The 51,510-nt window shown below is 49.2% G+C and carries 31 protein-coding genes, 6 tRNA genes, 1 rRNA gene and 1 riboswitch; of the genes, 6 read left to right on the forward strand and 32 right to left on the reverse strand.

Annotated features, from left to right (window positions below; all coding sequences use genetic code 11):
* From DWZ76_RS05665 to DWZ76_RS05695, 6 genes are all read right to left on the reverse strand, one after another.
* A 16S ribosomal RNA gene (locus tag DWZ76_RS05665) occupies positions 1 to 72 on the reverse strand; the annotation flags it as partial.
* Positions 73 to 637: 565 nt separating this feature from the next.
* Positions 638 to 1,522, reverse strand: a complete 885-nt coding sequence (gene sdaAA, locus DWZ76_RS05675; RefSeq protein ID WP_118472140.1) for an L-serine ammonia-lyase, iron-sulfur-dependent, subunit alpha — start codon at positions 1,520 to 1,522, stop codon at positions 638 to 640.
* 42 nt (positions 1,523 to 1,564) lie between these two features.
* On the reverse strand, positions 1,565 to 2,224 hold the full coding sequence (gene sdaAB / locus DWZ76_RS05680) for an L-serine ammonia-lyase, iron-sulfur-dependent subunit beta (protein ID WP_107000463.1): 660 nt from the start codon (positions 2,222 to 2,224) through the stop codon (positions 1,565 to 1,567).
* 21 nt (positions 2,225 to 2,245) lie between these two features.
* The gene (locus DWZ76_RS05685; RefSeq protein WP_333549111.1) at positions 2,246 to 3,010 is read right to left on the reverse strand and encodes an SDR family oxidoreductase; all 765 of its coding nucleotides are present in this window, start codon (positions 3,008 to 3,010) and stop codon (positions 2,246 to 2,248) included.
* A gap of 211 nt (positions 3,011 to 3,221) precedes the next feature.
* Positions 3,222 to 4,094, reverse strand: a complete 873-nt coding sequence (locus DWZ76_RS05690) for a phosphoribosylaminoimidazolesuccinocarboxamide synthase (protein ID WP_022359439.1) — start codon at positions 4,092 to 4,094, stop codon at positions 3,222 to 3,224.
* A 348-nt stretch (positions 4,095 to 4,442) separates the two neighbouring features.
* Positions 4,443 to 5,726 carry an O-acetylhomoserine aminocarboxypropyltransferase/cysteine synthase family protein gene (locus DWZ76_RS05695; RefSeq protein WP_118472141.1) on the reverse strand — a complete coding sequence of 428 codons (1,284 nt, stop codon included), beginning with the start codon at positions 5,724 to 5,726 and terminating at the stop codon, positions 4,443 to 4,445.
* 548 nt (positions 5,727 to 6,274) lie between these two features.
* Here DWZ76_RS05695 and DWZ76_RS05700 point away from each other — a divergent pair.
* Complete coding sequence (locus DWZ76_RS05700) at positions 6,275 to 6,703, forward strand: Rrf2 family transcriptional regulator (protein WP_118472142.1); 429 nt, start codon at positions 6,275 to 6,277, stop codon at positions 6,701 to 6,703.
* Between the two features lie 93 nt (positions 6,704 to 6,796).
* Here the strand turns inward: DWZ76_RS05700 and DWZ76_RS05705 are convergent, their stop codons facing one another.
* Complete coding sequence (locus DWZ76_RS05705; RefSeq protein WP_022359442.1) at positions 6,797 to 7,315, reverse strand: MazG nucleotide pyrophosphohydrolase domain-containing protein; 519 nt, start codon at positions 7,313 to 7,315, stop codon at positions 6,797 to 6,799.
* 393 nt (positions 7,316 to 7,708) lie between these two features.
* On the opposite strand from DWZ76_RS05705, the gene DWZ76_RS05710 reads away from it, so the two are divergent.
* Positions 7,709 to 8,647: a DUF4392 domain-containing protein gene (locus DWZ76_RS05710; RefSeq protein WP_118472143.1), complete on the forward strand. Its 939-nt coding sequence runs from the start codon at positions 7,709 to 7,711 to the stop codon at positions 8,645 to 8,647.
* Between the two features lie 326 nt (positions 8,648 to 8,973).
* Here DWZ76_RS05710 and DWZ76_RS05715 read toward each other — a convergent pair whose 3' ends face one another.
* The 11 genes from DWZ76_RS05715 to DWZ76_RS05765 form a co-directional block, all read right to left on the reverse strand.
* Positions 8,974 to 10,377 carry a sodium:alanine symporter family protein gene (locus DWZ76_RS05715; RefSeq protein ID WP_118472144.1) on the reverse strand — a complete coding sequence of 468 codons (1,404 nt, stop codon included), beginning with the start codon at positions 10,375 to 10,377 and terminating at the stop codon, positions 8,974 to 8,976.
* Positions 10,378 to 10,526: 149 nt separating this feature from the next.
* A riboswitch (glycine riboswitch) is annotated at positions 10,527 to 10,631 on the reverse strand.
* A gap of 120 nt (positions 10,632 to 10,751) precedes the next feature.
* Positions 10,752 to 11,735 (reverse strand): hypothetical protein, encoded by a 984-nt coding sequence (locus tag DWZ76_RS05720; RefSeq protein ID WP_118472145.1) that lies wholly within the window; start codon positions 11,733 to 11,735, stop codon positions 10,752 to 10,754.
* 58 nt (positions 11,736 to 11,793) lie between these two features.
* A complete protein-coding gene (locus DWZ76_RS05725) occupies positions 11,794 to 25,389 on the reverse strand; it encodes a prealbumin-like fold domain-containing protein (RefSeq protein WP_118472146.1) in 13,596 nt (4,531 codons plus the stop codon).
* 60 nt (positions 25,390 to 25,449) lie between these two features.
* Positions 25,450 to 26,394 (reverse strand): hypothetical protein, encoded by a 945-nt coding sequence (locus tag DWZ76_RS05730; protein ID WP_022358976.1) that lies wholly within the window; start codon positions 26,392 to 26,394, stop codon positions 25,450 to 25,452.
* Positions 26,395 to 26,476: 82 nt separating this feature from the next.
* Positions 26,477 to 30,379, reverse strand: coding sequence for a peptidase A26 (locus DWZ76_RS05735; protein ID WP_118472148.1), 3,903 nt, complete (start codon positions 30,377 to 30,379; stop codon positions 26,477 to 26,479).
* Between the two features lie 116 nt (positions 30,380 to 30,495).
* Entirely contained in the window at positions 30,496 to 32,109 is a 1,614-nt protein-coding gene (locus tag DWZ76_RS05740; protein ID WP_147353127.1) for a DUF6273 domain-containing protein, read from the reverse strand.
* A 648-nt stretch (positions 32,110 to 32,757) separates the two neighbouring features.
* On the reverse strand, positions 32,758 to 34,209 hold the full coding sequence (locus DWZ76_RS05745) for a 4Fe-4S dicluster domain-containing protein (RefSeq protein WP_118472150.1): 1,452 nt from the start codon (positions 34,207 to 34,209) through the stop codon (positions 32,758 to 32,760).
* A gap of 15 nt (positions 34,210 to 34,224) precedes the next feature.
* Positions 34,225 to 35,409 (reverse strand): SpoIIE family protein phosphatase, encoded by a 1,185-nt coding sequence (locus DWZ76_RS05750; RefSeq protein WP_022358980.1) that lies wholly within the window; start codon positions 35,407 to 35,409, stop codon positions 34,225 to 34,227.
* Positions 35,410 to 37,125: a [Fe-Fe] hydrogenase large subunit C-terminal domain-containing protein gene (locus DWZ76_RS05755; protein ID WP_118472151.1), complete on the reverse strand. Its 1,716-nt coding sequence runs from the start codon at positions 37,123 to 37,125 to the stop codon at positions 35,410 to 35,412.
* A 37-nt stretch (positions 37,126 to 37,162) separates the two neighbouring features.
* On the reverse strand, positions 37,163 to 37,408 hold the full coding sequence (locus tag DWZ76_RS05760; protein WP_022358982.1) for a (2Fe-2S) ferredoxin domain-containing protein: 246 nt from the start codon (positions 37,406 to 37,408) through the stop codon (positions 37,163 to 37,165).
* Between the two features lie 304 nt (positions 37,409 to 37,712).
* Entirely contained in the window at positions 37,713 to 38,327 is a 615-nt protein-coding gene (locus tag DWZ76_RS05765; protein ID WP_118472152.1) for an HAD family phosphatase, read from the reverse strand.
* Positions 38,328 to 38,515: 188 nt separating this feature from the next.
* Here DWZ76_RS05765 and DWZ76_RS05770 point away from each other — a divergent pair, with 188 nt between their 5' ends.
* Positions 38,516 to 38,851 carry a cyclic-di-AMP receptor gene (locus DWZ76_RS05770; RefSeq protein ID WP_022358984.1) on the forward strand — a complete coding sequence of 112 codons (336 nt, stop codon included), beginning with the start codon at positions 38,516 to 38,518 and terminating at the stop codon, positions 38,849 to 38,851.
* Positions 38,852 to 39,000: 149 nt separating this feature from the next.
* Here DWZ76_RS05770 and DWZ76_RS05775 read toward each other — a convergent pair.
* The 9 genes from DWZ76_RS05775 to DWZ76_RS05815 all read right to left on the reverse strand — a co-directional run bounded on the left by DWZ76_RS05775 (position 39,001) and on the right by DWZ76_RS05815 (position 44,190).
* Positions 39,001 to 39,084 (reverse strand) — tRNA-Leu (locus tag DWZ76_RS05775).
* An 11-nt stretch (positions 39,085 to 39,095) separates the two neighbouring features.
* A tRNA-Leu gene (locus tag DWZ76_RS05780) sits at positions 39,096 to 39,175 on the reverse strand.
* Positions 39,176 to 39,452: 277 nt separating this feature from the next.
* Positions 39,453 to 39,525: transfer RNA gene (locus DWZ76_RS05785), tRNA-Ala, on the reverse strand.
* A gap of 103 nt (positions 39,526 to 39,628) precedes the next feature.
* Positions 39,629 to 39,701, reverse strand: a tRNA-Thr gene (locus DWZ76_RS05790).
* 234 nt (positions 39,702 to 39,935) lie between these two features.
* Entirely contained in the window at positions 39,936 to 40,700 is a 765-nt protein-coding gene (gene rlmB / locus DWZ76_RS05795) for a 23S rRNA (guanosine(2251)-2'-O)-methyltransferase RlmB (protein ID WP_022358985.1), read from the reverse strand.
* A 19-nt stretch (positions 40,701 to 40,719) separates the two neighbouring features.
* Positions 40,720 to 41,157, reverse strand: coding sequence for a ribonuclease III domain-containing protein (locus DWZ76_RS05800; protein WP_107000477.1), 438 nt, complete (start codon positions 41,155 to 41,157; stop codon positions 40,720 to 40,722).
* Positions 41,142 to 42,551, reverse strand: a complete 1,410-nt coding sequence (gene cysS / locus DWZ76_RS05805) for a cysteine--tRNA ligase (protein ID WP_107000478.1) — start codon at positions 42,549 to 42,551, stop codon at positions 41,142 to 41,144. The genes DWZ76_RS05800 and cysS overlap by 16 nt, the downstream gene beginning before the upstream one ends.
* 18 nt (positions 42,552 to 42,569) lie before the next feature.
* The gene (gene ispF / locus DWZ76_RS05810) at positions 42,570 to 43,145 is read right to left on the reverse strand and encodes a 2-C-methyl-D-erythritol 2,4-cyclodiphosphate synthase (RefSeq protein WP_107000479.1); all 576 of its coding nucleotides are present in this window, start codon (positions 43,143 to 43,145) and stop codon (positions 42,570 to 42,572) included.
* A gap of 97 nt (positions 43,146 to 43,242) precedes the next feature.
* Positions 43,243 to 44,190, reverse strand: a complete 948-nt coding sequence (locus DWZ76_RS05815) for a diacylglycerol kinase family protein (protein WP_243017782.1) — start codon at positions 44,188 to 44,190, stop codon at positions 43,243 to 43,245.
* 241 nt (positions 44,191 to 44,431) lie between these two features.
* On the opposite strand from DWZ76_RS05815, the gene DWZ76_RS05820 reads away from it, so the two are divergent.
* From DWZ76_RS05820 to DWZ76_RS05830, 3 genes are all read left to right on the forward strand, one after another.
* Positions 44,432 to 44,504: transfer RNA gene (locus DWZ76_RS05820), tRNA-Val, on the forward strand.
* Between the two features lie 17 nt (positions 44,505 to 44,521).
* Positions 44,522 to 44,595 (forward strand) — tRNA-Met (locus tag DWZ76_RS05825).
* A gap of 332 nt (positions 44,596 to 44,927) precedes the next feature.
* On the forward strand, positions 44,928 to 45,593 hold the full coding sequence (locus tag DWZ76_RS05830) for a phosphatase PAP2 family protein (protein WP_107000973.1): 666 nt from the start codon (positions 44,928 to 44,930) through the stop codon (positions 45,591 to 45,593).
* A 268-nt stretch (positions 45,594 to 45,861) separates the two neighbouring features.
* Here the strand turns inward: DWZ76_RS05830 and DWZ76_RS05835 are convergent, their stop codons facing one another.
* The 5 genes from DWZ76_RS05835 to DWZ76_RS05855 all read right to left on the reverse strand — a co-directional run.
* The gene (locus tag DWZ76_RS05835; RefSeq protein ID WP_118472153.1) at positions 45,862 to 46,881 is read right to left on the reverse strand and encodes a glycosyltransferase family 2 protein; all 1,020 of its coding nucleotides are present in this window, start codon (positions 46,879 to 46,881) and stop codon (positions 45,862 to 45,864) included.
* A 14-nt stretch (positions 46,882 to 46,895) separates the two neighbouring features.
* A complete protein-coding gene (locus DWZ76_RS05840; RefSeq protein WP_022359370.1) occupies positions 46,896 to 47,489 on the reverse strand; it encodes a hypothetical protein in 594 nt (197 codons plus the stop codon).
* Positions 47,490 to 47,654: 165 nt separating this feature from the next.
* The gene (locus DWZ76_RS05845; RefSeq protein ID WP_118472154.1) at positions 47,655 to 48,935 is read right to left on the reverse strand and encodes a D-alanyl-D-alanine carboxypeptidase family protein; all 1,281 of its coding nucleotides are present in this window, start codon (positions 48,933 to 48,935) and stop codon (positions 47,655 to 47,657) included.
* A 69-nt stretch (positions 48,936 to 49,004) separates the two neighbouring features.
* A complete protein-coding gene (locus DWZ76_RS05850) occupies positions 49,005 to 51,077 on the reverse strand; it encodes an aminopeptidase (RefSeq protein ID WP_118472155.1) in 2,073 nt (690 codons plus the stop codon).
* A gap of 127 nt (positions 51,078 to 51,204) precedes the next feature.
* The coding region (locus DWZ76_RS05855) for a calcium:proton exchanger (protein ID WP_347561280.1) at positions 51,205 to 51,510 on the reverse strand (306 nt) is incomplete at its 5' end.

The raw sequence follows: 51,510 nt of genomic DNA on the forward strand, positions 1-51,510 counted from the left end.
GCTTCGTTCGACTTGCATGTGTTAAGCACGCCGCCAGCGTTCATCCTGAGCCAGGATCAAACTCTCATGTTAAAGTTTTGATTCCAGTCAAAATTCGCTTGGCTAATTTTAACCGTTATTACTGTTGTTTTGGTTTTGTTCTGAATGTTCTCTTGAACTTCAAGGCTTAACCAAAAGCCTTTGTTCTTAGAATTTTCAGGGTTTTACATACTGTTCAGTTTTCAAGGTTCTTTGTTGTTGTCTCAGCAGCAACTTTTATAGTTTATCAAAAGTTTTTGCTTTTGTCAACACTTTTTTATTTTTTACAAATTCACGTTTTTTTGAAATTTTTCTGAGTTCATCAAGAATCTTCAAATCATTTCTTTCGTTTCGTGTTTTGTTTTTGTCCTTGTCTCGAGGACGTATGTTATGATACCAGAGCATTCCCGGAAAGTCAAGCATTTTTCTAAATTTGCTATTTTATATGTTTTTTTGTGATTTTTAAGAATATTCTGGCATCATTTAAACAGAGCTATTTCTATATTGCTGTTCTTTCTTCTACAATTTTATTTTCTAATCAGCAGCTGGAACAGTTCTGACAGGTTCTGCAATCGCGTGCTGTCTGGCTCTATTGATTTTCATTGCCTTCCCGGGTTTTCTACGCAATGTGTTCCTTCTTTCCCATCCGTTCTGCTATCTTTCTGGCGCTCTCGGTCACGGCCAGACCGCCTTCACTCGTCTCGCGTAAAGCAGCCGGAAGCGCATTGCCGATCCGGCGCATGGAATCGACGACCTCGTCTGCCGGGATCGCGCTCTTGATTCCCGCCATTGCCATCTGCGCGCTGACCGCCGCATTGACGGCGCCGGCGGAATTCCGCTTGATACACGGAACTTCAACCAGACCGCAGACCGGATCACAGGTTAGTCCCAACATATTTTTGAGGGCAAATGCCGCTGCATTCGCGATACACTCCGCATCGCCGCCCTGCAGATATGCCAGCCCTCCTGCTGCCATCGCACTTGCTGAACCAATCTCCGCCTGGCATCCACCCGATGCACCGGCGATGCTCGCATTTTCTGCAATAACCGCACCGATTCCTGCACTGACAAAGAGCGCCTCGACCATCCGGTTCTCCGTTTCCTTACAATATTCCTCATACGACAAAAATACCGCCGGAATCACCCCGCATGCGCCCGCCGTCGGAGCCGCCACGATTCGTTTCATACAGGCGTTGGACTCTCCCATTTTCACCGCTTTTTCCATCACAAGCCCCATGTATTCGCCCGCCAGGCTGCGACCGGAGGCATTGTATGCGTGCAGTTTTTCTCCGTCGCCGCCCGCCATTCCACTTGCCGAGACGATCGAGCCGTCGTATTCCTGATCTGCCTGGCGCATCGCCTGATACATCTGCCGCATTGTTTCAAACGATTCTTCCACCGTCACCTGGCGTTCCTGCACATCTGCCAGAAGAACCACCTTCCAGAGCGGAATTTGATGTTCGTTCGCTAAGCGGACCAGATCACTCACTGAATGATATAACATTTCCATTTTCCCGTTCCATTCCTTTTCTTATATGAACCTTTCCTATCGAAGACTTAAATATGTTACCTTTCGGATACCCTCCTGACGGCGCAGCCACACAAGCCCTTCTTCCGGAATCTCTTGATCGCACTCAATAACCATCACTGCCATGCCGCCGCGCGCCGCACGGTAGAGCTGCATCGTCGCAATATTGATCGATTTGTGCGCCAGCATCGCCGTCACATCCGCCACATGTCCCGGCTGATCGTCGTTGTGGACAACCAAGGTTGGATAACTACCGGAAAAATTGGCTTCAATCCCATCGACCTTCGCAATATTGATCCGGGAACCGCCCAGTGATTCACCTACTACCGTCAGACTGCGCCCAGAAATGCCCTCAAGCTCCAGTTCCGCCGAATTTGGATGCGCCTCTTTTAAATTAGCTTCCTCAAAGGAAAACTCAATTCCTTTCTCCTCTGCCAGGTGAAAGCTGTCCGGAATCCGCATGTCGTCCGGCACCATTCCTAAAAGTCCCGCAATCAGCGCTTTCTGGGTTCCGTGTCCGGTTCCCGTTGCCAGAAATGAGCCGTACAGACCAATCCTTGCCCGCTTAACCGGTTCCCCAAGAAGCTTCTGCGCCACAAATCCAATCCGAACCGCGCCCGCTGTGTGGGAACTGGACGGTCCGACCATCACCGGACCTACTATATCAAATAGATTCATATTTCTTTCCTTTTCTCTCGTTTACTTCGCCAGGTAGCCGCCATCCACCGGGATTACCGCTCCCGTTATATATTCTGCCGCGTCACTCGCTAAAAACACGGTAATTCCTGCCAGATCCTCCGCCTTCCCCCAGCGGTGCATCGGGATCCGCGCCGTTACCTCTTCATACTGATCCGGATTTTTGGCTTTCATATCCGATGTGAGCTTTGTCTCCATATAACCAGGTGCGATCGCATTGACGGTCACACCACGCGATGACCATTCATTGGAGCAGGCTTTCGTGAGCTGCGCCACACCGCCCTTACTTGCCGCGTATGCCGGTATCATCACACTTCCGAAGAAGGAGGTCATCGATGCCACATTAATAATTCTGCCGTATCCACGCTGCAGCATATCCCGCGCCGCCAGCTGAGACATCTGGAACATAGCACCTAAATTTACTCGCAGAATCCGATTCCACTCTTCCATCGGAAAATCTTCTGCCACGCACCGGTGCTGAACTCCCGCACAGTTTACCAGTATATCCGCCTGACCATCAAGGCTTTCCACCAGACGCTTATAGATATTCGGAACCTCCTCTTCTCTTACCAGATCTCCCACTATTCCGTGAACCACCACACCGGTTGTCCGTGCAAGCGCATCAGCGCTCTCCCGCACCTTCTCACTTGTTCCCAAAATAGTAACCTCCGCCCCAGCTCTGCACAGTCCCTCTGCCATGCCATAGCCGAGTCCTCTGGTTCCGCCCGTGACGATCGCTTTTTTCCCCTTTAAGCTAAATAAATCCATAAAATCGCGCATCTTTTATTTTCCCTTTCAAAAGCACACATCTGTAAACAGCCCCTCTGCTGCAGATTACGAACTAGCGATATATTTGTTTTTTATTTCCATATATAAAAGCTGCCGTGAAACAAGAATTTCATTCTTTTCACAGCAGCTTTTTTACTTTTATTCAATGCATTTTCTTCCACTGCCTGACTGGCTGCATCGAGCGATCCGCTTATGCCAGCTTTTCGCCGGTCAGCATCTCATAGCTCTGAAGATATTTTTCAATGGTCTTGTCCACAATCTCCTGCGGGAGTGTCCAGTCATTGCCCGGATGAGCGGTCAGCCAATCGCGTGCAAACTGCTTGTCGAAGGACGGCTGGGAATGTCCTGCCTCGTAGCCCTGTGCCGGCCAGAAACGGGAGCTGTCCGGAGTCAGCATCTCATCACCAAGAACGATGTTGCCATTCTCATCCAGACCGAACTCAAACTTGGTATCTGCGATAATGATACCTTTTTCCAGTGCGTACTCCGCACATTTTTTGTAAAGTGCAATCGTGTATTCACGCAGCTTATCTGCATACTCCTTTCCCTTGCCCGGGAAGTATTTTTCCAGATGATCTACGCTCTGCTCATAGGAGATGTTTTCATCATGATCGCCAATCTCTGCCTTAGTGGACGGTGTGTAGATCGGCTCCGGCAGTTTGTCAGACTCTTTTAAGCCTTCCGGCAGTTCAATTCCACAAACCTTTCCGGTCTTCTGGTAGCTTGCCCAGCCGCTTCCTGTGATATAACCGCGGACGATGCACTCAATCGGAAGCATCTCAAGCTTACGGCACATCATGCTCTTTCCTTCGAATTTCTCCTGCTGGAAGAATTCCGGCATGTCTTTTACATCTACGGAAATCATGTGATTCGGGATAATGTCTTTCGTCAGGTCAAACCAGAACTTGGACATCTGTGTCAGTACCTTGCCTTTGTTTGTCACTTCATTATGTAAGATAACATCAAAGCAACTGATACGATCCGTTGCAACCATAATCAGGCTGTCTCCATTGTCATAGATTTCACGGACTTTTCCTTCTTTAATCGGTTTCATCTCCTGCATTTTTTGCACCTCATTCTTAAATTTTATGGTGGAATCCAGAGCCCCCCTATATCACAAATGTACAGCTCTGTATCCTTCTATCTGATAAATTACCACTTACCCGCCCTTATTGTCAAGACTCGCCTCCCCGTTTCCTCCTTAAATCCCAACAATTCAGCATTTTACCCTGTGGAAGGCGGTTTGGTATGAATTTTTCTACGCCGTTTTCTTCCAAAATGGAATAATAAAAATGCAGCGTTATCTGCCGTTCTTCCCTGCTTAAAGAAGAGTTGGCAGATGACACCGCATTTTATCAATTTACCATTTATTATGTATATGCCTCGGATTCTCAGCCCGACACACTCTTGCTTATTTCAGAGCTGCAAATCCACGCTCCAGATCCTCGATGATATCGTCGATATGCTCGGTACCAATGGACAGACGGATGGTGTTCTGCTTAATGCCCTGATCTGCCAGCTCCTCGTCAGTCAGCTGGGAGTGGGTTGTTGTTGCTGGATGGATAACCAGACTCTTTACATCTGCTACGTTTGCTAACAGGGAGAAGAGCTGCAGGTTGTCGATGAACTTATGAGCTTCTGCCTGTCCGCCCTTGATCTCAAAGGTGAATATAGAAGCGCCGCCGTTCGGGAAATATTTCTCATACAGTGCATGATCCGGATGATTCGGCAGAGACGGATGATTAACGTGCTCTACTAACGGATGTTTTGACAGGTACTCAACAACCTTCTTGGTATTTTCTACATGACGGTCGATACGCAGAGACAGTGTCTCAGTTCCCTGAAGAAGCAGGAATGCGTTGAACGGGGAAATCGTAGCGCCCATATCACGCAGAAGGATAGCACGGATGTAGGTGACGAATGCTGTCGGACCTGCTGCCTCTACGAAAGATACGCCGTGATAGCTCGGATTCGGATCTGCGATTGCCGGGTATTTGCCGCTTGCTTTCCAGTCAAATTTACCGGAATCTACGATAATGCCGCCCAGAGTGGTTCCGTGTCCGCCGATGAACTTGGTAGCGGAATGTACGACAATATCTGCGCCATGCTCGATCGGGCGAATCAGGTACGGTGTGCCAAATGTATTGTCAATGACTAACGGAAGTCCGTGTTTGTGTGCAATTTCAGCAATCGCGTCGATGTCCGGAATATCACTATTCGGATTTCCGAGAGTCTCCAGATAGATAGCACGGGTATTTTCCTGAATTGCACCTTCTACCGCTTCCAGATTATGAGCATCTACGAAAGTTGTAGATACACCGAAATGGGAAAGTGTATGCTCTAAAAGGTTATAGCTGCCGCCGTAGATGGTCTTCTGTGCTACGATGTGACCGCCGTCTGCTGCCAGTGCCTCGATTGTATATGTAATAGCAGCTGCGCCGGATGCGGTTGCCAGTGCTGCAACGCCGCCCTCCAGTGCTGCGATTCTCTTCTCAAATACATCCTGTGTGGAGTTGGTCAGACGTCCGTAAATGTTACCGGCATCTGCCAGGCCAAAACGTGCTGCCGCATGGGCGGAATTTTTAAATACATAAGAAGTGGTCTGATAAATCGGAACGGCTCTGGAATCGGTTGCCGGATCCGGCTGCTCCTGACCTACGTGTAACTGAAGAGTCTCAAATCTATAATTTCCCATCTCAAAATACCTCTCTTTCTTTTTCTGGGAGTTTATTTCCTAGTATGTAAATTCGTTTTTATTCTATATTCATTTTTTTATTTGAGCAAGCGTTTTTCCATTTATTTTCAAGCTTTCTATAAAATAATTGCTTTTCCGCATTACCATATTTGCTTATGCAAATGTATATTTGGCTTTTTGGATAAATAAAAAGCCGGACCGCTTAATCTTCTTTAAGCTCCCGGGCAAATGGCTTGCATCTTAAATCGTTGTCATTCTCTTGAACGGCAGATATGCAAATTTACCTGACCATATAAAATGCCCGGGAATTACACATTCGACAACAACACATCAGATTTCCGTTCCATACAATATTCTGTCTTGCCATTGTATCTGCCTCCTTTTCATTTTCATGTTCTTTCCGAACTCGATGGCTTAATGATACTCTTATAAACCAACTTTGTCAATAGGTATTAGGAAAAAACTTTTTTTCTTTGTTTTCCACGCTTTTCTCCTTGAAAGTCCTATTACCTTGCGTTATAATTGGTTAATAGTAAGGAGGTTACCGAATGATATCAACAAAAGGAAGATACGCCCTGCGCGTTATGATCGATCTGGCGGAACAAAATTCTGCTGGATATATACCACTGAATGAAATTGCCACCCGTCAGCAGATTTCTGAAAAGTATCTGGAAATCATCTTGAAGGTTCTGGTCAAAAATAAATTACTGGAAGGACAGCGCGGCAAAGGCGGCGGTTACCGTCTGACCCGTCCGATTAATGAATATACCGCCGGAGAGATTCTGGAACTGACCGAAGGCTCTCTCTCTTCCGTTGCCTGCCTTGCACCGGATGCGCCGCCGTGCGAACGTCAGACAAGCTGTGTGACCCTGCCGATGTGGAAACGCTTTGATCAGGTTGTACACAATTTCTTCTATAATATTACTTTAGAAGATCTGGTAAAGGAAAGTCCGTCTTTGCCAAAAAGTACGAATTAGCATTTATAAATGAACGAAGGCATTCCAGTTTGACCGAATGCCTTTTTATATGTAGATTTTTCTATTTATTTCAGTATTGAAGCATCTCAAATGTTATTTTTTGATGCCTTTCCGTTCTTTTGCCCGCTCGAGCAGTTTCTCCGCCTCTTCCAGCGCTCCCGGAAGATACGCTTCCGTCCACTCTTTTCCGGCTTTTTCCTGCTTCTTGATTGCATCCCAATCCGTGACCGGTTCTCCCTGTTCGGACAGCATCGACTTACCAAACACGTGCGGATGGCGGCGGATCATTTTTTCGCTGGCGCCATCCATGACCTCCCGTATCGTAAATAGTCCTTCTTCCTCCGCGATCTGCGCGTGAAGAAGAATCTGCAGCATTAAATCCCCCAGTTCTTCTTTCAGGTTCTCCGCATCGCCGGTCGCCTCCCAGATATTGATACCGCCAATCACCTCTGCCGCTTCTTCAATGCAGTACGGTTTCAGCGATGTATGCGTCTGCGCCCGATCCCACGGACAGCCGTCCTCGGCACGGAGATGGCGGACTACCTCGCAGAAGCGCATGAACGATGCGGCGCGGTCATTTTCTTTTTTTATCTCATTTGATTCTCGTTTCATTCTCTCTATCCATTTTCTTGTCTGCTTTTATTTCTGAGCTTGTTTATATGCCTATTTTTTTATTATATTCCAAATTTTGCATTCTGTCAGCCGTAAAATGAATTTGGAATTGACAGTCTGATATTTTTCATTTACAATATAATCATAACAAAACAGATTCTTTTATTTATCGGGACTCCTGCCCGGATGCTCCCTTCGTAAATAAGAGCCATGAATCTTACAGGATACGTGGGTCTTTTTTTATTGCACATGATTCCGATACAGCTACCATACCGGATTGCTGCCAATCTTTTTTGATTTGGAAATTATCCAGTAAATAAGCGCTCGAATCATCCAGATAGAAAATCCCCTGTCAATTTCTGCACAATGCAGTATACCTGGAGGATTGATACCATGACTTTTTATGAAACTTTAGATTCAATTATGAAACAGGATTTTGGCGGTCGCGGACTTTTAGCATCTCTGCCTGCTTCCCCACTTGCGGCTGTGTCTGCTTCTCTCGCCCATGCGAAAAGGGCCGTTCTTCTGACCGGTTTCCCGGTTCGAATGCCAGACGGTTCTATTACCGGCGAGACGGATGGACCTTCCGGAACTGCCAACCTCGCAGCAGCGCTGACGGCAGCTGGCTGCGGCGTGTCAGTCGTAACCGACTGGTCTTCTTATCCGCATCTGGAAGCGGCTCTCCGCTTCCGCGCTCCGCAGGCAACCTTGATCCGTCTGCCGGAACAGAATACGGATAACTTTATCCGCACCTTTATCCGTGATGCAAAACCGACCCATCTGATCAGCCTGGAGCGCCCAGGTAAAGCTGAAAACGGACATTATCACAGCATGCGCGGTGAACAGCTCGATGACATGATCACGGATTCGGCTCTTTTCCTGTCTGCTGCCAGAGAAGCTGGTGCCACGGTCATTTCCATCGGAGATGGCGGCAACGAGATGGGAATGGGGACCTTCCGCCGTGAAATTCTCGCAGGTGTTCCACACGGCGAACTTATCTGCACCGCAGAAGCAGCAGACCTGACGCTGGCAAGCGGCGTTTCCAACTGGTGGGGCTGGGGCATTGCCTCCCTGCTCTCCCTGGAATTAGGACGGAATCTTCTCCCCTCTGACCGCACCGAGACAGAATTGCTCCGCCGGGTTGTGGCAGCAGGCGGTGTGGATGGATGCACGAAAAAAGCGGAACTGACCGTTGATGCACTCCCTCTGGAGACGCATCTGAGGATTTTGCAGTCTGTCCGCAAATTGACCGATGAAACGCTTAAAAAGCAGACAGCAAAGAAAGAGACTCCTTATTTTTACAGAGAGCGGAAGGTAATGGCAGCTGTTTAGGGACTTTTGGTTTTTTATTTGTTTTCATTTTCAAGAATAAAGAATGTGCCTTGGCACATTCGGGCGTCTCGCTCGGTCGCTTGCGACATATTTTTTCTTCGCGCGAGTGCGCATCCCGCGGAGCGTTCTTTGTCATAGAACGAAGTTTCCTATGTTTAAAAAAGACCCGCCTATGTATTTCACTACATAAGCAGGTCTTTTTTTGAATGATTGTTTAACGCTCGCTTTTTACGCTTACAATTCACTTTTATCGTAACTGTTCAGTACCTTCACAGTCACGCGCAGACCTACTGAACAGTTACCTTTTATCTTCTTTTTATTTGCTCTTACTTTTCTTCCGCAATCTGATATGCCTGTGTCACATTTTTCGTGATCGCTTCCGCTTTCCGGTCAGCCGCCACAACCACATGACTCAATGCAAGTAATGCCAAAACGTTCGGAATAACCATCAGCGCGTTGAAGAAATCTGCCAAAGCCCATACTAAATTTACCTTTAACATAGAACCAATGACAATACAAATCACAACGATGAAGGAATAAACCTTTGCCGCGCCCTCGCCGAACAGATATTTCGCATTCGTCAGGCCAAAGAAATGCCATCCCAGAATCGTCGAAAATGCGAAGAACAGCAGGCAGATCGCAATAAAAATAGAACCAAAGTTTCCAAAACTCTGCATGAATGCCGCCTGTGTCAGCGCTGTACCATCCTTGCCGGAGCTCATCGCATCCGTTGTCAGGACTGCAAATACGGTCAGATTTAAAATAACAAATGTATCAATAAAGACACTGATCATCGCACAAAGCCCCTGATGATGCGGGCTTTCTGCTTTCGCACGTGCGTGAGCATGCGGTGTGGAACCCATACCTGCCTCATTGGAGAAAAGTCCTCTCGCTACACCAAAACGGATTGCTTCGCGGACGGTGATACCAGCACCAGCGCCCATTACCGCTTTCGGATCAAACGCGCCCTTGATGATCATCATAAATGCTGTCGGCACGTGATTGATATGAAGGCAAATCAGAATCAGGCTTCCTACAATGTAAACGCCTGCCATAACTGGCACAACCTTCTCTACCACAGCTGCCAGACGTTTGGTTCCACCAATGAAAATGAATCCTGCCAGTACTGCCAGCACAAGGCCGATCGTGATCGGCGGAATATTGATTCCATATACCTGAAATACCTCTGTAAACGCAGCACCGATCGAGTTGGACTGTACCATATTGCCCATAAACCCAAGTGCTAAAACAATAAAGATAGCAAACAGAGTGGATAATACCTTTCCAAAATTACCTTTAAATGCCGCCTTGATGTAGTAGACAGGTCCGCCTGTCACCTCACCATTTACCTCTGTCTTGTAGGTCTGTGCCAGAACCGCCTCGGAGTAGATGGTCGCCATTCCGAAGAACGCGCTCAGCCACATCCAGAAGATTGCACCCGGACCGCCGCCAAACAGAGCTGTCGCCGCACCTGCCAGGTTACCAGTACCAACCTGTGCTGCGATCGCCGTCATGATCGACTGAAACGGGCTCATTTCCCCTTTTTCATGTTTTTCTCCGTTCAGGCTGAAATGTCCAAACACATGCTTGCAGCCCTCGCCAAATTTTCTTACCTGGATGAATTTGAGACGAATCGTGTAATAGATGCCCGTTCCACACAGCAGAATCAGCAGAAGAAAACTCCACAGAAAATCATTGCCTTTGTTTACCAGTGTCAAAATCGTGTCCATTTTTTATCCTCCTCTATGTTTTCGTTACGATTCCGGCTCTTTTATAAATCCGGGATCGAGTAATAAAATAAGAGCTGATACAAATCAGCTCTCCAAAGAGTAGAACATATGCATACAATAGAACTCATCCCCTGGTTCCATTGTGATTGGTTGTATGCCCTGTCCTTTTGCCTGAGAGATCAACGAATACCATGGACGTGCATCCGTCTTACACCTTCGGCGCTCCTTCTTGGAGACTCTCCAGAGTGTCCCTGCCTGACTGACCTTCGATCACTCGTCAGGACGGTTCAGTAAACAGGAACGAACTTATGTGAGGTATGCTATCACATTTCTTCTGCTTTTTCAACTGATTTTTATAAATTATACGAAAATCCTCAAAATATTACGGTTCGCGACACGTTTTCCCCCTTTTCATTAAACTGCTCATACTTTTCCCCAATCAAAAGAGAATCCATCTGCGGGTATGCACCGTCTTTTAAAATATACGATGGAATTTCCCCTTCTGGCTGCCATCCCGGCTTTTTCCTTCCCCATTCTTCTCGGTTTTGAGCTGCCTCTGCCTCCGTCACGTTCCTCCATGCCGATTCTGCTGCCTGACCACGCTTTCCCTGCTTTGTCAGAGGAATCACTTTAAAATGATATACGCCCGCAGTCTGCATCAACGGTACAAAATCGTACTGTTCAGCACTCGTCCGATGCGGATGTCCGACACGCTTCGCATCCCGGTAAAGCATCACCAAATATGCCGAAGCCCCCGGCGCTTTCTTCCACCTGCCAATTCCTCTTTCCGCCCAGACTGCTGCATCCACCGTTCCTATTATCTCTCCGGCATCCTGTAATTCGATCGTCAAAAGCAACGTAGTGCCATTATCTTTCCGAACTGCCTTGCTGCATACCGCGCCAAGCCCTGAAAACTGGATGTCCTCCTGGCGAAGGACGGAAAAAGAATCATCTGCATCGGATTCCAGTTCTATTTCGTATAGAATTTCCGGAGCAGGTTCTTCTGCATGGATTTCTTCTATCTTTCGTTCTTCTAAAGACACTTCTTTGGTACCTATATTTTCAGAGTCGGCTTGTCTGCTCCCTTTATATTGTTCATTTTCCTTTTTTCCCACCTCTGCCCTATCCATCGCCGGTCCGCTTGCCGGATCACCGGAGATTCGTTCCACACCAGTGACGCTATATGCCCTGTCCCGGCTTTCCGCCTCCAAAACAGGCATTCCCATTTCATCCAGCTCTTCTGCTGACAGCCGAATCCTGACCCGATCGATGGATGCCGCGGCAGCGGGGAAACATCCCGCAGCCGCCTGGCTCAGTACGGCTGCTCCGAAGAGCAGCCCTTTCGCCATCTGATCCATAAAATCCCTCCCTTCCCTTTTTCTGCCATCTGATCGATTTTGATTTTTCTCTTATTTTTTACTCCTCCTTGCCCTTATCATTCCTCTCCATATTCTTTTTTATATTTTCCTCCTTTCTTCGCCGCTCTGCGAGCGCCAGTCCTGCCCCAGCGCTCATACATATCAGTCCAATCACCAGTTTCCACTTCCAAATCAGTGAAATTGCTTCATTCAGACGCTCTTTTTCGTCCTCGATCTGATAAGCACCTTCTACTTCCCAGGTGGCTGATTCTCCATATCCCATCTTCGGAAGCGGCTTCATCTGTCTGCCGTCGAGAACAATTTTCCCCTCTCCACAGATCGACTCTGGCACGTGAACTGTTAAATAGCCCTCTTTCAGCTCTTCTATCACTTTCTTTGGATGTTCCGGCTGACCGTGCCCCGGTCGCCCCGGCTTCTCCGGCTTCAAACGGTCATACATCTGCACAACCGTCACCGTTCCGCCCTCTGAAACCGTAAATGAAACTGGTTCGGCTTTTTCGTAGCCCTCCGGCGCTTTCAGCTCTTCCAGAATATAGCGGCAGCCCTCCTTTAAAATGCCCTGTATACATTTCTCCTTTTCTTCAGAAATCCATTCCAATATTACCTTTCCAGTCTCATCCGAAATCCTCAGGTGGGCACCTTTTACAAATTCGCTATCTCCTTTCTGCTCCCTCCATTTCCGCTTCTCCACCTGCACTTCCGTCGGTCTGTCATACATCTTCACCTGATCGACTCGACCGTCCAGTGATACCGTAAATGTCACTTTTTCTGCTTTCCAGTACCCATCCGGCGCTGTTTTTTCTACCAGCACATAGTTTTTTCCAGCGTTTAACTTACCTTTTATCACATGGGCGCCCCGATCAGATACCCACGAATCAACCAAGGTTCCGCCTTCCTTCTCCTCCCAGAGTTCCATCCGCGCCCCCGGCAGTTCCTTTTCTCCCGTCACACTGTATTTTGTGATTTCCACGTGCGTCGGCTTGTCCTGCATGGAAATCCGCTCGACCATTCCATCCTCGGAAACAGTAAATGGAATCTCTTCCGCATACGCAAATCCATCCGGCGCTCCCGTCTCGCGCATTATATAACTCTTTCCCGGTGTCAACGTTCCAATTATCTCATGAGGATGATCCGCAGAAATCCATGATTCGATTACATTTCCAGACTGATCCAGAATCTCTATCTGAGCACCCGGAAGCTCCGTTCCGCCCAGATCTGTCTTTGAAAAGACCAGCTTTGTCGGGGAATCTATCATTCCAATTCCATCTATCTGTGCATCGTCCCCCAGAGAAAAAATCATCTGATTCGACTCCACCTCTTCCGTTTTTCCACCGTCCAGTTCCAGCAGTTCAACCAGGCGGTATCTATTCCCACGTTTGAGCACTTCACGCACCGACCGATCATTCTGATGAAATTCCCAGAGCGCTGTATTTCCCTGCCGGGAGGTCCGTCCCGTGCTTCCTGTACTCTTCCACTCGATCGGCAGTCCATCCGGAGTCTGTGCCGGAACTTGTGCCCGAACCTCATAGTTGGTTCCCCACGGCATTCCTGTCAAAACAACCGATTCGCCACAAGAAAGCGTCAGGCTTCCTCCACTTCGCAGCGTTCCCGATTTAGAACCTGTGTACGAAATCAAGCCTGGAAGCTCTTTTCCCTCCGCATTCTTTAAGTATAACGTATATGTTATATCTATCTGCCTTAACAACGCCGCGGCAGTTCCCGTCACCCGCCCGGCGATAGCAATTGCGCCCGGAGATAGAATTGGATGGAAGGATTCATAGCTTTTGCCCGTTTTTCCCCATATCGTTGCCGTTACCGTCATACCAGAATGATTTTCCTGTCCGTTTTCATTTATATGCTCTCCAACCAGAACAGCCACCCGCAAAATGCCTCCTGATCCGGCTGCCACATTCTCTATATTCCAATACCAGGATTCACCTATTTGTTCCGCTCCGCCCATCGAAGCCGCTGTCATTAGTTCACACCCAGCTGGAATTTCCAGTCCAATCTTCATATTTTCTTTTTTATCTGACTGATTCCGATATGTAATTTCATATACAATTACACTTCCCGGCAGCACCGCTGCTCCGTCTTTTCCAATCGGGGAAACGGCGCGGATGCCACAAGGGTCGCTGTATTCCGGATTTCGTATTTCATGGATATATCCCAAGCCATCTCTGTTTTCCGGGATCCAGCTTTCCACTTCCCTGCCATCTGTCTCTTTCTGATGATATTCTTCCAGACGATACCTCGTTCCTTTTAATGTTCTAAGCGTCAGCGGATAATGTCCGTTCTCATCCCAATTCAGACGGAATGTATTTTTTTCTATCGTCCGGCGGCTGCCGTCACTGAACTCAATGATCTCCCGCAGTTCGAAACGATGTCCTTCCGCCACCCCCTCTTTTTCACATTTTTCTCGTTCCAGATAAGGCACAGAAGCTTCCATCAGTGAAGCAAGTACAAATTCTTCCCCACTGTCCAAATCCCACAGAGTTCTCACCAGACGAAGCGCTTTTCTTCCCTGCACCTGCAGAGACGTTATGCTGTCAAATAAACCGTCTGCTGTCTCTATCTCCAGCGCATTTGCACCATCTCTGGCTGCGTTAATCCCCCTGCCTGTATCTGACACCGTGAAAATCATCGGTTTCTGCACAGTGTATCCATCCGGCACTTCCAGTTCTTTCAGAAGATACGTGTGCCCGGCAATCAGCTTTCCTTCTATCACGTGTGTTTTCCCATCGCAGATCCAGGTTTCCAATGCCTCACCCGCTTCAGTGTACACACCATCCAAAAATCCCGCTTCATACACTGCCAGCTTTGCTCCTGACACAAAGAGACCCGTATCGAAATCCAGCTTGGAAATTTTGATTTTCGTTGTTTCATTCGGCACCGTCAGATCATACGTTAGCACCTCGCATTCCTTCTGATCTTCTATCAGCACCTCGTACACGCGCGGAATAAGTTGATATCCATCCGGCGGCATCGTCTCACGGACTTCGTAATGGTACGGAATCCAGCTTCCATTCTCCCCTATCGTTCCGATTGGCAGAAACGGGCTTTCCACCTGACCGCTCTCGTCTGTCTCCATCTGAACCTTTTCTCCCGTCTCTCTGTTTTTCACTTCAAACACCGCACCTGCCAGTTTTTCCTCTGGCTTTCTCTCATCCACCTTTTCAACCCGAACCCGTCCCTGTTTCAACGTATTAACCGCTTCGATTGTCTCCCCCGAAGCAGCCGCCACCGTAAATTTCTTAGGTTCCATGAGGCGATAACCTGCCGGTGCCGAAAGTTCCACCAGATAATACACTCCATAGGCAATCGGAGAAATCCGATGCGGCTTCCAGTCCCCTGCCTTCCATCCTGCCGGAATCTCCTGTTTTTCTGCTTCTTCCTCTGTAAATTTTCCATCCGATCCAGAAATCCAGCGTTCCACTAAATATTCTTTTTCCTGCATCAGGCTTCCATCCTGTGCCGCCCGGAAAACAGCAAGTTCTGCGCCTGCCAGATAAATTGCCTCTTCGGATGCCTCTCCTGAGCTTCCCAGCTTGGAAATATAGACAGACTTTGCCCTATTTTCCAGCCCGTAAAGCTGAATTTCAGCAGTTTCTTCGACAATCACCGGCTTCGGTGCTGCTTTCTGATAGCCGCTTGGTGTTTTCGTCTCCACCAGAACGTAATAGCCTTTCTTTCTGTTCGAAGCCAAATCATTTTTCGTCGGATTCAGCGGTAAATAATCAATCCGGTGAATCCCATCGGAGGTATCATAACTGACCAGAGTCTCCTCCATCTGGTAATTCCAGCGGAAATCATAGCTGTAGCCTGCTTTTCCATCCGGCTGCAGATTTTTCGTTACCTGAACAAGCACCTGCGAACCATTTCCCAGATTCCAGAGCTGACGCACTGATTCGCCCTGTTCTGTCGCCGTTTCTTCCTGTTTTTCAGCGGTATATCCACACCATGCAACCGTGTTAAACCTTGTGTGATATTCTGCATACAGCTTCTGATAGCGGGCTGCAAAGCTGTCGCTTCCTTGGCTGTAAGCTTTCGCATCTTCGGTCTTCCAGCTCGTCACCCGTTTTTCCCGGTCATAGCGCGGTGTTCCATCCGCTTCCATGACAATTCCATTTTCATCTGTCACTGCCTCGTACAGGGTCAGCTCCGCCGCATATGCATTCGGCAGACATTCTTTTTTTCCATCCTTCTCCTCATATTTGAAAAAGGCGGTTTTTATATGATCCTCCTGCATCGTGATGATCTGCAGCTTAGAAGTTTCCTGGATTTCCACCTCTATTTGATTTGTCAGATATCCCGGAGGCGTCTCTATCTCCCCGAGAATATAATCGCCTGCCGGAATCCCCTCCCATGCCATTGGCGTCTTTCCGACGGTCCATTTCGCAGTCACTGTCTTTTTCTGGTTTCTCTCATCTAGTACCGTCCAGTTCGCCGGAAGTTCCCCTTTCTTTTCCAGATAATACCCGGACGGATGTGCTTCCAAATCATCACTCGCAACTCTTTTTGCCGGATAGAGCGCTAACACGGCTCCTTCCACACTTGAAAACGTATACCCCCCTTTTCCTTCCTCCCAGGTCTTAGAATCCGATTCGTTCAAAATGCGATCATAGTCCCGGACTGGCTGCTGATATTGTTCTGGCGCGTCGATCTTTTCGATCTGCACCGTGATCGGGCGGTTAGTAAGGTACAGCTCCTGTACCTCACAGGTTTCCTCTACCGTAAGACCTGCCGGCATCCGTTTCGCATAGCCGGATGGGGCACGCGTCTCCTCTAAAATATACGTTCCCACCGGGACGCGTTTTAAAACGTCCACCTGCCCATCTCTGATCCGTGTATGGAACGGATCGTTTGGCATTTCATCCCCGGTTATCCAGCTGTTTTCCATCAGATACGCCTCACCCTGACGATGGTACAGTGGTCGGTCATCTTCCCGTTTTTCCGGATCATTTCCAATATCATAGAGCGCTGCTTTCAACTGCAGATCCCATGCATTGGCATTGTAAGCTCTGAGAAGATCGCTGTATCGGTAACGCACATAATCGCCATCCCGATCATAAACGGGATATCCTTTGATATAGGTCTGATCGGAACGCTGGTAATAAACCGGCAGCCCATTTTCATTCAAAACCGGATTGACATGGGGCTGCAGCAGACCTCCGTCATATGTCCCAATCGTGTATTCCTGTTCCGTATCAGCATACATCGTTGCCACGCGGCCAGTCTTTATCTTATCCCTGGCAATCACATTTTCATAGCGATCCTTCGATACCCGGACCACCCACACCAATGTTTTGCCGGTTTTCTCCTCCGTCACATATGCCATTCCCGTGTACGGTTCTACCTCGCTGTCCCGGCTTCCGTCTGACGCCAGATGATAGAATTTTGTCCCGGACGGAACGTATTCAAACCGCCTTTCTTTCCGGCTGTACGCCAGTTCTTCATAGCTGGGGCTTACAATTTCCAGAAATGGAACGCCGTCTTTCATCGCATAGATCGGTTCGCCGTCTTTGGGACGCACCGTCTCGCCCTTTTCGTTATAGGCATACCGCACGCCCCGGAGTGTCGTAAATACCTCCAGAGCCCCGAGATCGTAATATAAAATGTCTGTATCTTCACGTTCAACCCACTTGAGAATCCATCTGCCTTTCCCCTGGTCGTTGAACCGGTCATCCTGCGTATATCGTGTATAATTGTTATTTTCTCCTTTGTTATCTTCCCCCTCTTGTTCTTTATCCTTCACATACAGAAGCCGGTTTCCCGCATAACCTTTCTGCACATACATCCGGATCACATTTCCAAACGAATCGCGCACCACATTGACACCGGCATACGCCCGGTCCTCACTGTCCCCGTTCTTCTTTACCTCGATCGCATCATACAGGCACATTGATGCACCTGGAAGATAGCGGTTGAGTGCGTGCGCCGTATCTGGAACCCGATGCCAGATCGCCTTTCCAGTAAAAACCTGATCCTCATAAATCAGGTCAATCCACTCCCCGGCTTCCTGTTTTGCCCTCAGACTATCCAGCCAGCCCTTTGACCACCCATACCCAAGGAACGTTCCCGACGCATTGTACGCCAGTTCCAGATTTTCAAGACCATAACGGTTCGAAAGCTCGGTCAAAGTTCCCTCTCGTCGATCGCTCAACTCAAACAGAATCTCCGTTTCCTCCTGTTTTACTTTCGCGATTTCCAGCCGGATCGGCGTATTTCCTACATAAATCCGCGCCACATCCCCCCGGTCCTGCGGCTTATTGCCATTTGGCTTCGTTCCATCCGGATTCTGGACTGCTTCTCCGTTGCTGCTTATCCGGGTTACCATTTCTCTATACACGGCAGCTGCCACCCGCTGACCGCGCTCTCCGTCCCGATAATACGTCACTTCATCCGAATACACTTCCACCGCTATCGGTTTCGTTCTCACGTATCCTTCCGGTGCAGATAATTCACACAACACATAGGCTCCTGCTCCCAGCGGCTGCGGCGTGATCAGATATCCTGTATTCTGGTTGGACGGCAGAGTTTCCCCCAAACCACCAAAATCCTGCAGCGTCGAATAAACCCGGAATGTGCCCGTCCGCGTCCCAAAGGCATCCTGCATCACCACCTGATCGGTTTCACTGCAAATCGGAGTTCCTGCCGGGATTATGCCTGTATATTTTCCTGTATAAGGTGCTTTCCAGGGGTATTTTGACGGAATTAGCGTTTTCAAATCAACCGGCGCGATTTTCTTTGCCCCCATTGCCTCCAAAAATTCCCGGCTGGCTGTCACCTGTGTATCTTTTTCATAAAACTGCACCTCCCCCTCGCTGTATTTCGACGTATCCCGGCTGGCGGCATAAATAGCGAACACTGCATCATCATGCAGAATATTCTCTCCCGTCTCCGAATCTAGTTTTTCAATCCGAAGCTTTGCAGCATAAAACGTATTCCGATATTTTCCATCCGCGTAGCCGGTAAATCCCAACGCATCATAGGCGGACTCCGCCGCCGGTTCTGTCACACTGTAAGGCACCAATCCCTGAAAATACCGCCCGTCAAACCCGGTCAGCGCCCCGGTGATTGTCCTGACATGATCTTTCAGATAAAATCCCGCCGGATTGTTATCATCCGTCTTCTCTCCATACGGATATTCCACTGAATCTGCCCACCCTGCCTGCTCTGAGATCGAACCATAACGGTAATAGCTTTCTACCTTCTCGTTGCTCCGGTACCGGCTGTTTGCATTTTCAGACCGATAAATGTCCTTGTACGGCGCCATTTCCCTCTGAGCGGGCGAAAATCCGCTGTAGTCATAGCTTCCGCCTGGATAGGAGATCGTTCCCTGCCGTTTATCCGCATCCAGACCATACTTATAAATCTCATAAGTTCCATCTTGTCCATGTGCGCGGATCACATATTTCCTCAAATCCGCCTGATTTGTATCTCCCCACTCTTCATTCATCCGGATCTGATAGTTCGCCGCCAGCGTTTCCGGCGATGCCGAGGCGTCATATTGATAATCCGCTGACTTTTTTTCCGGAGATACGAGGTTTCCACCTGCCTCATAAACCGACGGGACTTCTATTTCTTTCGGCTGGTCGATCCGATAATGCTGGTTTTTGAAATCTTCCAGTGCTCCCGAATACGGCTGCTGCTCGACTGCCACATAGGTTCCGTAAGGAAGGTATTTCGAAATGCCATAATAATAACCTTCCTCGGATTTTTTTAATTTTTCTGCTGACAACGTTGTTTTGTCCCGATCGGAACCTCCATTTTCCGCGCTGTCCCACTCAATCGCGTATAAATCGTCCAAATCATAGGAGAAAAACGGCTTCAAATATTCCTCTGCTTTTAAAATTGCCTGATGTAATGCTTCATCATAGATATAATCCGGATAGCTTTCCTGTTCTCCCGATGCTTGAATGTTCTGCTTCTTTACCTCATTCTTCAAATACCAGTCAATCGCAAACTGACGGACAGCATCCGACCGTTTTGCATTTTCTACGGCTGCTTCTGACGCACGGCTCTGATTCTGTATCGCCGCATTGTTATGATGCACCGGATCTTTTGTTTCTCCGCCGCTGCTTCCAAAAATACCCGTACGGATCCATGCAAACGGCTTAAAGGATGTATCTGCTGCATCTGCCTGCTGCCATTTATCCCGGTTCGCCACCGCCATCGCATCGAAAAATTTCTCATACTGATAGCCTGGAACTTCCCGTACCGCTCCCGCTCCATCTTCCTTGATCCGCATGACTGTCTCAAGAAGTCTTGTATATCCCTGATTGACCTCTTTCGAATCCGCGATCTGCCCGTCTTTTCCATATTCGTACAGACGATCATTTGCCGTCACTGCGCTGTCCCAGACATTGTTATTGACGGAACCAGCCGTCTGGGAATCTTTTTTATGAGTTACCTGCGTGAAAATTTTCCGAACCGGAGCAAAGGATTCTATAAGCAGCGGAAAATTCTTTTTTACCTCCGGCAACGAGACAACTTCCCCATCCCGATTCATCCACACGATTTCGCCATCCGTATTCCGGTACAGACGTTCCAGATTGGATTTCAAATAGAGCTTAAAACGGAAATTTGGCAGTGCCGAAGCGACATTTTCCTTCCCTCCCTCTTTTTCCGTAAACAGATCGGTATGTCCACTTTCCGCATAAGTGTTATGTGCATAGGTGTTCTCCGGTGTCGTCGCTATATCTTTGATGATTTTTATCTTTTGGCGGATCACACGCTCCAGTACACCCAGCGGTTCTTTTCTTGTCCCGGCATCCTGATAGGTGGTCTCCTGCCCAGGGTATGCCAGTGCCACCGGGACCACATAAGAATCATCCCCTATCAAGCCGGAACGTCCAGAATCGATATATGCCTTTGCCCGCGCCTGTTTTACCCACGTGTAATAGCTGGAACTGTTCATCTGGTGGCCGGCAAAGAAACCATTTCCCAGCATTGCGGCTTCTTCCTCGTTCAGTGTAACCTTCTTCTCTTTCAATACCGCCTTAAATCCCAGCTCTTCCAGCACGCCTGCATTTGTTTTTTTCACGCCAAAACTGTCGGTAAAATTCGCATTGACCCGCAGTATGTATCTCCCATCTGCATTCCGGGCTGCTGCCTGATGAACCCATTTTGTCTCCGTTACCTCCCGCTGCTGTATTTCTGTCTTTTCCCGGTAAACAACTACCTGGATCGGCTGCCCATCCGCATCGTGCGGAATTTCCCCGGTTTTGTAATAGACATTTACCTCATTTTCCTTCGGAACAATCGTACCATCTCCCTCAATCACAGCATCTGTCTGCAAAAGTGCCGATGCCATCACCTGATTTCCAACGGTAGTTTCCCTATAATCAGTATACGTTCCAAATGCGTCCCGCCCTCGATTATTTGAATATGGTATATACACATAACGCGGACACATTTCCATATTCTCCGGCAGCCACTCTGCCCGGTGAAAAATCAGGCTGTCTTTCTCCGGATCACTTCCCAGTACCATGAAATTCTCCGGTATTCCTAAAATTCCTGCATATACCGTAAATTCAAACGAATCCGAAAACTCTTGCACCGCGTCCAGACCGCCATAGCTGATATATGGATGGGTATGATAAAAATCCAGAACGGAAGTGATCACGTCTCCCACTGTCATTGAGATTCCATCTTTTGTTTTCGGCACCGCAATCGTCTGGACCGGCGAACCATACACCGTTTTTTCTGCCTTTTCTCCCGGTGTCACACCGCTGACGCCGTACACGTCCCGCTCTCCTTCCCGGACGCCCCGGTCAAATACGCCGGTATAGATACTGGAATATGCATTTTCTCCTGCTCCCGGTGTCCTCGGTGTTATTTTCGCATGTCTGCGGAGTACCCGCTCGGCTTTCCCTTTCAAATAACAAAAGTCATCCACATCAAATATCTTTGCCAGCTTGTCCGCATTTTCTTCCTCGGTCATTCCCGTTTCTGCCTGCAAAAGAACTGCTTCCACTGTCTCCGGCACAAGTTCCTGCACCCGGACCTGGCGCATCCACCCCGCCGCATACTCAATCGGAACCTTTTTATTCATCGGCGTGCCATCCGCATTGTACTTTGGATACTGATAGTTGTTCTCTGCCACTGCCAGTTCCCCGGTATAAACTTTTTCATACTCACCTGTCCCAGCTTCCACCGAAACCGTTCCTTTTCCCTCGTCTTTTCGATAAAAGCTCACGCCCTCCGGCAGCCCTGACACCACAATCTCATAAACTCCCTCTTTCGTGTCCTTTGACTCTGCCGAAAAGAAAATTTCATTCGTATCAGCTCCGCCATCGCCTGCCTGCTCTTCCCCATACATCTGCATGGAAATATGGGCATATCCTTCTCCCGGTTCCAGGACCGCCGCCTCCAGATCCTGTCCCAGGTTTGTAACTGCGTGAAGTTTATTTCCAATCGAAAGTTCAAAGCCCTCGGATCGGCTTAATTCCTTAACATAATATTCCCCCATCAGAAGTGGGCGTCCAATCCAGGCATTCCCATTCTTTGACGTATTGTTATAATAAATCCGCTCCCAGGCTTTATCTGCCGTATAATCATCGATCGCCGCATCTTGTGTATACAGATTTCCCGGCGCTTTCTTTCGCCATCCATCTGCTGCATCCACAATCGACCCTTTCGAATAATCATAGGTTCGCCCCGGCGCCTCTGTACATGCCAGAAACGAGGCATCTCCATTTTTGTCTGTCGTCGCCACCGCCACCAGATGATTGGCCCGGTAAACTACCCCTGTTTTCCCATCCGGATGCAGCAGATCTTCTGCTGCAAACAAGCCATACACTGCACCTTCCAGCGTTGCATCCCCCTGTGAGTCCCCAAGCGCATTGTAAGACTCATTTTCGCCCTTTTTCAGATCCAGATCCTTTTTATTGATATGTACCTCGCCCTCTGTCCGGTGATCATAGATCCTCCAGGCATCTTTCTCGCCGTCTGCCCCATTGCAATGGCTGAAATTGCCAGCACTTCCCGGCTCTATCACTGAACCCACACTCGCGGAAACAAGCGCCGATTCATAGGCAGGGAAAAATAGTGACTCTGCTGCCGCACCCGCCAGTGTTTCCGTTCTTTGTGACAACTGCGGATTTTGATACAACAAAGAAGGTGAATGCCAGCTTGTATAAAAACCTGCCTCGGTTGTCAATAAATCTGAGCCGGTTGCCATATATCGCCGAATACTTTCACGTTCCGCTTTTTCTGCTTCTTCTAAATCATCATCCGCTTCATCAATAAACACAAACCCTTTCTGGACACGATTTACCAGATGGTCCGAAATAGATACTTTCATCTCCGAGGCAGTTGCTTCCTTCTTCTCCTGTGTCAATTTTCTGTCTTTTTCATTTATGTCCTGTTCGTTTTCACTTGTCTTATTCCTCTTTCTCCCCGCTTTGTTTCCTGTATCTTGCGATTTTTCTCCTATCTCCGCCTCCGACGGTGTCGCTTTCCCCAGAAGCGCTGCATCCAATGCCGTAAACAGAACCACCCTCTGCGGCAAAACACGCATTTTTAGCGGCCCTGGAAATACAGGACTCTCCCCCAGAAAAGCCGCTAAATTTTCCCGGATCGTCCAGCCAGACGCACTTCGACGCTCCCAGCCATTTTTTCCAGAAATTCCTGCCTTCGCCTCACTTTCTCCATTCTGATTTCCGGAAGCCTCTCCGATGCCCTGACTCCTTCTCACACTCTTCGTTCCCAGCACCACATCACGCGAATATCCGCCTCCAAAGGCTGCATTTGCCCCATGCTCAGATGCATCGGTTGTGATAATCTCAATTGGCAGGTCATCTGCATGTTCATCATGCAGAATATATCCATCCCGCGCTTTAAATTCTTTCCAGGTATAACTGTACTTCATGGAAATGAACTTCTCATACGTCTGCCCACAGTCCTCTTGGCAGCCAGACTTTGCATACGAAGTTTCCCCGTCTGCCCCTGTCGTCGGTCCCGCATCGGGTGTTTCTCCCTCGGAGCCGCCGTCTGACGCGATACCTTCTATCTCCCCTGCATCGACCTCCTCCATCATCCAGTGAAAATGGACGCCCTCAAAGTCTCCGCCCGCCTTTCCTTCACATTCCTCTTCGCACAAAAGCCAGCTATTTGCCAGGCGGATATTTTCTGCCTGCGCCGCCTCAATCTCATCCTCATTGATGACTTCTCCCTCTTCGTCCTCCTCGTCCTCTGGAACTGGTACAAAGGTCGGTGCCGGATGACCGTCACAGAACGTCTTGTCATAGTGATAACCATGCTCCACCGTCTGGGAGGCGTAGCCATCGCCATCCGTTACCGCCGAACCCACTTGTCTGAAACCATCCCAGAGAACCGGCTCATCCTGATAATGACTGGCATATGGTTCTCCGCCCTCATACAATTCGGCAGCTCCATCCCGCTCAGTATTTACCCTGTTCTTATCGTCAAAGCGCTCAAAGAAGCCAAACCGCGCCCCTTCCAGCGCTTTCCCTGTCTCATGATCGTATTTATACATCTGCAGATTATAGGTGGAAGTAAAATCCTCTTCATGCCTAAATACCTCAAACTGAATGCCTCCCTGCTCCGGTACCGGGGTTGGATCGCCCGCCAATTCAGCAAAATAATTGACCGGAACCATTCCGAGCTCCATCCATGCCATCCGCTGATGAATCCACGGATCACTTTTGGCAGGCGTTCCGCCTCCGTGTGTCCCCGAACAGGTCACACACTCCCAGATTTGAAGCGACTGGTCAATCGCCTCCTCCGCCGAAGCATATCCCCCGCCGCCCAAAGCGTATGGGGTTCCTTCCACCCGGAAACGAATCAGGGCTTTCGACGGTTTTGGATTTGGATTTTTAAATATGATCTGCGAGTCGGTTTTTGTATACGTCCATCCATCGGTCGGAACCGGGCTGAATGAAACACCGTCATTGTTTGAAAATTCAAGCGGTACAGAACGGATAAAATCCCAATCCGAGCCATCCGGCGCAAACGACAGCGTCAGAGTCGCCGCATCTACCTGTTTTGCCGTTCCCAGCGAGGTGCTGGAAGCTATCACATTAGGAATCTTTCCGCCGCCGACACCGGTATTTTCCTTTCCGCTGCCTCCGCCAGACAGCATTCCTCCCATTTGCATGTACGCCTCACTATTTGACGCAGCTGCCTCCAGCCACGGATATTTTGCCCGCACAGCTGGAACATAGAGGATTGTTTTCAGATCTTCCTCGGACACCATCTTGATAATTTCCGGTTTTCCCTGTGCTTTTGCTGCCACATTGATCGCCCGGATAAATGTATTTGCCTTTTCATCCCCCAGCGCTGCTCTGAGCGAGAGCATCGCCCAAAATACATATTTCTGTTCCTGACTGCTCAGCGGAACAGATGCCTGGGAGGGACGGTGTGCTTCATAGAGATCCCCTTTTTCTGCAATTCCCCAGATCGCATAACCGCCCTTATCGATACAATAAAGCTTGTGTCCCAGCAGCGTATCGCCATGGGCTGTCGTCAGTGTTGTCTGCTGACCGCTCGCAGGTGCTGCTTTCACCGGAAAAACCGGGAATCCTGGCAAAAAAGCCATTCCTCCCAATATAATTGCCAGTACAAACGCCATCCCCCGTTTCGCATTCTCTCTGTACCGATACTCCCCCATAAACTTCCTCCTCGTTTTTACTGCCCCGCGCCCCTTAACACCGGCAGTCCCTCGTTTTCTTTATTTTTCAGTTCCCCAAACTGATTTCAGCAGCGAGATAATCCCCTTTTCATACTCCTGTCTTGATATTTCCTGTCGTCCCCACTGTTCTTCTATCTGCCCCATCGGTGCCTGTATTTTCTCCCAGGCAGCCTCGGAAATCGTCCCTTCTCCCCGCATACTCAAGGTCAGCGCCAGCACATTGGCAAGACTGTCCGGATCCGCTTCATACTCCTTTCTTCTCTGCTCCCGCTCCTTATTCTCATAGCGGTAAAACTCCGTCTCAAAGTCAACCGGATATGTTTTCGCATTTGAAAATAGCGGCAGGCTGGAGGTCGGATCCGTCGCATACCACTGCGTGCCGATCCGCACCAGGCACGCATCATGGAGATATTCCGGCGTGTAGGTCACACACTCCAGCCCTACGATCTGGCATAGGAACTGAAATTCTTCCGCGAAATCCCGGCAGACGCCAACGCCTCCTTCCAAAACCGGGAAATCCTTTGCCTCTTCCGGCGAACCGTAATGATTCTGGTTAAAACCTCCCTCTCCGTTTGCAATCCGGTTATGCACATACAGAAGACGCGTTTTTTCATCCAAATGAATCCAGTCAAAACTATTGACAAATTTCTGCAGTTCTTCGACCGAAGCCCAGCTATAATTTGCTTTCGGTTCTCCCTTCGTATTCCACCCTGGATTTGCTTCCCCCGGATAACGGACTGCCTCTTTCAGGTAATATTCCGGATCACTGATCTCTGGGTGCTGCTCTGAAAAAATACTTCCATTTCCATAAAAACTCATCTCTCCATTCTGCCACTCCCATCTCAGACTCTCTGTGTCCTTCCATTCACCGCCATGCGTCCCCTGATTGCCCGCATAAGCGCTGAAACCTCCGGCTGCGATCATGGCTGCTGCCAGTACGGCTGTACATCCCGATTTATTGGTTGTTTTCTTATCCTGTTTCATTTTTATACCCCCATTTTTTATTCTTTTCGTGTCATTCCACTTCATTTTCCTGTTTGCCTCTGTTTTTTTCTCTCCTCCTCTCTCAGCTTCTCGTCTGTACTATTCCGTCCAGCACCCAGGAACCATCCGCATTGACTAAATTCCCATCGGGGGTGTGCATATTTCGATACAAACGTCCCCTCATTCCATCAGATTTTTCCTGAAAATAGTAACAATGAAACACTCCATCGCTTCCCGGCAGCCAGTTCCAGCCAGTCAGCATACGCCCCTGTGTTCCATCCATTTCCTTCCAGAGATAATATGTGTTTCCATCCACATCCGTATACCAGCCGTTCACCATCCTGCCATCTGCATCAAATCGGAACCAGTCAAACGTACTCTGCCCCTTTGCCGGATCGGCATATGGATTGTGGACAGCCGCCCACTCAGAAGCATAGCTTCTACCGCCCGCTTCAAACTGCCAGCTTCCATCTGCATTCTTCCGCCAGTTTCCAGCTACTACATATTCCGGTATGGCTGCCGCATCCGCATTCTGCCCGGGGCATGCCTGTCCTTCTGTCAGATTTCCAATACCCGCTCCTGTCAAACCACTGAACCCCGATGCCGGTCCGGTTGCATTCGCTGCACTGCTTCCTGCCGCTGCCCCCTTTCCAGAAGAAGAGCCTCCACCCAAGCCGCCGCCCGAATGAGAACCTCCGCCCGAATGGGAACCTCCGCTGTATGTCTGATCGACCGCCTCATACTGAATTGTGACTGCCGCACGGTCCGTGAAGCCACCATCCTCGGTTTTCACGGTCACATATGCCGTATGGCTGCCTGATTTTAAGTATTGACGGTCAAGCTCCTGTATCCAGGAAGCCGTCGTATTGACCGTCACGGTTCCATCCGATGATACATACAGCGAATCATCACTTGCCTGATATGTCACTTTCTGGTTAAACGCCTGCGCCGGAAATACCGACACTGCCAGCTTTTTCGCACCGGTTCCCGTCCATGCCTCCACCGGACGATAACCTGCCCCCGTCCGGGTGCGTTTGATCTCGTATTGCAGCGTTTTCGGTATAAGGCTGATGCCTTCCACACAAATCTTCGATTCGTCCACTGTCCGGAAATCCACCTGTACTCTGCACGATGCCGTCTGCCGGTTTCCAAGCATATCATCGCCGATCACTGTCACCTTCGTCGTGCGGCTGCCGGAAGCTGTCTGTATTTCATACGGTGTATTCACATGTCTGCCCTGATCTGCCGCGATCAGATCCCGGATCCATTTTGCATCCTTTTTCGCCTGCACACCGGCAGACTTGTCCTCTCCGTCCACCGAAATCAGTGCTGCGTCACCGACAGTCCACGATATATCTTTCCGGTCAAAATAATCGGGTGTAAAAGACGCACTCAAGACCTGCGGTGCCGTAACCCGGATCGTTTCATCTGGATGTTTCCGATTTCCGTTTAATGTCCGCACCACCTCAAATTTCAACTGATCCTGATTTAGTGCCGCACCCTCATTGGCTACATAGGTCTGATCCTTGATCTGGAACGTAACCTCAATCCGCGCATTTCCCCGGCACGGCTTCCCATCAAAGCTCGCCGCCGGTTTCGTCTCTGCCGTCAGCACCGCTACGCCGCCGTTCTGATACCCTGCTCCGTATATGTCGCTTCCGATCGCATACTGGTATCCGCGGTCTGCCTGCTCTTTTTCCAGTTTCCGGACTATATCAGTGATAAACGAACTATTTAAATTTACCTGGACTGACGCGCTCTTTTTCGTATAACCATTTTCCTCATCGTCATTTGGAAGTAACGTAATCAAATCTGAATCATCGATACTCCAGCGCACCGATGCATCCGCCACATCATTATTCCGATCCACAATCGCCTGCACCATCACCGGCTGCACCTGTGTTCCCGCCTGCAGATTTCCATGGATGTACGTCGCAATTAATTTTCCATTTCCATCCATCACGCGTGTGACTTTCGTCGGATGTTTCCGGTTTCCGGTCCGCTCCTGCACCACCTGGAATTTCGTCACGCCCGGCGTCAGCCCGACCGAAACTGCCACCTTTTTATAAACCGCCGACACCTGCGTATTTTCCTCCGGCATCGTAAAACAATACTCGCCACCATTTACATAAGTAGTATCTTTCCTGCTCTTCCCACGCGTATACGTCGGAACTCCCTCCATCTGAAAGCGCGCTTTTTCCGCCTGCTTTGCCGAGGTGCTGACCGTCACCGTCTTTCCCGGTGCCACCGCACCTCGGTGTTTTTTATCGAGTGTCCGGTAATACGCGCCATTTCCCCGTGCTTCCAGCACTGCCACATCGTAATAATTCGTTCCATTGGAGACGGTATCGATCTGCGGAATCGTAATCAGATAACCACGGACCGGGCGTCCCGCATCATTTGGTGCAAAATGGTCAAGATCATACCCCACCGACTCCGCATCCATCTCCCCGCCTAGCTCTTCATCCACAATCGAGAGAATCCCCTGTTCCAGTTCTTCATAAAAATATCGCTCGTCCACATCCCGCGTGACACCGCCGGATACCAGCGTGAAGAAATTGTCCTTCGCGTGGGAATATCCGATGTGCGCCGCATATGTATACTGATTATCATCTGAAATGCCGCTTCCACAGACATTGTTTGCGATTTTCGCCTCCGTATCCGCAAACAGGTACGCGATGTCATCCCCATATTTAAAATAATTAGCTGGTGCGCGGTATCCGATGAAGGTTCCTCTGTGTCCGGCAGCCCCGGTTCCCGACTGACCGATCATTCCCTCAAACCGCCCCACTTTCAAGTCTCCGCTGATTCGTTCTCCAACGAGTCCTCCGACATTCTGGCTGCCAGAACCGCCGATCGTGCCATTTACATAGGTATTGTAGAGAGCCGCCCCATTCTGAAGCCCCACGATTCCGCCGACAGTCGCATCCGTTCCCTGAATCCGCGAGGTACTGTTATCCCCGGTGCGGACCTGGCAGTCAATGATACGAGAATCATCCGCCGCTTCCCCGGCGATTCCGCCCGCAAGTGCCTGCGCTCCGGCTGCACGTCCCGTCGTTCGGACGGTTACCTGTGCCATTCCGTTTTCCACCGTGCTGCCTTCCATGTGCCCGATCATTCCACCGACCGCTCCGGTTCCTCCCACATCGCCTTTTACCTGACAATTAAAAATCTTGGAATCCTTCGCATTTCCTGCCAAAATTCCCACCTGACGCACTCCTTTGACCGGCTTTCCTGGTTCCAGCGTTAGATTTCGGATCTCCGCCCCTTCCAGCGCTCCAAAGAATCCAACATTCGGCGAACTGCCTCCTGCAAACCGGAAATTTGAAATCTTATAACCGTTTCCATCCAGATTTGCCGTAAACGGGTGCGTCACCTCCCCTGAAAATTCCGAATCATCCCGGTAATAACCGATCGGATTCCAGTCCATTCCTCCCAGATCGATGTTCGCCGTCAGCTCAAACCATGCGCCCCGGTAATCCCCCACGATCTCTTCTTCCACCTCGCCGTAATCCGGCTGCATGCCAAACGCCGCCAGGAAGCTAAGTCCCATCAGCTGATGTTTCGTGCGTATCTGATACGGTTTTTGTTTCGTTCCAAGTCCATGTGTTCCATCCAGAAAGCTCAAATCCGCCACATCCCAGTTTTCCCAGAGATTTCCGAGGCTGGCGCTGACGCTAACGCGCGGCATGATTAATTGTGAAGGAGTTGCCTCTATGACTTTGGAAGAACGTAATTCAGAAGGAGTTGCCCTCACATCCGCATTCATAAGCTCACTGGACGATGCAGCCCGTTTCTGCCATTCTTTCCGCCTTTTTATGGCATCGTCTGTATCATCCAACTTTTCCTTCCTTTCCGAAACAATCCCCAAATCCCAATCCTCAAACACAAACCCGCTCGCCGCAAACGCCGGCAGCGTCGCCGACAAAAGCATCGTCGTCATCACCGCAAATGGAATCACTTTTTTCATCTTCTTTTTCCCCATACACGTTCCCCTCTTTCCCCAAACATTAGATTGATTTCCCCTTGTCCAATCTTTTCTCCTAATCAAACTGCCAAACAGCTTCACTCCCGCTTTCCAAGCTCAACAAGTATTCTTTTTTACATCTGTGACAGTGCAAATGCCGGACGTACTCCATATGTCTCACTGTCCGTCCTCACCGGACGCAGACAGCCATTTACCAGATCAACGCCATAAATCTGCTGATTATAAATGAATTTCCCGTTTTCATCCTGCAAATAAAAAGGCGTCCGCAGATAATATCCCTGTGAATAGGCACTGACCTGACTTTGTGGGTTATCATCCCCGGAATCAAACCGCCATAGATATTCCCGGTACGCAAGTGCCTCTTCCAATGACAGGCAGAAAAGCTGGTCGTTCATAAACTGAAAACCAATATCATGACGCGCCAGTTCCCGCCCGGACGTCTGCGAAAATGCACCAGCCGCCGTGCTTCCCGTGTACGCGGTCTGGATTCCCGTATGGATCGGTTCCAGACAGAAACTGCTGTTCTGACTGTTTTTCTGCAGCCATGCGCGCACCTGCGAAGTTTTATAATTATTGTCTTTGCCAAACGAGAAAATCTTCATCTTTTTTCCCGGTGCCGTGTCCACATCCGCCCGGATCACGCGGTCACAGAGAAACAGCGCTGCTTTCCGGTGTTCATTCTGCCAGTCATGGTAATCGTCGTCGATACAGGTAAATGACAAAATCTCTCCGCCCACCTCGCGCATCTGGACATCGCCCTCCTTCCAGATCACTTTTTCGGGCATTTCACTTTCACTCCAATCCACGCTTCCACAGCGGTCACAGATTTGATCCCCGTTTTCATCCAGGTGCCCCAGCGCCGGAAGGCGCTCTATCTTTTCTTTCTGACATCGTCCGCAGACATACACTGCCCGCCCATTCTTTAAGCAATCATTTTCCTCCCACTCCCATTGGCTCCACTGATGCGTACAAGTACGGTCATCCCAGTTTCTCCGCACCCGGATGCGCGTGATGATATATTCCTTTCCATCCACCGAAAAGGAATCCTCTTCTACCTCAGAATAAACTGCGTCGTATTCCACCCCGATTGTTTTTGCCGACGGTGTAAAATCCTGACCAATCAGATAAAATTCATGCCACGCTGCATCCCCGATCGCAGATACCAGATTCCGGATCCTGGCATCATTTTCCGACTGATTTTGAACGGTCAGACCGGAACCGCTGCCCGATACCGCCGCATCCTCGCGCCCAAATATGGCGCACTCCGCCTCCCATGCACTCTGTTTCCATCGTTCCAGGCGTTTCCGAAGCGCCAGCATGGCGGCATCCTCCTCTGCTCCCATTTCTGGAACCTTGCCGCCTCTTTCATATTTGATATAAATTTTTTCAGTTCCTGTTCCATACAGTTCAAATATTTGCGGTGACTGTACCGCTGATTTCCAGATATGCCCGTCGCTCCCTATGATTTGCTCTGGGAAAGATACGTTCAGGGAAGTTCCTTCCAAAACTTTGCCCGTCTGCGTATGAAATATAAGATGATTTGCATTCTCAGCATCTATAAATGAAACGCTGTAGCCGACTATGACAGCTTTTTCTGCCTGTTTCACTGCATTTTCAGCTGCCAGCGCCATTCTACCGGATGAAAATATCAATATCAGTGATATTCCCAAAATGGTACCATTCCGGCAGCGACACCCTTTATGAGCCCCCATGTTTATTTTTAACAACTCAAACCTCCCCCCTCAAATCTTTTTCACATCCCTTTTCTTATCCTCTTTCGCAAGTTATATAAGGTTACTGTTCACGCATACGTGCCCAGTAACGGAATTTGCCGTGGCTTCGCATTTAAATACGGCAAATTCCTGCTGCCACCACGTTTTCTTACGGCACTTTCGGTTCCAAAAGTGCCTACCTGTGAACAGTAACTATATAAGTTCTAATTTGATTCAAAACACACTCTCACTCTGAGTCAGACAGCGGTTCTTTCCGTCTATAAAAAGCTTTCATTTTGCATTGCATATATCATATAATATATTGCACATTTTTTATAACGATACAGTTATCCGATTCTCCCAAATTTTCCTAAATCATCGAATTCTGTGCGAAACGCACCTCACAAATTACCAGAATAAAAAGATAAATTAGAACGAAACCACCTGCGACCGCAGTTCATTTCGATAAGATATATTGAGTTTAACACATCTATTCTCTAAATGCAAGAACTCTTTTGGAATTTTCACAACGAAAAACGCCCGCCCCAGAAAATAAAATTCATATCCCAAATTTCATTTTCCAGAGCAGACACTTTCCCACTAACTCATATATAAATTCCTATTTATTTTATCTCAGCCACATTCTCCCAAGGGTATCCCACATCAATGCCGATGCATCGAGAACGACGACATATCATACGCCTTCAGGTTCTCATGTACTTCTCTTGCATCTGCCTCGGCGATGAGTTTGTCTCTCGACTTCTTCGCCTCCAGCTCGGCTTTGTGCTTGCTCGGTCCGCCGACACAGCCGCCGACGCACGCCATACCCTCGATGAAGTCCTCCGGCAGACGTCCCACTTTCAGAAGAAGAAGGGCCTTCTTACACTCAGCCGCACCGTTGCAGCGTGCTACCTTGATATCGGTATTCTCACCAGACTCCTTCAGACATTCTAATACCGCCGCTGTTACGCCGCCGCCGTTGCCGAAGCGTTTTCCAAATACACTGGCTTCCTGAATACTGTTCTCTTCCGGCTCCAGATTTACGTCTTTCGCCCGCATCATCGCACGGATCTCTCCGTAGGTCATCGCATAGTCCGCATTGCCCTGGATATTCAGATCCAGCGTCTCGCTCTTCTTCGCGATACACGGTCCGATAAAGACGGTGACAACCTCCGGATCCTGCGCCTTCAGCATACGTGAGATCGCACACATCGGGGAAACCGTCGTAGACATATTGTCAAGCAGCTGTGGGAAATGCTGTTTGATCATGTTGACAAATGCCGGACAGCAGGAGGTCGTCATCTTCTTGCCCTCTTTGTAAGCTTCCGCCCACTCTTCTGCCTCGGCTGCCGCGGTCATATCGCCGCCCAGACCAACCTCGATCATATCTGCAAATCCAATCTTCTTTAAAGCTGTTTTCCAGCTTGCAAACGTGATGTCTGGTCCAAACTGGCCTTCGGTCGCCGGTGCCAGCATCGCTACGACCTTTTTGCCTGCGTTGATCAGGCGGATCACATCGACCATGAAGGTCTTGGAACCGATCGCACCGAACGGGCAGGAATGGATGCAGGCGCCACACTGGATACATTTTTTCTCATCGATCACACATATACCATACTCATCGTAGGTAATCGCATCCACTGGGCAGACCTTCTTACACGGGCGCTCCAGATGGGCAATCGCATTGTATGGGCATGCCTGGGAACACTTTCCGCACTCGCGGCATTTATCTGGGTCGATGTGCGCCTTGGTATTTCCCATGCTGATCGCTCCAAACGGACAGGAGTTCTGGCAGGCTTTACCCATACATTTACGGCAGTTATCGGTGACTGTGTAGGACGCAATCGGGCACTCCTCACAGGCTGCATTGATAACCTGTACGACGTTGTTTGTATTGCGGTCAGACGGACATTTACCTTCTGCCAGACGGATTCTCTGGCGGACAATCTCTCTCTCCTTGTATACACAGCAGCGGTACTGTGCCTGCGGACCAGGGCTGATTTTGTACGGAATATCGTCTCTTCCGTCCTCTAACTGATCATTCCAGGCAAGCTTTGCTACCTCATAAAGTATCTCATGTTTGATGCGCAGAATTGTCGCGTCATTCGTTACCATGGTTTATCCTCCTTATTAATAATACGTTACCGTAACTTTCTTTCCCATACCTTCGACTGCTTCTTTTAGCTGTTTGACCAGGTTCTGGCGGATTCCCAGATCAAACGCCATCCCTGGATTCTGGTAGGCGCTGTTCGCCGCCGTTCCCACAAACATATGTAATTCCGTGCAGTCTTCTATCAAAATCTTCGCGATCATGGACGCACCATTTTTCTTGTCCAACTCGCTGAAAAACTCAGAACTTAAATCGCATTCGATCAGATAGCGTTTCAGAAGTTCGATCGCTTTCCGCAGCGTCAGGACTCCCTCCGTCACCAGATCGATGCCTTCCATAAAAGCGATCGGCGGAATATCCGGGTCGCTGTAATCCATTGATACCCGCAGCGGTCGTCCCAGCTCCCGCGACAGGATCGTCGCGCTGGTTCCGCCCGATACAATGTGCTTTGCCGACTCATCTTTCATAAAATCCGCCGTGATCGTCTCATCGTCATTGCGGTCGAGCGGCGGTCCCGTCATCAGGTTGACCGGTTTCCGGTCAATGATCCGAGCTACCACAACCGTCGTATCATCGCCCGGTTTTCCCTCGTAAATCTGGCTGCATTCCGCACAGAGTGCCGCCGCCATACGTGCCGACGAAAGAGAGGTCAGACATTGTTCCGAAACAAACTCTGCCACCGACTCCCACGGCCAGCCAAATTTATATTTGCCGCTCTTTCCGACTCCCGCGTGCGTCACGCCGTCGCTGACAAGTACCAGCGCATCACCCTTCTGAACCTGGAACCGGCACTCGCTGATCTCCTTGTCCTTGACGAGACGCTTGTATTTCTGCAGCTCCACCACATGACCACAGCGCAAAAAAATGCATCGCGGGTTATCATATTCAACTAAATATACCTCGCCGTTGTTGAAAATCTGGAGAATCGAGAACGTCGCATACGCCACCTGTCTCGTCTGACAGATCGGAAGCGTCTGCACAATCGTCTCCACACATTCCTCCAGCGTGGCTCCATTTAAAAACATCGTACCCAGAATCTTTGCCGTCAGCGTCGAAAGAATATTCGCCTTGACGCCGCTTCCCATGCCGTCCGCCAGAATGATAACGTCCGAATCTTCCGTTTTCAGGCACTCTACCGTATCGCCGCACAGGATCTCTGAATACTTATTCAGACTTTTAAACGTGACATCTACGGTTACTCCCATTTATCGGACCTCACTTTCGCTCTCATCGTCAATCAGGGAACAAAGCTTCATCAGGGTTGTCTTCGTCTCCGCCGTCGTCTCACCCAGGAGTCCGGCAATATTCTGTGCAACCATCATCTGTTTGTAAATGACATTCTGTGCCAGATCAATGGTCGCCTTTTTCTTGGCATATTCCTGTTTTGCCTGTTTTTCCTCGCGCGTCACATCAATGATCGTGGCAATGACAAAATTGCCGTCATCGATATACGCAATGTTTTGAAGCGTCACAAGATTCCGATCCGGATAGATCACTTTCCGGCTGTGGACGCTTGTGTGCGTCCGGAATACCTCGCGTACATCCTCGGCGTTGATAAAGTCCTCCAGCGGTTTTCCCTTGATCGCCTCCGGTTTGACGCCGAAATACATTTCTGCCGCCACCGAACACTCCTGGATCCGCATATCATCGTCGATGATCATGATCAGGTTCGGGGACGTATCCATCACCAGATGAGACAGTGACTGCGCCCGGTCATGCAGGTACGGAATACACATATCGACCTCCGCCTTTTTCTGGAAAACAGCGATTGCCTTCTCCCGGCAGGTCGGATAACCGCACGCACCACAGTTTAATTCCTGCTCCGGCGTCATCTTGCCCGTCTTTTTCAAGATCTCCCGGATCTCTTCCTCGGTCGGAATCCGCTCCTTCTGGGAACGATCCACAAACGTCCGGTGAATCTCCACCTGGCGCGCCGCCTCATGCATCAGGGATAGATCTGCCGGTTCCTTCGGAAGCATCGCTTCCAGATCCAGCTTAACTTTAAAACTCGACACTGAGGTCGCCGTGGACGGTCCATTGACACAGCCTCCATGACAAGCGTTCATCTCGATGAAACAGCCAGCCACCTCGCCGGTTTTCATCGCCTCACAGACATCCAGGCAGTCCTTAACGCCGCTGACGTAGAACTTGCGGTACTTGTCCGGTTTCTTCTGGGTCGCCGTCACCGCCGTAAGCAGTCCGCCGCTGACCGGATAACGCAGGTTCGCGCCCGGTTCACGATCTTCGAACGGTTCTTCCTCACATGCTTCGATCTCGATCTGTTCCTCTGACAGCCACTGTTTTAAATCCTCAAATGTGAGGACTGCATCGGGCTTCACAACCCTGTTTTTCTCTTTTTCCGCGATACACGGTCCGATCACGACTACCTTCGCCGCCTCGCCGAACTCCGCGTGCAGCATGCGCGTATGGATCCCCGACGGAATCAGCACCGGTGCCAGATATTTGATCAGTTCCGGATAATGAATCTCAATCAGGTTCACGATACTCGGACAGGCAGTTGTGATGATATTTTTCATCTCGCCCTGCTCTAATAAACGGACATACTCTTCCGTCGCCAGCGCGGCGCCCTCCGCCGCATCACAAACATTCGTAAATCCCAGCTTTTTTAATGCTGACTTGACCTGCCCCCGCTTTTTATACGGCAGAACCCCCATATAGGAAGACGACAGCGATGCAATAACCGGTGCGCCGCTCTCAATCAGCTTTTTGACCTTGGAAAGTTCGCTCGGAACACGTTTTGCCGACTGCGGGCAGTTCAAAAGGCACTGCCCACAGAGAATACAGCGATTTGGCATGATATATGCATGACCATCCCGGATCATGATTGATTTCACTTCGCAGCCCCGCACACATTTATAACAATGCTTACACATCGTCGCCTTAAAATCAATAATCGGCATAGACTCTCCCTCTCTTTTTGCCGTTATATGTAAACGATTACGCGTTCAGGCGTCCCAGAATCTCCTTCTGGAAAAATTCTTCAGTTGTCTCCGGTTTTACGGAATACAGTTCTCCATCTACCGTCACACAGACACCTTTACGGCAGTTGCCGCTGCAGAAATCTCCATTTAAATCCACCTCACTGTCCAGATGATTCTCTGAAACCAGCTTCTGCAGCTTCTGGATTACCTCGCGGGATCCTTTCAGATGACAGGCACTTCCGATACAAATCGATACTCTCATATAATGACCTCCTCACTATCCGTTATAAAACAGACGCAGCCTTTCACCGGAGATTCCCGGTCAAAAAACTGCCTGTTCACATGCATCTTCCAGGGGAATTTACTAAAAATGCATCTTTCCCCATTCTTCTTCATTATCTCATATTGTGATATTATTATCAATCAAATTTCTTTCTGATTTTGTATTTTTTTTAGACCATAAGTACCTGATTCCAAAACCTTTTCACTTTCTTTTCATCAGCTTATGACTCTCCCGGTGTTTTTTAGGAAAATAATCTTTTTATCGGGCACCTTGCACTGCTTTTCTATAATATTTCCATCTTCCCCATGTACGCCCGTAGCCTCTCCACATTCCCGTCCGCAAAACAGTAACCATCCATGCCGCAGCCCTTCGCGCTGTCGATGTTATCCTGACGGTCATCGATGAAAAAGCATTCTTCCGCTTTGAGATGAAATTTTTCAAACAATCTCTCATAGATCGCCGGATTCGGCTTCGCCAGCTTCTCCTCCGCTGAGACAAGCGTGCCATCAAAATATTCAATGCCCGGAATCTCCTGCTCGAACACACGCAGGCGCACGGAACAATTCGAGCAGAGGTAGATGCCGCAGCCCTTTTCTTTCAGTTCCTTCACCAGCTCTCCCATCCCCGGCTTTGCCCAGATGTTGTACTCATGCCAGTGTTCCAGACTTTCCTTCGCCAGCCAGCGCAAATGTTCATTTGGCAGGCGTTTCTGAACCCGCTCCAGCGCCTGTGCATCCGTCAGCGTTCCCTCGTCTAAAAGCGACCACTCCTTCGAATCAAACAATTCGCGGCGCATCCACTCCACATCCTCCGGATTATCTGTGTACTCCCAGCACACCTTGACCGGATCATACTCCAGTAAAACCATTCCCATATCAAATACTATATTTCGAATCATACTTCTGCCTTTCTCTATTCCCGCAAATCTGCCGCCATTCCTGCGTCAGATGGAATTTTCAGTCCAAAAAATTCTCACCTGCAAGCAATCATAATCATTTATATTTTAACATAAATTTCTCATTTTTTTATTTCCATTTTCATAAATTAATGGTACAATAATAGAAAATTTTTCAGGAGGTACCGCTTATGAAAATGATTATCGCAATCATTGGCAGTGAGGACGCCGATGATTTAGTATATGAATTAAACCAGCACTCCTTCTTTGTCACCAAGCTTTCCACGATGGGCGGCTTTCTGAAAAAGAAAAGTACAACCCTGATGCTCGGTGTCGAAGATGAACGCGTCGAGGACGCCATTTCCATCATCAAAAAAATGTCCGGTGCCCGCGAGCAGCTTGTATACACGCCGCCGACCATGGCCGGAAACTGCTGCCCGACCGTCAATATGACCGTTCCGATGAACATGAAAGTCGGCGGAGCAACCGTTTTTGTAATAAATGTAGAAGAATTTCAGAAATTCTAATTTTTTGATTTATATTACAAATCCGAATCACAAAAGGGGCTTTCGCTTGCGCGTCTGCCCCTTTTTGATTCCTTTTATAGAAAAAGAAAAACTCCCGGAGAAATCATCTCTGGGAGTTCCACGCTGCACTCAGGTTCTACAGCTAATCATGCAGAAGAAGGGACTTGAACCCTCATGATGTTGCCATCACACGGACCTGAACCGTGCGCGTCTGCCAATTCCGCCACTTCTGCGTAATTTCTAGTGCGGGCAACAGGACTTGAACCTGCACACTCTCGTACCAGAACCTAAATCTGGCGCGTCTGCCAATTCCGCCATGCCCGCTTGCTTGTCTTTCTGACTCACAAGTGAGTTTATTATAACATAGGGTAGTTCAAAATGGAAGAGTTTTTTTTATTTTTTTGAATTTTTTCGAAAGTTCTTTTAGAAAAAATGTGCGGCAAATTCATCGATACTGAAAGTCCGTGTAATCTTTCGTGTAATCCTTGCACCGAAACGTGTGTACCTATAACGGAATATTTTGTTCCGCTTGAAATCTTAAAAACACAAAAAAGCCTTGAAAACAAAGGAAAAACCAGTGTTTTCAAGGCTTTCTCTATCATGGAGACAACGGGATTCGAACCCGCGACCTTTGCGTTGCGAACGCAACGCTCTCCCAGCTGAGCTATGTCCCCGTCCAAACTGTTATCATTATAGCACAACTGGAATGAATTGCAAGTAGAGAATAAAAAAAACGGAAACCCTTGTAAATCAAAGGCTTCCGTTCTTTTCTAGCAGAGCTGCTGACGGGAATCGGACCCGTGACCTCCGCACTACCAATGCGACGCACTACCGACTGTGCTACAGCAGCATCTTTTTGTTTTCGGCTCATCTCTAAGCCTCGATTAGTTTATCATGATACAATCGTTTTGTCAACGGTTTTTTTGAATTTTTTTTATTTTTTTAAATTTCCCGTTTTTTTCATCGGATGCCTCCGTTTTCATTCGCAGACATCCGATTCTCATTTCCTATCTTTTCATATTTCTATATGATTCCAACGGGGAGGGGAGCAGCGGAATCGGTTGCCCGATACCTTTCACTTACCCTACATCATTCTCTGACGCACAATCTCATATGCCAGCACGCCAGCTGCCACCGATGCGTTCAGGGAGTCGATATCTCCCTTCATCGGGATCGATGCGATGAAATCACATTTTTCCCGCACCAGACGGCTGACACCTTCGCCCTCATTGCCAATCACCAGACCGATCGGTCCTTTTAAGTCGAGGCGGTACATGCTCTCTCCTCCCATATCGGCACAGACAAACCAGAGTCCTCTCTCTTTCAGCTCCTCGATCGTGGCTGAAATATTGGTTACCTTCGCCACCGGCGTATAATTCAGCGCTCCCGCCGAGGTCTTCGCAACCGTCGATGTCAGTCCCACTGCGCGGCGTTTCGGGATGATCACGCCATGTGCGCCTGCCAGATTGGCAGTACGGATGATCGCACCCAGATTGTGCGGATCCTCAATGCCATCCAGAATAAAGAGAAACGGCGGCTCACCTTTCTCTTCTGCCAGCTTTAGCATATCTTCCACCTCTGCATAGCGGTATGCCGCTGCCTGTGCAATCACGCCCTGATGCTTGCCGGTCTCAGAAAGCTGGTCGAGTCTCTCCTTCGCCACATAGTGGATGATCGTATTCTGCTTTTTTGCCTCTCTCGTGATCGTCTTGACCGGTCCATCCTGGCAGCCATCCAGCACAAACAGCTTATCCACCGTCTTGCCCGAACGGAATGCCTCTAAAACGGCGTTTCTGCCTTCGATCATCGTCTCTTCAAATCTATTTTCCTGCTTATTTTCCTGTTCCATCTATTTTCCTCATCATGATTTATAACGATATTAATTCTCCCATCTGTTCCAGCCCTTTTCCCAGAAGTTCTGCCATCCTGTCAAACTGCTCGGTCAGATAGAGATAGCCCATCAGCGCCTCAAATCCGGTCGCCATCCGGTAATCCTTCATCGTCGCGTGCTTCGGCATCGTAAAAGATTTCGCATTGCGTCCGCGTCGGTATGCCGCCTTCTCCGCATCCGTCAGCTCTTCCTCCAAAAGCAGATAAAAATGTGCCTGTGCGTCCGCCTTGACCAGGTTCGCCGTCTTCTTGTGCATCTTGTTGACCTGCATATTGCCGCGGTTCATGACAAGGGTGCGGATCGCCAGCTCATAGACCGCATCGCCGATATACGCCAGCGCCAGCGGGGAATACTCCCCCGCCTCAACATGTTTTAAATGCAGCGCTTCCTTAAACGCATTTAAGCCCGTTTCCATTTGACGCCCTCTCTCGTATCTTCCAGAATAATTCCCATATCGAGAAGCTGTCCACGGATCTCATCCGCCAGTGCGAAATTCTTGTCTTTTCTCGCCTGCTGGCGTTTTGCGATCAAGTCTTCTACTTCGCTGTCCAGAATCTCTTCCTTCTTCTCCGTGATAATACCGAGCACATCGCAGAGTTTGTCCATCGTCTCTTTGACATAAGAAACATATGCCTTCGTCGATGCTTCCGAAATCGTGGAGTTGCTCAGGCGTACAATCTCAAAAATAGCTGAAATCGCATCTGCGGTGTTGAAATCATCGTCCATCGCCGTCTCGAACTTCTGAACCAACTCCTCGACTGCTGCCTGATTCTGCTTCTCCTCTGCCGTCATCTCGCCCTCTTTCGCTGCTTTCAGGCAGTCTGCCTGATGCTCTGCCGCAGTGCGGATGCGCTCTAAGCTGTTTTTCGAAGCTTCCATCAAATCCGCGCTGAAATTGAGCGGGCTGCGGTACTGGGCGCTCAGCATGAAGAGACGCAGAACCTGCAAATCGTATTTCTCACTGATCTCACGCACGGTAAAGAAGTTTCCAAGAGATTTGGACATCTTGCGGTTATCAATATTTAAGAATGCGTTGTGCATCCAGTAGTTGGCAAAGGTCTTGCCGTTCGCGCACTCGCTCTGCGCGATCTCATTTTCATGGTGCGGGAAGATCAGATCCTCTCCGCCTGCATGGATATCGATGGACTCGCCAAGGTATTTCTTGGACATCTCGGAGCACTCGATATGCCAGCCTGGACGGCCCTGGCACCACGGAGACTCCCAGAACGGCTCTCCTTCTTTTTTCGGTTTCCAGAGAACGAAATCGGTCGGATCTTCCTTGCCTTCCTCGCCGGTTACCTTGATCTCACGGAAGCCGGACTGCAGATCGTCCAGATTTTTATGGGACAGTTTTCCGTACTCTTTAAAGGATTTGGTGCGGAAATAAACCGTGCCGTCAGCTGCCACATACGCATGTCCTTTTTCGATCAACGTATTGATCATCTCGATCATACCGCCGATCTCCTGAGTCGCCTGCGGATTCTTCGTCGCCGGTTTGACGTTCATCATCTCCATATCTTTTTTGCACTCTGCGATATAGCGCTTGGAGATCGTCTCCGCATCCACGCCCTCCTCGATGGCTTTCCTGATGATCTTGTCATCCACATCAGTAAAGTTAGATACATAGTTTACTTCGTATCCTTTGTACTCAAAATACCGGCGGACCGTATCAAATACGATCATCGGTCTTGCATTTCCAATATGAATAAAATTGTAAACGGTCGGTCCGCACACATACATCTTAACCTTGCCCGGTTCGATCGGCACAAACTCCTCTTTTCTGCGGGACAATGTGTTGAAAATTTTCATAACCTCATTACTCCTCTTCTATTTTAAATCTGCTTCCGGTGCTGCCTGACAGCCGCCACAGCCGCCGCATCCACCGCAAGCCGCTGCCTGCGTCATCATTTCACTATCATAACAGTAATTCTCCACTTCCGTCAACAGGGTAATCGCCTGTGAGGAAATGCCCTCGCCGCTGCCTGTAAAACCAAGCCCTTCCTCGGTCGTCGCCTTGACACTCACGCGGCTGACCGGAAGCCCCAGCGCATCTGCAATATTTTCTGCCATCTGTGGGCGGTATGCAGCCAGCTTCGGGCGCTGCGCAATGATCGTGGCATCGATATTTTCAATCACATAGCCGCGTTCCTGCAGAAGTTTCCCTACCTTTTTCAGAAGCTCGATGCTCGACGCACCCTCATATTCCGGATCCGTGTCCGGAAAATGCTGTCCGATGTCGCCCAGTGCCGCCGCCCCTAAGAGCGCATCCATCACCGCATGCACCAGCACATCCGCATCCGAATGTCCTAACAGCCCCTTCTCATACGGGATCGTCACGCCGCCTAAAATCAGTTCCCGATCCGGAACAAGTTTATGCACATCATATCCCTGTCCTATTCTCATCGTATTCCAGTTCCTTTCTTGATCATTTTGTAACTGTCCGGACTGCCCGCAGTTACTTTATTTGATGAATTATTTTATACTTTTGAAAAATATACACTTATCCAACAATTTTTAATTTACGCTCAATACAGCGGACTTCCAGATTGCTCTGGTACTGACAGCCCTCGCCGTCCACGTGAACTGCCATCGGGCGTTCCGTGTAGATCTGGACCTCCCGGCAGCTGAAGCACCGAAGCCCCCGGTTGTGGGAGCGCCGGAACAACGCCCGGAGCAGGGTTCCAAGCACCTGCCGCTTCGAGGCATGGCTGACAATGCAGACCTCCAGGTTGCCGTCGCTGCTGTCCGCCTTCGGCGCAAACCAGAATCCGCCGCCCTCGCAGGGTTGAATCTGTGCACTGATAAAATAAATATAATTAAATTCCACCCGGCGCGTTCCATCGAGCAAAATATACCCCCGGATCGGTTTCGCCTTCAAATACTGTATAAATCCCAGTATCCGGTACGACAATCGCCGCAGATGAATCCGGTTGCAGATATTTTTGATCGCCGAACGCTGCATATGCTGGCATACTTCCGCATCCAGCCCGATCCCCGCGCTGACGATAAAACGCCGATGTCGGAGCACATCATCGCCGTATGCAATCACACCATAATCGATCTGCCGGATCCGCCGCGCCTTAAAAATCCGGCGCAGTCCGCGCATCGGTCTTCTCGAAAGCCGGAGCCCGCGCGCCAGATCACTGCCTGTCCCCACCGGAATATAGCCCAGCGTCACCATGTCGCAGGAAACGATTCCGTCCACGACCTCATTCATCGTCCCGTCACCGCCCACGACCACAATCACCCGTGCCTCCTTGCAGTGGGACGTCAGCTTCCTTGCATACTCTGTCGCCTGCCCCGCATATTCTGTCAAATATGCCTGATACTCAACCCCGTCCCGCACAAGCCGCTGCTCTATTTTCTTCCATATCTTATAGCCGCGGCCACTCTGTGAAGCGGGATTAATAATGAAATAATACATTACTCCATCCTCATATTTTGCCATAACGTCCCCTGCTTTCCGAAAATACAGAAACTCCCCTGCTGGGGCGTTATATTTTATCTTTTACCCTGCCAGAATACCTGTCACAGGATACAGCGCCATTACAATTTTGCATGAGATAAGTATACCATACTTCCTTTTAAATGATAAGAAAATTTCTATAAATTATTTTCTCAAAAGTGTTGACAATCTTGAAAATTTATATTATACTTGCAAAGCAGTCGTGATTTGTGCGAGTGTCAGCGGGATCTTAGCTCAGCTGGGAGAGCATCTGCCTTACAAGCAGAGGGTCACAGGTTCGAGCCCTGTAGGTCCCACTTTTAAAATTTAATATGGCGAGATAGCTCAGTTGGCTAGAGCACGCGGTTCATACCCGCGGTGTCGAGGGTTCGAATCCCCCTCTCGCTATTGATGAAGCAGCTTGCAGTTGAGCAAGCTGTTTTTATTTTGCCTAAATTCACTCTAAAACTAACTTCCTATGTGAAAGGCGATAGCGCATATACCCTCACGGTTGACACATATATACAGCCGCATAAAATATATAAATCCAAAGTCCCTGTCCATCCATAAAATTTTTGTTTAACAAATTTCACATTCCATAACCTTTTTCTTAATATTTATAACAATCCCTATTTAGCCTTGAAGTTGGCGGGTGAGTGTGCTATAATCAGACGAACTTGGAGAGATGTTAAAATAATGTTAATTTATTTATGATAAAAAGAAAATCGAGGTTGATTGATATGAAACATTTTCTGAAGGAACTCCTGAAGAAATACGGGCATATATGGATTCTGGGATACGGATTTATCTATCTTCCGTGGTTTATGCATCTGGAAAAAACCGTGACCTCCAATTACCATATCATGCACTCATCGCTGGATGATATGATTCCGTTTAATGAATACTTCGTCATCCCATATTTACTGTGGTTCGCCTATGTGACCGCTGCGATTGCATACCTGTTCTTCAAGAACAAGGAAGAATATTACCGGTTATGTGCATTTTTATTTACCGGCATGACGCTGTCACTCTTAATCTGCACCCTGTTCCCGAATGGAACTGACCTGCGGACCGCCGTAAACCCGGACAAGAACCTCTGTTCCCGTCTGGTCTATATGCTCCACCAGGCTGACACGAACACGAATGTATTTCCAAGCATCCACGTGTACAATTCCATCGGAACCCACATCGCGGTCATGAAGAGTGAGTCTCTGAAAAAGCACAAAGTAATCCGGATTCTTTCCGGTATCCTGATGGTCGCTATCTGCATGGCAACTGTCTCGCTGAAGCAGCACTCGGTTCTGGACGTCGCAGGCGCGATTCTTTTAAGCGCAGCTATCTATCCGTTAGTATATGCAGGAAGCACGCAGGAAGAGACAGAGAACGAACCAGAGTATATTCGGTGAAGGATTTCTCAAGACAAGTAAACATAAGCTGGCGCCAAAGTATGACAGGTGCCAGCTTTTTATTTGCGATAAATCCCCCCTGCCGCAGCAATTACGAAAACTAGGTCTCTAACATTCATCACGTGGTAATCCCTTATCAAATCATATCTAATGATTGACAAAGAATCAGAAAATCCGACCATCTGGAAACACTCCATTTTCCAGACGATCGGATTTTTAATTTGCATTTTTTGACAGATTTGATTTTCTTTTCTAATCCGCCCTATTTTTAGTTAAACCCATAAAACTTCTGCGAAATCTTATAGCAGGCGATCGACACCTTCCGTCCGCCTTTTCCCGGCAGGTTTACGCCCTGTCCGAGGAAGCCCCAGCGCAGGCGCATATACAGCGTGAAATTCTGCTGTTTCAGATACTGCCACAGTTCTTTTTTCTTCTTCAGATTCTCCTCTGTCTCCGAGCGGATCGCCAGAATTGAAGTAACTGTCATCATGATCTCCAGATAACGGACCATGTAGTGACGCAGCTTCGGATTTTTAATCTTCGTCACATCATAATATCCTAACATCAGCTTCGTAACAAGAATCTGCTGGTCGATACGACCGATCATAACCTTTTCGTTGACCGACTGGTCATCGCGTCCGATAAAATAGCGGTAGAAATTCACATCCAGATAGTACATGGATTTTACGTGCGGAAGCGGCTGGTAAACGAAAATGTTATCCACATAGAATGTGTGCTTCGGCAATTCCAGACCGCAGCTTCGAAGCATTTCTACTCGGTAAATAACCGAGTGCATCAGGATATACTGTCCCAAGCGGAAGCCTCTTGCACCGTTCCAGTCGATGAGCTGGCGTTTTGGAAGCGCCATGTTGTAGTTCATGACCTTTTTGTGTTTTGCGCCCTGTTTTTCATAAACGAAGTTGGTAATCAGCATATCCAGCGTCACATTGTCATGGACAAATTTGCGCAGCGTATCCAGAACCTCCATATATGCCTCTTCGTTGACCCAGTCATCGCTGTCCACGACCTTATAATAGACGCCCGTCGCATTGCGCAGTCCCGCATTGACGGCCTCGCCGTGACCACCGTTTTCCTGATGAATCGCCCGGCAGATACCCGGATAGTTTCTCTCATACTCATCGGCAATCTCCGCCGTATTATCTTTTGTGGAACCGTCATCCACGATCAGGATCTCCACCTCATCGCCGCCCGGCAGCAGGGATTCGATGCAGTTACGCATATATGCCGCCGAATTGTAGCACGGAATCGCTACCGACAACAGTTTCATTGGTTTATTTTCTCTCAAAACTCCAGTTCCTCCATCTCTTTGTTGACCCGATCCTCACAGGAGCGCATGGCGAGAATCGTCTGTTCCATCAGTTTGTCTAATTCCCAGCCAAGCTGATCAGCCCCGCGGCGGATCACATCTCTGGAACATCCAGCCGCAAATTTCTTGTCCTTAAATTTCTTCTTAAGACTTGAAAGCTCCATGTCCTTGGTGCTCTTGGACGGGCGCATCTTCGCCGCCGCCCAGATAAGCCCTGTCAGCTCATCGGCTGCAAACAACACCTTTTCCATCTCATGTTCCGGAGCCACATCCACCCGTATGCCATAGCCGTGGCTGACAACCGCATGGACTAAATCTTCCTCTGCGCCTCCGTCGCGCAGAAGCTCCGGTGCCCGCTCGCAGTGTTCTTCCGGATAAAGTTCAAAATCAATGTCATGCAGCAGTCCTGCCATGCCCCAGAATGCTTTTTCGTCCCCGTATCCCAGCTGCTCAGCATACCACTCCATGACGCCCTCCACGGTCAGTCCATGTAAAATATGAAATGGTTCTTTATTATACTTGCGAAGGAGCGCAAGCCCCTGTTCTCTGCTCAGTGATGTCTGTTTCATCCTCCGTGCCTCTCTTTCCACGTTTCCGTGTCCGGATCCTTGATTCTCAGTAATTCACACTATCTATAGTTATAACAAAATTAACCAGCAAAATAAAGCAGATTTTTGTAAAAGTATTGTGAACAAGTCGTTGCTGTTCACGCATATGTGCCCAGTAATAACAACTCAAACTCCCCATGTCTGCCACATTGACTGAAATTCTCTTTCAAAATAAGTTACGCATCGTCTTAAACACCACCCATAATCAATCTTCTCCACTGTTTCTGCCGCATAGATCGGATAAGCAGCCACCTGCTCGTCATTAATATAATAGGATGCCTGCCCGACCTCCTGTCCTTCATGAACCGGTGCTTCCAGCTCGGTCGGGTACTCATAACGGATGTCTGGCTTCTCGTCCGCGCGCAGAAGCATCAGAAACATCTGTTTTTCCGATGGCAGATTCAGTGTGAGCGCCGTCGTTCCTTTCACGCCCCGCCTCACCTCCACCTCCGGAAATGTTTTCTCCCGGTCAAATATATCATACCAGTTATATGTATCAAATGCATACTGATCGAGTTTCCGCATATCCGCCCATTTGTACGTCTTGTGCGGCGGCCACCCGCAGCCGAGAAGCGCCACCGTAAATGCTTTTCCCTCTTTTTTTAACGCCGCCACATAACAGTACCCGGCTTTCCCGGTAAATCCTGTCTTGCCCGACAGCACCTCCGCGCACTGGCTTAAAAGCGCGTTGTGGTTTGCCAGGTAAAATGAACGGTTTCCCGACTCATCCTGAATCGTCCGTGATGCCGTACGGGTAATTTCCAGAAATGTTTCGCGGCACGGCGACTGGAACGCGCAGTAGCGCATGATCCGCGCCATATCCGCCGCAGAAGCGCTGTGTTCGTTTCCATCCTCATCCGCAACGTCCAGACCGTTCGGTGTCACGAAACAAACATTCTTACATCCTATCTCCCGCGCTTTCCGGTTCATTTTCTCCGCAAATCCTTCCACACTTCCCCCGATGTGCTCCGCCACCGCCACAGCGCTGTCGTTGTGGGATTCCAGCATCAGGGAATAGAGTAGATCCGATAGGCGATACCGCTCCCCCGCCCGCATATTGAGCTGGACATCCGGCATGGAGGCCGCTTTCTCTGATACCTCGACCCAGTCATCGGGATTTCCCTGTTCCAGTGCGAGAATGCAGGTCAGAATCTTCGTCGTGCTTGCCATCGGATAAGCGGTATCCGCATCTTTCCCCGCCAGAATACGCCCACTGTCCGCATCCATGAGAACCCAGGCGCGGGCGTGAAGGGTCTGTTGTAGAGAAGTCTCTTTCTCTCCCAGAATCTCTTTATTTTCTATGTTTTCACGAACAAAAACCGCCCCGCCGGCCGGAACCAACTGAATCATCGCCAGTATACTTCCTGCCAGCAGAACGGCTATCCATTTTCTGATTCTATCTCCCATCCGGCTGCTCCGGAATCCCTTTTCAGGAGATTATATGAGAATAAACCTCTTTTCTATGACTTTTTCTTTTTATTTTTCCAGCGGCTCATTCAGCTTCTCCGTCCCCGGCAGCGCAAACCGTCCACCCGCGATGATCTTTACACTCGTTCCATCTGGATGAATCGCCTCGATCGTATCCAGCTCGGAGTACGGGATTGTAATGTCCGTATGGCAGCCAAAATATGCCTCCTGCGGGTTTTCTTTGCGTTTTGCTGAAATCTCATTCTCACGCGCCACCATCTCGCGTCCATCCGGGTTGAAGACCGGGCAGTCCTCCATCCAGCTGTAGCAGGTATCGCCTACCGCAAAGTGCGGTCCCATCTTCTCGGCAATCAGAATCGGGAATTTGTCGAGAATGCCGTAGCGCAGCGCTACCTCATACGCAGTTGTGTTAGTGCCAATCGCAAACTCGCCCATCGGCAGCGTCTCATGGTTTTTGAGGATCATCTGTTTCACTAACGCCTTATTTTCCTCTTCCGTCTCAAAGTTTTTGCAGGTATAGGAGACAGCGATACCATTTTCAAACCGGATTTCCAGATCTTTGAACTGAAATTCCCCGATATAGACGCTGCCGACATGCAGAAGCCCGTTTGTCCCAGCAAGCTGCGGGGAGGTAAAGACTTCTCCAACCGGAATATTTACATCCGCCACGCAGTTTTCGAAATTCGACTGTTTCGTCGGCTCAGCAAGCGTGTGAAGCTGTACGGTCAGATCGGTACGGTTGCCGCCGCGTCCGCTGATGTGGACTTGCGATGCCTGATCCAGTTCGTTGATCATGATCTGCTGGATGTCGCGGTACAGCTCATAGTCCAGCGTATTGATGCGGATCGTCTCCTTGAAAACCGCCTCAAACTCCGCTCCGATCTCCGGAAGCGGGAATGCAATGATTGTGAAGCTCGTCTCCGTCCCCGGAATATACGCGTCCACAATCTGCATCGCCTCATTGCTGTAGGATAACAGCAGTTTCTCCTGTTTTTCACTTAAAGAAAAGGCTGCTGCTGCATTGACCGGCTCAAATCCGGCCTCGCCGAAGGTTTCCACAACTGCCGGACCGGCATATACCGACGCCAGATCCTTGTATGTCTCATATGCCACCTTTAAAATAGACAATTTCCGCTCACGAAAGGCCTTGTCCAGGTAAACCGCATTGTCGTAGCGGTGATCATACTCGTACTGGCGGTTTGCCGGTGTGCCATAGTAACCGTTCGTGCGCGCCGCCATCCGGTTCACCGTGCCGATGGAGGCTCGGGCAATGATCGGCTCCAGACCGAGTTCGCGGAAATTTTCCACTGCCATCCGGATCATGCGCTCAAATCCGATGTGGTAACGGATCTGCACCGTTTTCTTGCCCTCATAGCTGCGTCCGGTCGCCGCAAATCCCTTGCGGTAGCCTTCTGTGTAGGTATCTGCCATCCGGCGTACCGTCTCCTCCGGCAGCTCATTCATAAAACGTGCCGTCGCAAGCTCTGTCTCCGAGATATATTCGCCAAACCGGTACAGATAACGCAGATCGTTTAAATCACTGTCCATGATGATCGATTTTCCAAAATCCAGCGACGGATCCAGCGTCTCACGCACCCGCCACGGAAGCATCCGGTCACAGTAATCGCTGACAAAATAATAAAGCGGCTCGCGAAGCTCCGCCAGCTCCGGCGTCCCGCCCTCAAACAGGTTGTAAACCTCAATAAACAGTTCCTCCAACACCGTCACATCCACCAGACGGCTCTCATAGGCGTAAACGATCGCGCTGCGGATCTCCGTATAGAGAAATGACAGCCACGGACCATAGTCCTCTCCCAGCTCTTTTGCCGCATAGTCCGGGTTCGCAAAGCTCTTCCCATACGCCCCTGGAAGTATATCCGCATAAAGTGTCCGGTTAAATTCTGCCGCCTCTTCCTGGCTCATCGTCGCCAGCGTCCCATCCATCTGTTTCTGGAAGGTTTCTTCTATCAGCTCGATAAACTGGACGGTGCGCTCAAAAAATGCCCGGTATGGCTCGCCAACCGTCGCTTCTTCTTTCATATGGCCGATGCGCTCCATCGCGAGCTCATGGCGCTCCGCAACCGCCTCATTTTCTTCTTTCAAAAGTTCCCAATATTTCATGTTCAGATATTTCCCTCCTTCTGCCATCGCCAAATTTCACTTTCAAACCACGCCCGCCGCAAAGGCTCTTACCGGCGTTCCATTGGTCCGGCATTCCAGGCAAGCCATGCATAAAAACCATTCATTCTTAGCCCCGGATGCCAATCAAAATCGTCACAATCCACCAGATGACCAGAAGCCCCGACAAAATCGTACCAATTTTCGCGAATATATAATTTTTTTCTTCTTCTTTAAATGATTTCCATCCGTACATCAGCGACGCCACGGAAAATAATATGCTCGAAAAGCACATCGACAGCGCGCCGACCGGCGTATTGCCCTGGCTGCGGACACTGAATGCCATCCCTGCCACGCACAGCAGCAGACCGACTCCCGCCAGTCCCAGGCAGAGATAGCCGTGTTCTGCCATCGGCTTTTGGGTATAAAAAAACCC

The organism is Clostridium sp. AF35-15 (assembly GCF_003477745.1).
GTDB classification, from domain to species: domain Bacteria; phylum Bacillota; class Clostridia; order Lachnospirales; family Lachnospiraceae; genus Otoolea; species Otoolea fessa.

Coding starts and splice junctions, on each gene's coding strand:
- DWZ76_RS05815 (WP_243017782.1), bottom strand. CDS start 44,190: ATGGCAAAATATGAGGATGGAGTAATGTATTATTTCATTATTAATCCC.
- DWZ76_RS05755 (WP_118472151.1), bottom strand. CDS start 37,125: ATGCCGATTATTGATTTTAAGGCGACGATGTGTAAGCATTGTTATAAA.
- sdaAA (WP_118472140.1), bottom strand. CDS start 1,522: ATGTTATATCATTCAGTGAGTGATCTGGTCCGCTTAGCGAACGAACAT.
- DWZ76_RS05685 (WP_333549111.1), bottom strand. CDS start 3,010: ATGGATTTATTTAGCTTAAAGGGGAAAAAAGCGATCGTCACGGGCGGA.
- DWZ76_RS05850 (WP_118472155.1), bottom strand. CDS start 51,077: ATGAAATATTGGGAACTTTTGAAAGAAGAAAATGAGGCGGTTGCGGAG.
- DWZ76_RS05760 (WP_022358982.1), bottom strand. CDS start 37,408: ATGAGAGTATCGATTTGTATCGGAAGTGCCTGTCATCTGAAAGGATCC.
- DWZ76_RS05835 (WP_118472153.1), bottom strand. CDS start 46,881: ATGAAACTGTTGTCGGTAGCGATTCCGTGCTACAATTCGGCGGCATAT.
- DWZ76_RS05830 (WP_107000973.1), top strand. CDS start 44,928: ATGAAACATTTTCTGAAGGAACTCCTGAAGAAATACGGGCATATATGG.
- DWZ76_RS05750 (WP_022358980.1), bottom strand. CDS start 35,409: ATGGGAGTAACCGTAGATGTCACGTTTAAAAGTCTGAATAAGTATTCA.
- DWZ76_RS05695 (WP_118472141.1), bottom strand. CDS start 5,726: ATGGGAAATTATAGATTTGAGACTCTTCAGTTACACGTAGGTCAGGAG.
- DWZ76_RS05745 (WP_118472150.1), bottom strand. CDS start 34,209: ATGGTAACGAATGACGCGACAATTCTGCGCATCAAACATGAGATACTT.
- DWZ76_RS05765 (WP_118472152.1), bottom strand. CDS start 38,327: ATGATTCGAAATATAGTATTTGATATGGGAATGGTTTTACTGGAGTAT.
- DWZ76_RS05690 (WP_022359439.1), bottom strand. CDS start 4,094: ATGCAGGAGATGAAACCGATTAAAGAAGGAAAAGTCCGTGAAATCTAT.
- DWZ76_RS05710 (WP_118472143.1), top strand. CDS start 7,709: ATGACTTTTTATGAAACTTTAGATTCAATTATGAAACAGGATTTTGGC.
- cysS (WP_107000478.1), bottom strand. CDS start 42,551: ATGAAAATTTTCAACACATTGTCCCGCAGAAAAGAGGAGTTTGTGCCG.
- DWZ76_RS05735 (WP_118472148.1), bottom strand. CDS start 30,379: ATGGGGAAAAAGAAGATGAAAAAAGTGATTCCATTTGCGGTGATGACG.
- DWZ76_RS05845 (WP_118472154.1), bottom strand. CDS start 48,935: ATGGGAGATAGAATCAGAAAATGGATAGCCGTTCTGCTGGCAGGAAGT.
- DWZ76_RS05720 (WP_118472145.1), bottom strand. CDS start 11,735: ATGGATCAGATGGCGAAAGGGCTGCTCTTCGGAGCAGCCGTACTGAGC.
- DWZ76_RS05840 (WP_022359370.1), bottom strand. CDS start 47,489: ATGAAACAGACATCACTGAGCAGAGAACAGGGGCTTGCGCTCCTTCGC.
- DWZ76_RS05800 (WP_107000477.1), bottom strand. CDS start 41,157: ATGGAAACGGGCTTAAATGCGTTTAAGGAAGCGCTGCATTTAAAACAT.
- sdaAB (WP_107000463.1), bottom strand. CDS start 2,224: ATGAATCTATTTGATATAGTAGGTCCGGTGATGGTCGGACCGTCCAGT.
- DWZ76_RS05715 (WP_118472144.1), bottom strand. CDS start 10,377: ATGGACACGATTTTGACACTGGTAAACAAAGGCAATGATTTTCTGTGG.
- DWZ76_RS05725 (WP_118472146.1), bottom strand. CDS start 25,389: ATGGGGGAGTATCGGTACAGAGAGAATGCGAAACGGGGGATGGCGTTT.
- rlmB (WP_022358985.1), bottom strand. CDS start 40,700: ATGGAACAGGAAAATAAGCAGGAAAATAGATTTGAAGAGACGATGATC.
- DWZ76_RS05700 (WP_118472142.1), top strand. CDS start 6,275: ATGATATCAACAAAAGGAAGATACGCCCTGCGCGTTATGATCGATCTG.
- DWZ76_RS05770 (WP_022358984.1), top strand. CDS start 38,516: ATGAAAATGATTATCGCAATCATTGGCAGTGAGGACGCCGATGATTTA.
- ispF (WP_107000479.1), bottom strand. CDS start 43,145: ATGAGAATAGGACAGGGATATGATGTGCATAAACTTGTTCCGGATCGG.
- DWZ76_RS05730 (WP_022358976.1), bottom strand. CDS start 26,394: ATGAAACAGGATAAGAAAACAACCAATAAATCGGGATGTACAGCCGTA.
- DWZ76_RS05705 (WP_022359442.1), bottom strand. CDS start 7,315: ATGAAACGAGAATCAAATGAGATAAAAAAAGAAAATGACCGCGCCGCA.